Genomic DNA, 56699 nt, shown 5'->3' on the forward strand with positions numbered 1-56699 from the left:
GCCCCGCGGCCGGCGGCGGTGCCGGCGGGCGGTTGATCACGGTGTTGATGACCGTCGTGTTGTGGATGTTCTGATAGATGATGTTGTTCGGCGGCGGCGCGACATAGACCGGCGGCCTGACGAATACCGGGATCGGCACGAACACCGGCTGCGGCAGCACGAACAGGCCGACCACGGGCAGTGGCGGCGGCAGCACGACGAAATCCGGCGGCGGCGGTGGCAGGTAATAGACCGGCGGCGGCGGTGGCGGCGCGAAGCCGAAATCGGGATCGCTGAAATACAGCACGGGACGGTCGACATAGACCACCTCCTCCGGCGGCGGTGGCGGCACGTCGTAGTCGATCATCGCGAAGCTCGGCGGCGGCTCGGGCGGCGCGGTGAGGATCGCAAGGCGGCGCCGTGCGTCCGCCGCATGCGGCCCGCGCGGATAGCGGCGCAGATACGACCAATAGGCCTCCGGCGTGTCGGTCCGGTAGGTCCGCCGCCAGGTGATGGCTTCGCGGCGCGCGGCAACGATCGCCATCACGCGCTTGGCGAGCGGGTCGTTCGGATAGGCCGCGAGAAACTCCTCATAGGCCGGCAGCGTATCGCGCTCGAGCGCGGCGGCATAGGCATCCTGCACGCCGAGATCGCGGATCGGCTTGCTCCGGATCGCGGCGACCTGGTCGGGCGCAGCCGCCGGCGGCGGCGCATCGGGCGCGCGCTCGAAGAACGAGAATGGCGCCGAGATCTTCTGCTCGTTCCAGGGCACCTGCGCGCCCTTGGAGGCCTCGTTGACGCGCAGGCGGACGCGGTCGAACACCTCGGGCAGCGGCAGGCCGCCGGTGCGGATCATCTCGGCGAGCGACTGCGCATAGATGCCGTAGGGCCCCGGCTCCTCCGGCGCCACCGTGCCGGGCGCGGCGTTGAAGGCGATCAGCATGTTCGGCTCCGGCTCGACCAGCGCCAGACCGCTCGCGATCGGCTGTCCGCCCTCGATGAAGGGCTGCGCCCGGGCCGCGTCGAGCACCACGATATTGGCCTTGAGCGGAATCGAGGCGAGCTGGCGCGCATAGTCACTGATGCGCAGGGCCTCGGTCGGTATGTCGGTGTCGCGGCTGATGTTGGAATCGACCGGGATGAAATAGTTCTCGCCGGCCAGCTGCACGCCGTAGCCGGCCAGATAGAGCATCGCGACAGTGCCCGGCCCCGACGCCTGGGCCTTCTGAATGAAATCGCGCAAGCTCTTGCGCAGCGTGTCGCCGTCGAGATCGCGCGCGCCGACCACGTCGAAGCCCGCCGCCTGGAGCGTCTGCGCGATCAGGCCGGCATCGTTCGCGGTGGTCGCCAGCGGCGATTTGGCATAGGCGCCGTTGCCGACCACGAGCGCGATGCGCTTCTCCTGCTGCTGGGCACGCGCCTGATGCGGCGCGCCCGCGGCAAGGACCGCCATCGGCAGGAGAAGGCAGAGGAAGACTTTGAGCGTCCCGCGCATGGCTGTGCCCGCTTTTGTTGTTGAGGTGGCCACCGCGTATCAGGCGCGCGGCCAGCTGAATGGCACTTGAACGAGATGCCCGGATTGGGGCGGTGGCATGGCGCCGCCACCCAAGTCAACTCCACGTCGAACCTCCACGTCGGGCGCAAGCCTCGCGACCGCACTGCGGCGCGAGGCTCCTCGGCCCGTTCAGCCCTGGGCGATCGGATCGACCGTGCCCGTCGTGAGCCGGTAGATGCCGCCGACGACCTTCAGCTTGCCCTGCTCCACGGCCGCATTGAGGATTGGCGCAGCCGTCTTCAGCTTGGCGATGTTGTCGACCACGTTCTGCCGGATGGCGTTGTTGAGCACGTCCCCGCCCCGCTGCATCGCCGCCTTTGCGGCGGGCGCGATCGCATCGACCAGCGAGGGAATGTGGCCCGGCGGCGACGTATTGTCCTTGATCGCCTTCAGCGTCGCATCCACCGCGCCGCAGGCATCGTGGCCTAGCACGAGGATCAGCGGCGTGTTGAGCACGGCCACCGCATATTCCATGCTTGCGATGGTTTCGGTGCCGGCAAAGTTTCCGGCGACGCGACAAACGAACAGGTCGCCGCGACCCGTGTCGAAAGCGTATTCCGGCGCGATGCGCGAGTCGGCGCAGCTCAGCACGGCCGCGAACGGGTTCTGCCCGCCGGCCAGCGCCTCGCGCTCGTGCTTGAAATCGTGGCGCCGCGACACGCCGGCGACGTAGCGCCCATTGCCCTCCGTCAGCCGCTTCAGCGACGCGTCGGGCGACAGCACATTCTGCGGCTTCGGCGGCTGCTTGGCGTCCTTGGCCAAGGCGCCACTGGCGAAAGCTCCACCGGCGAAAGCCATGCCGAACGCGGCGGCGCCAAACAGCATCGCCGATCGCCGCGACGGCGCGATGACTTGAGGCAGAGGTTCGTGATGCAAAGCGTCAGAGCACTTGTCGCACATGTGACACCTCCTCGGGTCAATGGACGAATGAAGCGTCGCGAAGACAGGCCTCAAGAGTCGCCGCGCGTCCACAAGCCCTGTGCCCGGCGCGATCAGAGGCACCTCATCGTACCACGCGCCCTACTCGACGGCTTCCAGCTCCGCGAGTTTCGTGCGCGCGGTTGCCTCATCCAGAGCAACGAGCTCGCCCGGCCCGAGATTCGCCTCGCCCGCCGTCGCGACGGACACGACCGCAAGTCCGGCCAAACCGCCGAGCACGGCGCCGCCCATGGCGGCATCGTGCCTGGCGCTGCTCTTGATCAGGTAGAAATGCGTCCGGCCTGCCTCCATGACGATCTCGCGCTTGGTCTCGCCCGGAAACATCAGCTCAGTCACCAGCACGTCGTGACGTCCGGCAGGTCGATCGGCATAGGCATATTTCCCGGCCACGATTTTTCCGAGCGGCGCACCGTCGAGTTTCACCTCGCAGCCGCAAATAGCCATGCTCAGGCTGTTCCTTTTGTCCTGCAGGAACACCACGCGCCCGTGCCCCGCGCGCGGAGGCCCGACCTTTTTCGACACCGACGCAAAGTCCGTTCCAACCTGATTGCTGACGCACCCCGTCAGCATGGCACAAACGGCCACCAACAACGCACCCTGTCGCAGCATCATACGCCCCATTCCATTCCCCGGGGCACATGCTAGTCGGAATCAGCGCTGGGTTGCAACCGATGCAGTACGACTACTTTGTAAAAACCGGAACGCGCGGCGGAGAAGCTAAAGCTGTTGCACGTCCACCACGCCCGCGACCGCCTTGATCGCGCCGGCGATCTGCGGCGAGACCTTGAAGCGCCCGGGCAGCTTCATCTCCACCTCGGTCTCGAGGTCGAGCATCATCACCAGCGAGACCTCGCCGTCGCCGCTTCCGCGCGGTGCGATGCCAGGACTGCCGACCTTCGGCGCGCCGCCGTTGGTAGCCGCCATATCGGGCCCGGCGAGACGCCTGGCGATCGAGTCCAGCGGCTTGGTGTCGCGCAGGAAGATGCGCAGGCCCTTCTGCGTCTTGGCCGCGGCGTCATCGAGCGGCTCGGCATGCAGCACGCGGGCGCGGACGTCCTCGCCCTGGAGCTCGGCGCCTAACTGCAGCAGCACGGCCGCGCCGGGCTCCAGCACGTCGCGATATTGCGCGAGGCCTTCCGAGAACAGCACCGCCTCGAAATGGCCGGTGGGATCGGACAGTCCCATGATGCCCATCTTGTTGCCGGTCTTGGTGCGCCGCTCCATGCGCGAGACAACGGTCGCGGCGACCTTGCCGGCGGTGGCGCCGGTCTTCACCGCACGCGAGAACTCGGCCCAGCTCTGCACCCGCAGCCGCTTCAGCACGGTCGCGTAATCGTCGAGCGGATGTCCCGACAGGAAGAAGCCGATCGCGTCGTATTCGCGGCGCAGCCGCTCGGCCGGCAGCCACGGCTCGACCTGAGGCAGCATGATGGTCGGCGCATCCGCCGACATGCCGAACATGTCGTTCTGGCCGATGGTCGCAGCTTCATGCGCCCGCTGGCAGGCGGCGAGGATCGCGTCCGCACCGGCAAAGACGCGCGCCCGGTTCGGCTCCAGCGTGTCGAAGGCGCCGGCAGCGGCGAGGCTTTCGATGATGCGCTTGTTGATCGCGCGCGGTGAGACGCGCGCGGCGAAATCGGCGAGCGAGGTGAACAGGCCGCCTCGGGTGCGCTCCGCGATGATCTGCTCGATCGCCTGGATGCCGACGCCCTTGAGCGCGGCGAGCGCGTAGTAGATCGTGTTCTCGCCGACCTCGAAAGTGGCGCCCGAGCGGTTGATGTTCGGCGGCTCGACCTTGATGCCGAGGCGCTGCGCCTCGGAGCGGAATTCGGAGAGCTTGTCGGTGTTGTTCAGATCGAGCGTCATGGACGCTGCGATGAACTCCACCGGATAATGCGCCTTCATGTAGGCGGTGTGGTAGGACACCAGCGCATAGGCCGCCGCGTGGCTCTTGTTGAAGCCGTAGTCGGCGAATTTTGCGAGCAGCTCGAAGATGGTCTCGGCCTGCCCCTTCGGCACGCCGTTCTTCACCGCGCCCGCGACGAAGATGTCGCGCTGCTTGTCCATCTCGGCGCGGATCTTCTTGCCCATGGCGCGGCGCAGCAGGTCGGCGTCGCCGAGCGAATAGCCCGACATCACCTGCGCGATCTGCATCACCTGCTCCTGGTAGATGATGACGCCGAAGGTCTCCTTCAGGATCGGCTCCAGCACGGGATGCAGATATTCCGGCTCCTCGTCGCCGTGCTTGCGGGCGCAATAGGTCGGGATGTTGGCCATCGGGCCCGGCCGATACAGCGCGACCAGCGCGATGATGTCCTCGAAACGGTCCGGCCGCATGTCGATCAGCGCCCGCCGCATGCCCTGACTTTCAACCTGGAACACGCCGACCACGTCGCCGCGCGCCAGCATCTGGTAACTCTCGGCATCGTCGATCGGCAGCGTGGCGAGATCGACATCGATGCCGCGCGGCTTGAGCAGCTTGCAGGCGACGTCGAGCACGGTGAGCGTCTTCAGGCCGAGGAAGTCGAACTTCACGAGGCCCGCGGGCTCGACCCACTTCATGTTGAACTGGGTCACCGGCATGTCGGATTTGGGATCGCGGTAGAGCGGCACGAGCTCGCTCAGGGGACGATCGCCGATCACGATGCCGGCCGCGTGGGTCGAGGCGTGGCGGGTCAGGCCTTCGAGACGCTGGGCGATGTCGAAGGCGCGCGCCACCACCGGGTCTTCGTCGCGGAACGCCTGCAGCTTCGGCTCGCTTTCGATCGCGGCGGCCAGCGTCACCGGCGCCGCCGGATTCTGCGGCACCAGCTTGGTCAGCTTGTCGACCTGGCCATAGGGCATCTGCAGCACGCGGCCGACGTCGCGCAGCACGCCGCGCGCCTGCAGCGTACCGAAGGTGATGATCTGCGCGACCTGATCGCGGCCGTAGCGCTGCTGCACGTAACTGATCACCTCGCCGCGGCGGTCCTGGCAGAAGTCGATGTCGAAGTCCGGCATCGAGACGCGTTCGGGATTGAGGAAGCGCTCGAACAGCAGGCCGAACCTGATCGGATCCAGGTCGGTGATGGTGAGCGCCCACGCCACCAGCGAGCCCGCGCCGGAGCCGCGGCCCGGCCCGACGGGAATGCCCTGGCTCTTCGCCCATTTGATGAAGTCGGACACGATCAGGAAGTAGCCCGCGTATTTCATGCGGGTGATGACGTCGAGCTCGAAGGCGAGCCGCTTGGCGTAGGTCTCCTCCGTGGTGCCCTGCGACAGGCCGTGGACGCTGAGGCGCTTGGCCAGCCCCTCCTCCGCCTGGCGCTTCAATTCGGCGGCCTCGACTGCGGCGGCATCCGAGCTCTGCGCCGCACCCACGGTGAAGAACGGCAGGATTGGCTTGCGCGTCATCGGCCGGAACGAGCAGCGCTCGGCGATCTCCACCGTCGAGGCCAGCGCCTCCGGAATGTCGGCGAACAGCACCGCCATTTCGGCGCGCGTCTTGAAGCGATGATCCGGCGTCAGCTGCACGCGGTCGGTCTCGGCGATCAGCCGGCCGCCGGCGATGCAGAGCAGCGCATCATGCGCTTCGTAATCGTCCGTGGTCGCGAAATACGGCTCGTTGGTCGCAACAAGCGGCAGCCCCTTGGCGTAGGCGATGTCGATCAAGCCGCCTTCGACGCGCCGCTCCTTCTCGGCGTTGTGGCGCTGCAATTCGATATAGAGGCGGTCACCGAACAGAGCAGCGAGACGCTCGCACCGCACGCCGGCGAGCTCGGCCATGCCACCGGCCAGTGCCAGCGAGATCGGCCCGTCCGGCCCGCCCGTCAGCGCGATCAGGCCCTCCGTCTCGCCCTCGAGCCAGTCGAGCTTGATGAACGGAGCATGGCTGTCCGGCGATTCCAGGAACGCGCGCGAGTTCAGCCGCATCAGGCTGCGATAGCCGCCCTCCTGCGCGGCCAGCAGCACCACGCGCGACGGTCCCATCGCGTTGCGCGCGTTGGGATCCTGATCGCCGAAGTCGATGGCCAGTTCGCAGCCGACGATCGGCTGGATGCCCGAGCCCGCCATCTTGTCGGAGAACTCCAGCGCGCCGAACAGATTGTCGGTGTCGGTCAGCGCCAGCGCCGGCTGGTGGTCCTTCTTGGCAAGCTCGGCGAGCTTGGCGATCTTGATCGAGCCCTTGAGCAGCGAATAGGCCGAGTGAACGTGAAGGTGGACAAATCCGGCGCTCGGCATGGTCGCGTGACGGCCTCTTGCAGATGAGATGGAGCGGTCGCCGGCTCCTCAAGGCATCATGCACTCGCGCGGCCGACTCGGCATCGCAATGGTGGGGTCTCGCGCCGCCAGAGTCCACGCCGGAGCGGCCGCTTCGCCGCGTCGTCCCGCTTTTCCCCAACCGGGCCTGCCCCGGAGCCGCGGGGACAAAGCTGCGGGATGCTCAAAGCTGCGGGATAACCTGCGCCCAGATCGCGATCATCCCGACGAACAGCGTGATGGACGCCAGCGCAGCCGCCTCTTCCACGAAAATCCTGAACATGGTCTCGCTCCCTCGCTAGAACGTATGAAGAACATTGTTCTCATTTCGTTCTCAGGAGTCAAGCCTGACCCGAGATCTCGCAGCGCGATGGTTAACTCGCTGAATTCACGCAATAAAAAAGCCCCGGCCGAGGCCGGGGCTTTCGTCGGCCGCTCGCGTGGAGCGGGTCGGGCTTAGTAGCGACCCAACATCGGGCCGCCGAACTTGTAGTTCAGGCGGACGAGGCCCATGTCGACGTCCTGACGGATGCGCTCCGTACCGGCAAAGCCGGCGAAGGTGACGTCCTTGTCGGCCAGGAAGATGTGGTTGTACTCGACACCAACCGACCAGTTCGGCGCAAAGCCGTACTCGAGGCCGGCACCGACAGTGCCGCCCCAACGGGTGTCGCTGGTCGACGCCAGCAGCGGACCACCGAGGCCATAGATCTCGTACTTGTCGCTGACCACAGCCGCACCACCCTTCACGTAGAGCAGCACGTTGTTCCAGGCATAGCCGACCTGGCCAGTGATCAGACCGAACGCGTCGATCTTGGTGCGGTTGCGGGTGGCGAACAGCGCGCTGACGTTGTCGCCCGAGAAGTCAGCCCAGTTGCCCTGGCCTTCCAAGCCGAACACGAACTGCCCAGACTGCCAGCGATAGCCGACCTGGCCACCGACCGTGGCGCCGGTCGCGTCGTGCGAACCTTCACGACCGAGACCCACGAAGTCCCAGGTCGCGTGCGACGAACCGCCGCCTCCGTTGATGCCGATGTAGAAGCCGCTCCAGTCGTAAACAGCAGCGATCGCCGCCGGCGGCGCCTTGGTGTAGGGCCGTGCCGCGAGATCGGCAGCCAGCGCCGGCGCAGCCGCGCTGAGCGCGACAAGGCTGACAGCGGCGAGCAACAACTTCTTCTTCATTTGATTCCCGTTCCAGTTTCTTCAGAGGCCCCCGGGCCGTGGCGTGGTCATAACAGCGATCGACGGAATTGCTGTAACCGCGACGCCACAGTGCAATCCAAAGGACGCCGCTCATTAACGAATGTTAATCGCAGGTGCGCGAAACCCTTTGAAACAAGGGGTTTTCAGCAGTTCCAACGTCGAGAGACGAGATCAACTGCATGCGCGCGTAACATCGTCGCGCGCACATTCGCGTGATGGGAGAGTCGAAAAGCGCGGTCGAGTTGCTCATCCCATTGTCGCCATATTTTCGCTCGCATTCATCACATTCCTGCTCGCACAATCGCAAGCTTACTCGCGCACGTTCGGCAAGGATCATTCCTTCTGTCTCACGGCGATGAATGGCCGAGACTAAACAATTGCAGGTTCGACATCCTGCGCGCTGAGCTCGCCGCGCCGCACTCCTGCTCGCCCTCTCCGCATTCTCGCGACAAGCGGAGCTGCGCGCGCGCAAACTTCTAATCCGCGCAATCCGATCTGCACGCACGTCGCCGCCCGGGCCGCGCTGCGGCTAGCGGCCGATGATCGAGTTCGCCGCAGCGACGTGCGAACCGCGAGCGCCGGAACGTCTCGCAACACATTTGCCGGACGTCTGTCCGAAATAAATGCGCACGGCGCAGGCGGCGCAAGTTGTGACCGCGCCAGTCATCGTATAGCGTCCGTCCAAGCTGTCCTTCGCGCAGTCGATCCTGCCATGCTCGCCCGTATCCTGCTCCTCCTGGCCTCGCTCTTGCTCCCGGGCGCTTTGCATGCCGAAGCAGCGCCGACCGAGAAAGCCGGATTTGCCTCCAGGCTGACGATCTACCTCGCCAAGGGGCCACCCGATGCTTGCGGCCCGGGCTGCGACCGCTGGATCGCCGTCGAAGGTGAGATCGATCGGGAGGCTGCGCTGCGCATTCGCCGCTTCCTCGCCGCCGTCAAGGACCTGCAGCGTCCGATCTACCTGCATTCGCCCGGCGGCAACGTCGAGCAGTCCTATGCGATCGGGCGGTTGCTGCGCAGCCGCAAGGCGATTGCCAGGGTCGGCCGGACGATCGCGACCGCCTGCGCTGCGGGCACGCAGGTGGACGCCGCGTGCCTGAAGCTCAAGAACGCAAACGGCGAGGTCGAGGCCGAGCTCACCACTTACCGTGCCATGTGCAACTCGGCCTGCGGATACGTGTTTCTCGGAGCGACGTCGCGCGAAGTCGCCCCCGATGCCGCAATGGCGGTCCACAATTCCAGGCTGGTGCTCGCCTTTGACGGACGGCCCGATCCGGCGGCCGTCGCGGAATACAGGCGCCGCCGGCTCTTGGCGGCCGATCGCGATCGCGCCGCGTTCATCGCGGCGATGGGCATTAGTCGCGAGCTCGACTCCCTCATCCGGACGGTGAAGTTCGAAAGCCTGCACGTGCTGACGCGATCCGAGCTCTACGGTTTCGGCATCGACACGCGACCTCTTGCCGAAACGATGTGGCGGCTGGAGAAAGGAGCACGGCCCTTCATCAGCAAGATGGCCGCGGTGAAGAGGGAAAGCGACGCGTCGTTCCGAACCATGGAATGGCGCCTCTATTGCGAAAACAAGAAGCGCGTGCCGCTGCTGTTCGTGGGTGAGATCGAGGCAGCCGGCACCGGCCAGAGAACGATGCTGATGGCGGCCAGCGCCGACCTGAGCAAGCAAGCGGGAGGGCCTCCGGTCCGGTTCGGAAAGTACGAGGTGTGGAACGGCGCCGTCGATGCCGACATGGTCAAGGCGGTGCTGGCCTCACGGTCCCTGCAGATCCGGGAAACCAGTCCAGAACCCGAGGGCAAGGCGGACGTCGCTCGCTTCGACATCGACCTGACCGGCTTGCAGTCGATGTGGACGCAGCTCGGGACATCGTGCACATCGGCGACGACAGCCCCCGCAAAAGCCTGGCCAGCGAATCCTTTGCAGCCGACGCCCCGGACCGACAGTCCCTGGACAGCAGGTCCCGTGCCGAACGCCAGCGCAGCGCCCTCTGCCGCAGCCGCGCCGTGAGCGCGCTACGAGCGACGAGGCTTGCAAGTCGCTCTCCGGAAGCTAAAGCCTGCGTCCATCAGTCCCCGCCCTCAACCGGCGTATAGATCACGAGCTTCAACGCGGGATCGTCGTTGGCCTGGAAGCTGGTGTGCTCGAAGTGCAGCACACCCTTGGTCGGATGGTTCATGGTCTTGCGGCCCGAGATGGTGCTGCGGATGTCGTGTGCCTCCCACCATTCGACGAATTCCGGACTGCCCTCGCGCAGTCGCGTCAGCAGCTCCGTGAAGGCGGGATCGCCGGCCCAGACGTCGTGATTGGCGCGAAACATCGCCACCATGGCCTTGGCGACGTTCTCCCAACCGGCGCCGTAGGATTTTCGCGCCTGCTTGTTGGTCATCATCAGGAGCAGCGTGTTGCGATCCTGCTCCGGTAATCGCCCGAAGCCGAAGATCTCTTCGGCCGCATCGTTCCAGGCCAGCACGTCCCAGCGCCGGCCGGTGATGTAGGCCGGCTGGTGCAGGCTCTCGATCATCCGCCGAATGGGCGGTGGCACGATTTCGCGCGTGAACGGGCTTCTTGCGCGCTCGCGCGCCAGCGCCTTGAGGTGCGCGTGCTCGGCCTTGCTGAGACGGAGGGCCCGGGCCAGCGCATCCACGGTGGTGACGGACGGGCTCACCGTGCGGCCCTGTTCGAGCCGGATGTACCAGTCGACGCCGATGCCGGCGAGCTGCGCGACCTCCTCGCGGCGCAGCCCCGCGGTGCGACGCCGGCTCCCCGCGGGCAGTCCGACCGTTTTCGGCGACAGCTTTTCGCGACGGGACCTCAGGAAGTCGCCGAATTCGACGCGGCGGGGGTCGGCCATGGACGTGCTCCGTGGGGAGGGACAAGGCAATGCTAGGATAATACCAGGCCTTCCTGCCGCGCGACAGTCCTCGCATATTCCGTGCACCTCACAATGAGGTGCGAACGAAGGTCGACATCATGAAGGCTGCTGTACTCAAATCTTTCGGATCCCCGCTGGTGATCGAGGACGTCCCCGAACCCGTGCTCGGCACCGGCGAAGTCATCGTGGATGTCGTCGCCACCCGCGTGCTGTCCTATTCCAAGGAAGTGTTCAGCGGTGAACGCAAATACGCGTTGGACTTGCCCGTCATTCCCGGAGGCGGCGCGGTCGGCCGTGTGCGCGCGATCGGCCCGGACGCAACAAAATTGTCCGTGGGCGACTGGGTGCTCTGCGATCCGACAGTGCGCTCGCGCGACGACGCGATCGCTCCGGACATTCACCTGCAGGGTGTGAGCGCGCGCGGCGAAGGCGGCATGCAGCTACAGAAATATTTTCACCACGGCTCCTTCGCCGAGCGAATGAGGGTGCCGACGGAGAACGTGACGCGGCTCGGCGAACTCAGCGAAGCGGAGGCCGCGAGATGGAGCGTGCTCGGCACCATGCTCGTGCCCTATGGCGGCTTCCTTGCCGCAGAGCTGCAGCCCGGCGAGACCGTGCTCGTGAGCGGCGCGACCGGCAATTTCGGCAGCGCCGCCGTGGCCGTGGCGCTCGCAATGGGAGCGGCCTGGGTCGTGGCGCCGGGCCGCAACGAGAAGATGCTCGCCGAACTCGTGCGTCGCTATGGCGCGCGCGTCAGGCCGGTGAAGCTGACCGGCAACGAGAATGACGACCGCGAGCTGATGAAGCGCGCAGTGCCTGCCCCGATCGATTGCGCGTTCGATATCATGCCGCCCTCCGTCGCCACGACGGTGGTGCGCGCCGCGATCATGACGGTGCGGCCCAATGGCCGCGTCGTGCTGATGGGCGGCGTCAACATGCAGGGCGGTCCAGGCCTGGAGCTGCCCTACAACTGGATCATGCGCGAATGCATTACGATCCATGGCGTCTGGATGTATCCGCGCGATGCCGCGGCTCGCCTGATCGCGCTGGTGCGCGCGGGACTGCTCAAGCTGGAGGAGTACGAGACCACGGCCTTCGATCTCGACCACGCCAATGAAGCCGTGGCGCACGCCGCGGCCAATGGCGGGCCGTTCAAATTGACGGTGATCAGGCCCTGAGCCCTGAGGCGGCGGGGGAGCGCCGTCGTCTATTGTTTTTGGAAGCCCCACCAAGCACTTGGCTACTGTGCATGGGGTTGTTTTCGCGGTTCTTAGTCGAGTTCGACCACCTGGCCGTGCGACAGCGACACTCGCCGGTCCATGCGGCCGGCGAGTTCCATGTTGTGGGTCGCGATCAGCATCGACACGTGCGTCGCCTTGACCAGCTGCATCAGGGCCTGGAACACGTGCTCGGCGGTGCCGGGGTCGAGATTGCCGGTCGGCTCGTCCGCAAACAGCACGCGCGGCGCATTGGCCACTGCACGGGCGATCGCAACACGCTGCTGCTCGCCGCCGGACAACTCGGCGGGGCGGTGGGTGATGCGGTCGCCGAGCCCGAGATAGCCGAGGATCTCCTTGGCGCGCTTGACGCTCTCGGACTTCTTCAGGCCGCGGATCATCTGCGGCATCATCACGTTCTCGAGGGCCGAGAACTCCGGCAGCAGCCGGTGCGACTGATAGACGAAGCCGATATCGGTGCGGCGCAGCTGGGTGCGCTCGATGTCGGGCAGTTGCGAGGTCGGCGCGCCCGAGACATAGACCTCGCCGGAATCGGGCGCTTCCAACAGCCCCGCGATGTGCAGCAGCGTCGACTTGCCCGAGCCCGACGGCGCCACCAGCGCGACCGATTGGCCAGCCCACAGTGCCAGCTTGGCGCCGTCGAGGATCGTCAGCGGCACCTCGCCCTGCAAGTACTGCCGCTTTATCTCGTGGAGATAAATGACCGGTACATCTTCCGCCCCCTGCTGCTGCTCCATCAGCCCCTCACTCGTACCGGAGCGCTTCGACGGGATCGAGGCGCGCGGCGCGCCACGACGGATAGAGCGTCGCCAGGAACGACAGCGTCAGCGCCATGATGACGACGGCCGTGGTCTCGCCGACGTCGATCTCGGCGGGCAGTTTCGACAGGAAGTAGAGCTCCGGCGAGAACAGCTCGGTCGAGGTCAGCCAGGACAGGAATTGCCGGATCGATTCGATGTTGAGGCAGATCACGAGGCCGACGCAGAAGCCGACCAGCGTGCCGACCACGCCGATCGAAGCGCCCGTGATCAGGAAGATCCGCATGATCGATCCCTGCGAGGCGCCCATGGTGCGCAGGATCGCGATGTCGCTGCCCTTGTCCTTCACCAGCATGATCAGGCCGGAGACGATGTTGAGCGCCGCGACCAGCACGATCATGGTCAGGATCAGGAACATCACGTTGCGCTCGACCTGGAGCGCATTGAAGAAGGTCGAGTTGCGCTGCCGCCAATCGACCAGGAAGATCGGCCGGCCCGCCGCCTCCGTCACCGCCTTGCGGAAGGCGTCAATTCTGTCGGGGTTGGTGGTGAACACCTCGATCGAGGTGACGTCGTTGCTGCGGTTGAAATAGGCCTGCGCTTCGGCGAGCGGCATGAACACGAAGCCGAGATCGTATTCGGACATGCCGATCTCGAACACCGCGACGATCTTGTACGGCTTGATCCGCGGCGTCGTGCCCATCGGCGTGACCGCGCCCTTCGGCGCCACCAGCGTGATGCTGTCACCGGCATGCAGCGAAAGCTGGTCGGCGAGGCGGCGGCCGATCGCGACCCCCTGCCCTTCGTCAAACCCTTCGAGCGAGCCCTGCTTGATGTTCTTGGCGATCGAGGTGAGGTTGTTGAGATCGTCGGAGCGGATGCCGCGCACGAGGACGCCCGAGGCGTTCCACGGCGATGACGCCAGCGCCTGACCGTCCACCACGGGCGCGGCAAGACGAATGCCCCCGACCTGGCTGACGCGCTCGGCGACGTCCTTCCAGTCGGTCAGCGGCGATTCCAGGGGCTGGACCAGGATGTGGCCGTTGAGGCCCAGGATCTTGTCGAGCAGCTCTTTGCGGAAGCCGTTCATCACGGCCATGACGATGATCAGCGTCGCGACGCCGAGCATGATGCCGAGAAAGGAGAACCCGGCAATGACCGAGATGAATCCTTCCTTGCGGCGCGCCCGCAAATAGCGCGCCGACAGCATCCACTCGAATGGCGCGAAAGGCGCGGTTTGCACGGTTTCGGTCATGGTCTCATCCATCGCTCGATAATCCCATGATTCGGGGTCAATTGTGGCCGGATTGGCGGCCGCGATATCGCGCGATGAACAATATTCGGCCGACCAGCCTTATCAGCCCACAAGTCTTGCGACCGCGTCGGCAGGCGACATGGTCTCGCGCGCGCCGTCGCTGCGCCGCTTGATCTCGACCTTGCCGTCGGCGAGCCCCTTCGGCCCGATCATGATCTGCCAGGGGATGCCAATCAGGTCGGCAGCGGCGAATTTGGCGCCGGCACGCTGGTCGGTGTCGTCGTAGAGCACGTCGACGCCCTTGGCGGTGAGCTCGGCATAGAGCTTCTCGCAGGCCGCATCGACCGCGGCATCGCCCTGCTTCAGGTTGAGGATCGACACGCGGAACGGCGCCACCGCCTCCGGCCATTTGATGCCGGCATCGTCATGGCAGGCTTCGATGATGGCACCAAGCAGGCGCGAGACGCCGACGCCGTACGAGCCGCCATGGATCGGCACGTCGACACCGTCCGGGCCCGCCACCAGCGCCTTCATCGGCTCGGAATATTTGGTGCCGAAATAGAAGATCTGGCCGACCTCGATGCCGCGGGTGTTCACCCGCCTGTCCACGGGCACCTCCTGCTCGAAGCGCGCGGCGTCGTGGACGTCCTCGGTCGCTGCGTAGAGCGAGGTCCACTGCTTGATGATCGGCGTCAAATCGCTCTCATAATCGACGTCCTCGCCCGGCACCGGCAGGTCCAGCACGTCGCGATTGATGAACACGCCGGATTCGCCGGTCTCGGCAAGCACGATGAACTCGTGGCTGAGATCGCCGCCGATCGGGCCGGTCTCGGCGCGCATCGGGATCGCCTTCAGTCCCATCCGCGCGAAGGTGCGCAAATAAGCGACGAACATCTTGTTGTAGGCGACGCGTGCCGCGGCCTCGTTGAGATCGAACGAATAGGCGTCCTTCATCAGGAACTCACGGCCGCGCATCACGCCGAAACGCGGACGCTGCTCGTCGCGGAATTTCCATTGGATATGATAGAGATTCAGCGGCAGGTTCTTGTAGGACTTCACATAGGCGCGGAAGATCTCGGTGATCATTTCCTCGTTGGTCGGCCCGTACAGCAGCTCACGCTTGTGGCGGTCAGCGATGCGCAGCATCTCCGGACCATAGGCATCGTAGCGGCCGCTCTCGCGCCAGAGGTCGGCGAGCTGGAGCGTCGGCATCAAGACCTCGATCGCGCCGGAGCGGTTCTGCTCCTCGCGTACGATCTGCTCGATTTTCTTCAGCACGCGGAAGCCGAGCGGCAGCCAGGCATAGATGCCGGCCGCCTCCTGCCGGATCATGCCGGCGCGCAGCATGAGCCGATGCGAGACGATCTCCGCCTCTTTCGGATTTTCCTTCAGGATGGGCAGAAAGAACCGCGACAACCGCATGGTAATACTCTGGGAATCAGTGATCGCCTGCAGTGAAACCGGATTGGAAGCGAAAACACAAGGCCGGGAATGAGGAAAAGCCGCTAACGCGGCGAAATTCCTGTCATTTTTCCGTTGCCTTCAGGTTTGACTCGAACAGCAGCATGTTCTGCAAAGCCGGCGAGCCTAGGGCGGCGGCACATCGAGTTCATCCGCGAGGGTGATCTTCTCGAAATCGCTCACGAGCGCCTCGATCCGGACGCGCCAGCGGCCGGCGAAGGGCAACTCGACCTTGCGCACATGCCAGTAGCCATCCGGGCCGAGCGAGGCGCCCCGGTCCATCGGCTCGATACCGCGCTCGGGCAGGCTGAGCGTCAACGTCACCTCTTTGGCTGCCAGGGGCGTCCCCTCACCGGTCATGAGCTGGAGCACGAAATCGTCCTTGCCGACCTTTCCAGGAGACACCAGCACCTGGAACATCGCCTTGTCGCTGTGGATGTGGATTGCCAAAGGCGTCTCCGGAACAATCGTTCGCGGCGGCGGCGTGAAGCGCCAGCCGGCGACGACGGCGAAGATGGCGAGGGCGACAGCACATTCGAGAAGGATCGAGCGCTTGAGGATGGCCCGGGCTCCGCGATCACGCGCGAGTGCCGGGGTGAAGCGGAAGCGGTTGAGCGCCGCAAGCGCGAGCAGCATGAGGACCAGCGCGAGCTTGATCGAGAGGATGAGTCCGTAGCGGGTCTCGACCACCGCCGACGCCTTTTCGAGCTGAACAATGGCAAGGGCAAGCCCCGTCAGTGCCAGCACGCCGACGGCCGGCATGGCGATGGCCGAAAAGCGGTTCACGACGGCAAGTGTGGCTGGCGTCGGCTTCGACAGCAAAGCCGCCAGCGGAGCAAGAGCGCCGATCCACAGCGCAACGCACAGGCCGTGAAGAAACATCGCCGGGCGCATCATGATCTGAGGCGGCGCCGTTGCGGCGTGCCCGCTCATGGCGAGCGACAAGCCCACACCAACCACCGCAATCATCGCAAGAGCCCGCGAACGCCAAGCGCTGCGCAGCGCCAGCAGAGCGAACAGCATCGCGGCGGCGGCAACAAGAAGCGCGCGGCCGGCACTGGTCGCGAACGCGACCTTCCAAGGCGCGGCCGTCGCAAGCGCCGCCAGCGGCAGGCCGAGGAGATCGAGACCAAGCGCACCGAGGGATACCACGGCGCTCGGAAGGCCGACCGCGAGCGCCACGCGCGGCACGGTCGTGCCAGTCAACGACCGTGATATCCAGCGCGCGAACCACACACCGCCGACACCAACGAACAGTCCGAGGTAGAGGCCAACGCGCGCCAGCCAGATCAGCGCGCCCAACCCGTTGCCCGCACTCGCCGGCGGCTTCGTGTCCGACGGCGTGCCGACCGAAAACATCACCGATCCGACCACCGGATGGCCATCCTGCGAGATCACGCGATAGCTGATGACCGCGGTTCCCTCAGGCAGATCCGCCGGCATCGCCACGGAAATCGTCTCGCCCGACGCACTGACACGCGGATCGTCCCGCGCCCTGCCCGCCCCGTCGATCAGCCGGATCGCGCCCGGCGTCACCGGCTCGTTGAACCGCAGCTCCACCACCTCCGGCGCGGTCGCGAGCATGCTGCCGCTCGCCGGCTCCACCGAGATCAGCGCCGCATGCGCGAGCGCACCGCTCGCAAAGCCCGCAGCGAAGAGCAGCGTCGCGAGCGCGGCGAGGAGGCGCATCAGGGTTTGGGCAGGAGCTTCACGCCAGGCGCCGGCGACTTGCCCTCATGAGAATGCCCTGCCCCCTCGGTTGGGATTTCGATCCAGCGGCTGACGCCGGTCTCGCATTCCTGAACCACGGGGAAATACAAGGTCGTGTTGGCCTTGAGCTTGTCGGTGAGCACCGTGTGCATGATGAACTCGTCATAGTTCTTGTCCAGCAGCGTGCCGCCGGACCACGCCACCTCCTTGACGCCGGACGAGAGCTTATTGCCGTGATAGTCGTATTCCCCGGCATATTTTCCCTCGACGACGTCGATGGTCCAGCCGGCTTTCGGCATCGGCTTCACCGCGATAACGCCTTCGGGAATCTGCACGCGCAGCTTGACAGTCGGCGACCCGGAGCAGCCGTGCGGCACGGCGAAGACGGCCTTGTAAGACGCACCGACAGTGGCCTGCTTGGTCTCCAGCGAGACATGCGCGCTTGCGGGCACGGCTGCCAACAGGCATGCAGCCGTCGTGGTGGCGTAAATCGAACCTATTCGCATTGGAGCCTCACTTGTTCAAAGATGCATTGCGGCACCGGCCGCCTTGGCTGCAGACTCTGCTTCGCGAATGAGGTCCTGCCGCCGCTTCAAGACATCGCCCACCAGCGCAGGACCGGCACGCTCGGGTGATCCGGAATCGAACGGCGGCTTTGGATCGTACTCGATCACGAGCTGAATTCGCCGTGCAACCTCTTCGCCTGCCAACCGCGCGGCGATCGCGAGCGCAAAATCGATGCCGGCCGTCACGCCGCCACCCGTGACTCGGTTGCGATCCTCGACTACGCGATCGGTCCGCACCACCGCACCCATCTGCGCGAGCAGATCGCGAACGTACCAGTGCGACGTGGCCTGATAGCCCTTCAGCAGCCCGGCGGCGCCAAGCAAGAGCGAACCGGTACAAGCGCTAGTGACGAGGCGCGCCGATCCACCCTGCTGCTTGAGGAATTCGATATTTTCACGGTCCTGCATCGCAGCGACCGTTCCCTTCAGTCCTCCAGGCACGAACAACACATCGAACATCTGCGGAGCGCCCTGAAAAGTCGCCGTCGGCGCAACCGGCAAGTGGACGTCGGTTATGACCGGCTGCTCTGTTTTGGCTATCAGGTGGACATCAGCCTGCATAATGCTGAACACGGTGAGCGGACCGACCAAATCAAGCAGGATCATGTCCGAATGGATCAACAGGCCCACGCGCGGACGTGTCGGCGACGCCAGCTGCGCAAATGCAGGCGGCGCGACGAAGTTGAGCAAGGATACGGCGGCAAGCGTCGCGTTGAACTCTCTTCGATTCATGCTGTTGCTCCACCAGTTATTAGCAGATCATGCTCATCACTTCTTCATTCCCGAATGATCCGGCATTTTCTTCATGTCCATGTGACCCGAGTGTCCGCCATCGCCCGGCGCCTGCCCGCCGACGCCCTGGACGTCGAGGGCGACAGTGACCTTTCCGGCCTTCTCGAACTGAAGCGTCACCGGCACCTTGTCGCCCTGCTTGAACGGCCCCTTCAGCTCCTGAAGCATCAAATGATTGCCGCCGGGCGCGAGCTTCACGGACTTGCCTGGATCGATCGCGAGTCCCTTGTCGAGCGCGCGCATCTTCATCACGCCGTTGTCCATCGCCATCTCGTGAATCTCGGCCTTGCCTGCGATGTCGGCGGACACGCTGACCAGCCTGTCGGCCGCGTTGCCCTTGTTTTCGATCGTCAGATAGCCGCCGGCGACCTTGGCGCCGCCCGGCGTTGCCCGGCTCCAGGCCTGCGAGATGACGAGATCGCCGGCCTTGACGTCCTCGGCTGCGAACGCCGTGCTGGTGCCGAGCAGCATGGCGACGGCGAGAATTGAAAGCTTGATCCTGTTCATTTGGTTCCCTCGGTTTTGATCTGATCGAGCACGGTCGGTCGTGGTGGTCTCGGCAGCCTCAGTGCGCTTACCATCGATACCTTATTCCGGTGTAGACCGCCCGGCCGGCGCCTGGCTCGAACAACGCCGACGTCGCGGTGGCGCGATCGATGATACTGGCGCTTGCAATGTAGGTCTTGTTGGTGAGGTTTCGACCCTCGATGTAGGCGGAGAACGGCCCGCCATTGTCGAAGCCCGCTTTCAATCCGAGCAGGGCGTACGGCTCCGTCGTCAAGGTGTTCATACTGTCGACAAAATAGGCTTGCGGCACCCATTCGACGTTCGGACCGGCATAGAACCCGGTCGGATGCTTGTAGAGCAATTCGGCGCGCAAATAGTGACGCGGCGCACCGGGCAGCTGGTTGTTGCCGAACGTCGGGTCGCTATCGAAGCGAAAATCGTTATAAGTATAGGCAAGGTTGAGCCACACCTTGTCGGGCGCTCCTCCTTTCACGAAGATGTCGCGGAAGATTGCTGCCCCTGCCCCAGCCTCGACGCCCTGATGGACGGTTCGGTCGGCATTGGTCACGTTGCAATTGCCGAAGGCGCTGTAGAGGCACAACAGCTCATCGCGGATCTTGGCGCGGTAGGCGGTCAACTCCCACGTGTAGTCGGGCCGCCTCATGCGCGTCCCGATCTCGTAGGTGGTCGCGATCTGGGGACGGATGCTGGTGAACGGAATCGTCGGAATGCCAGGACCGCGGGCGCTCTCGCCGAAGCTCGGCACTTCGGCGCTCCGCGAAACGTTGGCGAAGGCCTGCCACGTCGGGTCGATCTGCCACAGGAGGCCCGTCTTCGGCGACCAAAGATCAAAACGGGTTGCTCCCGACTGGTCGCCGTCGCTAAGAAACCGGTCCCGCCGACTGCGCGTCGCATGCAGAAATTGAGTGCCGGCAATCGCGGCGACGTTCGGCAGAAAGTAGAAGCTGTCCTCAACGTAAACCGAGGTGTTCTCCGAGCGATCGACCGACGACGACAGCAATGCCCCCTTCTGTCCGGCAATGTTGGCGAATTGCTGGTTGTCGATGCTGCCATTCAACAGGTTGACGCCCGCGACCAGCCTGTTGCGGTAACCGCCGATAATGCGGTCGTCCGTAACCTTCGCGAAGGCGCCGTAATCCTTGTAGCGATAATCGAGCCACTGGAAGATCGGATGCATGAGGTGCCGGTCGACGCCGAAGGCACCGAACTCGAACCTGGTGTCGTCGAATCGGATCGTCGTTTTGTTTGCCAGCCTGACCGTGTCGATGTTGCGCTGCTGGTCCATGGCAACGTTCGCCGGAGCCGCGGCCTCCGGATTGGTCAAGGCAGACACCTTGGTGACGGTTCCTGGAATGCGTTGCCGCACCTCGTTGGCGTTGAGATAGAATCGCGTCTCGAAATCCGGCGCGAACTGGTAGCCAACATTGCCGCTCACGCGGTTGCCCGAGCCGAAGCTGTGATCGCGGAAGCCGTCCGTGGCCTGCGTCGATGCCGTGACGAATCCATCCCACGGGCCGTTGGCACCCCCTGCGTTGGCCTGTAGTCGCCTGAAGCCGAAGCCTCCGACGTCGAGCGAGACGCCATTCGGAAACCGATCGCGTCCCGATGGCGTCACGAAGTTGACGGCGCCTCCCAGCGAATTGGCCCCGAACTGCAGCGCATTCCCGCCCTTGTACACCTCGACGTATTTGTAGGCGGTCGGGTCGATCTCCTGGAAATCGCCGTAGCCGTCCGCCGTGTTGATCGGGATGCCGTCCATGTAGAGCTGCACGCCACGCAGATGGAAATTGCGCGACAGGCCGGATCCGCGAATCGAAAGCCGGGTATCGTCGCCCCATTTCGGCTGCGCAAACACGCCGGGCACGTAGTCCAGGACATCCTTGATCGTGCTGGCAGGAGTCGAATTCCGGTAGGCCTCCGCTGTGACCAGCGCTACGCCGCCCGGCGTCTGGTTGATCTCGCTCAGCGCCTGCTGGGCGGTGAGAACCGTCAGGGCACCGGGGCCGGGGCCTCCTTCGGAAGCTGCCGTCGGTTGCGCCGGCGCAGTTGCAGGCGCGCGGGCCCGCGTTGATCGCGCGGCAGCTCGCTGTACGCGGGCTGGTGAGGCCCGTTTCTCCCGCGGCGCGTCGACCGTGACGGGAGGAAGCTCGCCTCGGTTTTCCTCCGCAATCGCATTGGACGGCACAACGAGGGCAGAAGCTGAGGCAAGCAGAATTCCGGGTGCGGAAAGCAGTCGAAAGAAGCCTGAACGAGGCATGAGGTCATTCCTGATGCCGGCAGAGAGCCGGTGCATTGCGATCCCGGCACGGCCGAAGCCGGCTCGGAGCTGAAGGTTTCGCGGATCAGGAAATGCGAGGGGGAGCGCGTGCCCGGGCGCTCGAACCGTCGACGGCGGCGAGGACGGGCGCGTTCGCCACATGCCATACGATGCGGGCGATGGGGCGGACGGGACTTGAGAACGCCGCATCGGGCGGCGCGTCAAGCGAGGCGCCAGCGTGCGCGAGGCAGCAAAGCGCACATGCGCCGGCTTTTGCGGCCGGCGTCCCGGTCTCGTCGACCGGGCCGCCCAGCTCGCTTGCGCTATGGCAGATGATGGCGGCAGAGAGCGGATCGGCCGCGACCTGGCCCGCCGCGAGACAGGCGGCGATCGGCGCCAGCACCTGCATCACCAGGGCGAGCAGGACCAGAGGCAGGAATTTTTGCAGGCGTGCGCGCATCCGGCGAACCATTCGTTCGTGCGCTAACTAAACACCGCGCCGGCCCCCGAGTCGAGGTCGGTTCCGCCGGCTACTTGGCACACCGCAAATTCGCTAAAGACTGGGGCCGGAGCCCCCTCCTGCGGCTGGCGTCCGGCAATTGAGGCAGCCGCCCCGCGCCCGCCCATCCACAGATTTCTTATATTTGTCATGTGCTTAGATGGCTAAAAGCCCGATCATTTCGTCAGCTGCTGTTATTTTGAACATTCGTTGCTGAAAATGATGACAAGTGAGAAAAGTTGATCTAGCATCCTCTTGCTCAGGCGCTGGACCGAGAGGTCGAGGCCTGGTGGTCCAAGTCTCGGGAGGAGCCCCTGGCGCGCAAAACGCAGCGTCGCCCCGTCAATCAAGATCAAATCTTAAGATCGGGGATAATAGGGTCGACACAATTTTTGAGCGGGGCCAGGGCCCCGCTCTTTTTTTGCCCGCGCGGCTGAACTGTCGATGAACGCGGCCTCTCATCCCATCGAAGACAGCTTCGAACGCGCCGCCTCCCGCTGCGCCGATCTCACGCCCCTGGTCTACCAGCGTCTGTTCGATCAGCATCCGGAAACCCAGGCGATGTTCCGCTCCGACGGCGGTGACCTCGTAAAGGGGTCGATGCTGGCGCTGACGATCGAGGCGGTTCTCGATTTCGCCGGCGAGCGCCGCGGACATTTCCGGCTGATCGCCTGCGAGCTCGCCTCGCACGATGCCTATGGCACGCCGCGCGAGCTGTTCGTCGCGTTCTTCGCCGTCATCAGGGATGCGCTCCGCGATCTGCTCGGCGATCAATGGACGCCGGAGATCGCGCAGGCCTGGGATACATTGCTCGCCGAGATCGATGCATTCGCCGCCGCGCCGACTTGACGCTTTGCGCTGCACCAACGTGCGGGCCGCGACGACGCTGCGGCTGATTGCGGATTGAGTGCGAACAACTCTTGTGAGAGACTTTCGGACATCGGTAGCGCTACCAATGACGCGCCGACGACAAATATATATGGGAGCGAGCGATGTCCGGGACGAAAGATTTCTCGACGACGAGGCGCGATCTTCTTCAGGCGGCAGCGACCGCCGGCGCCGGAGCTGCCCTCCTCGGCAGCATGGGCATAAACCCCGCGCTGGCCGCCGAGGTCGGACGCAGCGAAAAGCCGCTGAAGGCGGCCTTCTCCAATGCCGGTCTTCAGGCGACCTGGTGCGCGCAAGGCAAGCAGGCCGCGGAGTTCTGGGGCAAGCTGTTCAATGTCGAGGTCACCTGGTTCGACGGCCAGCTCGATGCGGTGAAGCAGCGCGCGGCGATCGACAACATGGCCTCGCAGAAATGGGACTTCGTCGCGATCCAGGCCTTCGGCATCGGCACCCTCACCCAGCCGGTGCAGAAGATGATCGACGCCGGCACGCCCGTGATCGACATGGACACGCTGATCGCGCCACTCGATCAGATCAACGTCCACTCCTTCCTCGCCCCCGACAACGAGTTCATGGGCGCTTCGGTGACGCAGGCGCTGTGCAACGCCATGGGCGGCAAGGGCAAGATCATCATGACCCAGGGCGCGCTCGGCCATACCGGCGCGCAAGGACGGGCGAAGGGCTTCAACTCGGTCGTCAAGCAATTCCCGGGGATCGAGGTGCTCGACACCCAACCGGCCGATTGGGACGTGTCGAAGACCGCACGTCTCTGGGAGACCTATCTGACAAAATACCCGCAGATCGACGCGGCGTTCTTCCACAATGACGACATGGCGCTGGCCGCCGCCAACATCATGAAGGCACGCAATCGCACCAACATCCTGATCGGCGGGGTCGACGCCATGCCGCCGGCGATCCAGGCGGTCAGCGAAGGCCGCATGTTCGCCACCGTCCGCAATCCCTCCTGCCGCATCCATGGCGGCGCCATCATCGCGGGCGTCTCGGCCGTGGTCGGCGGCGAGAAGAGCGGACAGGGCATTCCGAAGAACGTCGTCACCGATGGCCCGGTCGTGACCAAGGCCAACGCCGCCGGGATGCAGTGGATGCAGGACCACTTCCTGATCTGAGCCTCCAGATCCTTCATGATCGTGGGACAACAGCCCATCCTGGAACTGCAGGGCATCACGAAGAGCTTCGGCGGCGTCGAAGCGCTTCGTGGTGTCGACTTCGCGCTCTATCCCGGCGAGATCCATGGTCTGGTCGGAGAGAACGGCGCCGGCAAAAGCACGCTGATGAAGATCATCGCCGGCGTGCACACCGAGTTCTCCGGCCGCTTCCTGGTCGACGGCCGGGACATGCATTTTCGCTCGGCGCGCGATGCGCACGCCGCCGGCATCGCCATGGTGCACCAGGAGCTCAGCGTTGCGCCCGACCTGACGGTGGCCGAGAACGTCTTCCTCGGCAATCAGCCGACCAACGCACTTGGTCTCGTGCAATGGCGGCGGATGGCGCGCGAGGCGGGCGAGCAGCTCGCCCGCTTCGGCATCGACGTCGACCCGATGGCGCGGCTCGGCGATCTCCCGATCGGGCTGCAGCAGCTGATCGAGATCGCGCGCGTGCTGTTCTCCGGCGCGCGCATCGTCATTCTGGACGAGCCGACCTCAGCCCTCTCCCCGCCCGAGGTCGAGCGGCTGTTCACGACGCTGCGGCGGCTGCGCGAGGAAGGCACGGCCATCGTCTTCATCTCGCATTTCATCGAGGACATCCTGCTGGTGTCCGACACGGTGACCGTGTTCCGCAACGGCCGGAAGGTCGCGGAGACGGCGAGCGCGGCGACCAGCAAGGGCGCGCTGATCGAGGCGATGATCGGCCGCGGCGGCGAGGCGCTCGAGCATAGCTACACCGACGACCTGATGCTGCCGCAGCCGAGCGACCGCAAGGTCGTTCTCAAGGCCGACCAGCTGTCGCTGTCCCGCAGCCTTCAAGACGTATCGTTCGAGGCCCGCGCCGGCGAGGTGCTCGGCATCTACGGCTTCATGGGCTGCGGCCAGCAGGAGCTGTCGCGCATCCTGTTCGGCAAGCTGAAGCCGGACAACGGCACGCTTGTAGTCGAAGGCGTGCCGAAAACTTTCGCCAGCACGGCTGCGGCGCGCCGCGCCGGCGTGGCGCTGGTGCCGGAGAGCCGGCGCGACATGCTGTTTCATCAGGAGCCAGTCTACAAGAACATCTCGATCAGCATCCTCGACCGCATCTCCTCGCTGCTGCTCAAGCCGGCGCAGGAGCGCGACATCGCGAGGCGCCAGGTCGAGCAGCTGCAGATCAGGCCGCCGGTGGTCGGCCTCGACCTCGGCATGCTTTCGGGCGGTAACCAGCAGAAGGTCGCGCTGGCGAAATGGCTGACCTATCCGCCCAAGCTGCTGGTGCTGTGCGAGCCGACCCGCGGCATGGATGTCGGCGCCAAGAACGACGTCATCAACATCGTCCGCGACCTCCGCGCCAAGGGACTTGCCATCATCGTGCTGTCGACCGAGCCGGAAACGGTGCTGTCGCTGGCCGACCGCATCCTCGTGCTCAAGCGCGGCGCATTGGTGCGGGAATTTTCGAACGAGCCGGTCAGCAAGGACCGCCTGCTGGAAGCGGCGTGACGGAGAAGCACATGAGCAGCGAGACGGCTTTGGCGACGAGACAGCGGGCGCGGGGCCTTGCGCCCTTCCTGCGCTCGCAGATGCGCAACATCGCCCCGTTCCTGACGCTGATCTTCCTCACCGCCTTCTTCGCCTTCGCCAGCCCTTCCTTCGCGACGCTCGACAATCTCGGCAACATCCTGACCCAGGTGTCGGTGACGGGCATCATCGCCGTCGGGCTCACGTTCGTGATCCTCTGCGCCGAGATCGACCTGTCGATCGCCAGCATCGCCAACGTCACGGGCATTGCGGTCGCCTACTTCACGCTGCAGGAATCCTACGTCAACATCGCCAACATTCCCCTGCCCGGCGCCGTCGCGATCATCCTGTCGCTCCTGCTCTGCGCCCTGCTCGGCCTCGTCAACGCGCTCGGGCTGACCGTGATCGGCATCCCCTCCTTCATCATGACGCTTGCGATGATGCAGATCGCCGCCGGCATCTCGGCACTCCTGGTGCGCGGCCAGATCGCCTACAAGGTGCCGAGCCTGATCACGACACTCGGCTCCGGCTCGATCGGCGGCATCCCCTGGATCGTCATCGTCGCCGCCATCATGCTGCTCGGCGGCCATCTGGTGCTGACCTACACGCGCTTCGGCCGCTACGTCTACATGGTCGGGGGCAATCGCGAGGCGGCCGAATATTCGGGTCTCAACGTCAAGCTGATCCTCGGCGCGGTCATGGTGATCTCGGCGGTGTGCTCAGGCATCGGCGGCATGCTGGGCGTCGCCCATTTCGGCAGCGCGCAGCAGAACGAGTTCGACACCTACCTGCTCGACTCCATCGCCGCCGTCGTGGTCGGCGGCACCAGCCTGTTCGGCGGCCGCGGCGGCATCGGCAACACCATCGTCGGGCTTTTCGTCCTCGGTGTTCTCAACAACGGCCTCGACCACGTCAACATCGACAGCTTCCTGAAGATCCTGATCCGCGGCCTGATCCTGTTGGCGGCGCTGGTCATCAACGTCTATGCGCAGCGCTTGAGGGAGAAAGCGGCGGAGTAGTCGGCCGCCCAAACAAAAAGTGCGAAAACAACCCCATGCACAGTAGCCGGGGCCAGCGGAATCAATGACTTGCCGGCGGGTGTCGTGAGCTTGCGGATTTTGCGAAGCCGATTTGCTCCGTCGGGCAAAACAGGGGTATGATGTCATCATCGGCAGCCCCCTTTGAAGGGCCGGCACATCCCCCGTCATTGCGAGCGCAGCGAAGCAATCCAGACTGTTCCCGCGGAGAGATTCTGGATTGCTTCGCTGCGCTCGCAATGACGAGGTGGCGGCAGAACGACGATCCGGGATCACCTATATCGCGGGTCAGCGGGTGCGGTCTAATCGCGAGAAGCGGAAATTGCAGTGGCTGGCGCCGCCCGCCAGCGTCTGGGTCCGTTTCAGGCGGATGCCTCGCGTGGCGTAGGCGTCGAAGTCGAGGCCGCAGATGTTCGGCAGGATCTCCCTGTCGCCGTGGCGCGCCGCGAGCTTGCAGAAGCCGCAGGCCTTGTAGTCGATGCCGAATTCGAAGCTGTCTTGCGGACCCGGCTCGACGAAATCGTAGACGAAATCTTCCGGAAATTCCGTTTGGTGAGCTCTGGTAACGCTTCTTGCGGCCTGTTCGCGCATCAAGGCCTGGTTCTCCGGTGACATGAATTGATGCCCCGCGGCGAGACGCTCGGCTTCGGGAATCGTCAGCAGCTGCGCCTTGTAGGTTTCGCGCTCGATCTCGCCGATCACGGGAACCGGCACGCCGTGGCGCCGCAGCACCCGACTGATGGCCATGAAGCCGGTCAGGCGCATGAAGAAATCGCTCATGCGGCTTGCCGCGCCACCGACATAGGGCATCTGGGTGAGGACGATCGCGAATTCGTCCATCACGTCCTGCCTGATTCCATCGATATCGGAGAGATGCGTGCGCTCTTCGGCAAGGTCTAGTCGCTCGCGCATGGCGGCCTCCATCGCGTGGCGGTGCGTCTGGTAGAACGGATGGATCTCAGCCATTGGACACCTGATATGATTGGCTCATTGCAACATCGACGCCGCCGCCTCAGTCCGCGGCGATCGCCTCGATCTCCAGCAGCCATTTGCTGTCGACGGTCTCGACGACCACGACGGTCAGTGCCGGCTGGTGCTCCCCGAGCATCGCGCGGCGAATCGCGCGGTTTGTGACGACCTGACTGCGGTCGGTCAGGAACGTGGTGACCTTGACCAGGTGCTCGACGCCAAGACCTGCCGCGGCGAGCACCTCCCTGACATTGCGCCAGGCCTGCTCGCATTGCGCCTCGAAGCCGTCGGGCACGGTGCCGTCGGACCTTTCAGGCACCTGGCCGCTGATGAACAGCAGGCGGCGATGCTGCTTCAGCTCCAGGCCCATGCAGTAGCCGCCGACGGGCGGGTGAACCGTTGCGGGATTGTGGCTGACGATGTGAGCTGAGGGCATGGCGTTTCTCCGGATTTGCGCGTCAAGCGTATCCGGCGGCATCACGCTAGCGCAAAGCATCATTGCTGCGGTTCAGCGCAAGAAAATCTATTGCAAGGCCGCGGCCCATCGGTGTCAAAGTGCGGTTGCGATGACCTACGCCCTGCCCCCACTCAACGCGCTCCGCGCCTTCGAGGCCGCCGCGCGCCATCTCAGCTTCAAGCTGGCCGCGCACGAACTGCACGTCACGCCCGCGGCCGTAGGGCAGCAGGTGAAAGCGCTGGAGGCGCGCCTCGGCGTGCAGCTGTTCGAGCGGCTGCACAAGCAGCTCATCCTCACCGAGGCCGGCCAAGCCTATCTGCCCGGGATATCCGAAGGCTTTCGCCACATCGCCGAGGCGACCTCGCAGTTGAAGCCGTCAGGGGCGGTGCTCCTGCAGTTGGGCGTCCACGGCAGTTACGACCTGCGCCGCCTCGAACTTGCGGCGTTTCGCAGCGCGCATGCGCAGATCGGTTTGCGCGTGCTGCAGCCCGCCGGCCTGCACGAGCTCGTCGAGGGCAAGGTCGACCTTCTGATCGCGCGCGGCGTGAGCCACCATCCGGGCTATCGCTGCGAGCGGATGGATGAGGGATCGGGCCCGGGTGATTGGCTGGTTGCGCCAGAAGGCACGGCGGATTGTCCGGAGATCGTGAGTTTTCGCGCGTGGCTACGTGCGCTGCCCGCGGCGAAACCGCTCGCAAATCGCCGCCCGCGTCTGGTCGGCGGCGTCGGGAGTTGACGGGGCAAAGGTTGAGTGCCGAGGCGGAGGGCTTCCGTTCAACTCAATGCCCCTACTCGTACAGAGAAAAATCGCGATGACCGTCTGGAGCGCGTACCAAAAACAATGCGCCGCAGTTTGAGTGCGGATGCGGTACGCTGTGCTCCTGATAGCCGCACAAAAGCCGGCTACACCAGACGTCAGAGTTAAGCCAATCCGGAAGCCGCGGCTTGGGTGACAAAATCCATTCGTCTCCGGAATGGCGTCCTAGGGAATCTGATAAAGATGCACGCCATAGCCTTCAAATTGGTCTTCGAAAGAACCTTGCGCGATGGATACGCTCCGAGCCTCGCCAATGACGCGAGCGCTGGTCTGGTGAACGTCACTGACCGTGATCCGAGCTGTCGAAGGAGAGTTCTGCATCGCTACGGCGAATACATATGTCGTATCTTTATGCACCTTCACCATGGTTGCGATCGGGACCTGCGAGCTTACGGATATTGCCCCGGATATGCTTGGACTCCTCAACGCTGGCGAGAGAGACTTGATCAACCGGTTCGTTCTCGTGACCTCCTCCACGATATCGGGGTAACGGAAGATGGCGGCTTCCCGGAAGGCTGGTTCAAACTCATGCACGAAATAAAAAATTCCCGTCGCGCCATGGATCAATGCCATCCAGACCTCCGCCCGAACTTCCGCCGCAGTCGGTCGACGAGTTGGATCTAGTGCCGTCGTCTCAAGCGCCATCCATACGCTTTGCCCGGCTGCAGCCCTATTCACGAGACTGGTGACGCCACGCGCGACATATTCCAGCTTGCCTTTAATCTGCGGAGTCTTTGAGCCCACGGGATAAATATCGTACGACAATATGTCGGCACCCTGTATCGCAGTATCGTACTAACCCTGATCACCGTTGCATTGACCGCGGCCGCGCCAGAATTCATTGGCCACACCCTGGCCAAAATTAATCATCACCGGTCGTGTTGGGTCGACGGTCTTCATCTCTCGAGTCCGGCGAGCAACATCGTTCGCTGGGACACACGTTCCATACCCTCCTTGTGGAAGTGGTTGGGCATTATCTGGTTCGTCGTCCTGCATCCATGCCTTGATGACGTGTCCATTGCGGGACTTCAGCCCGATGTCATTCTGTCCGGCAATAGCGAACATGCCCTGTCGTGCCAACGCGGCGAGTTGCGCCTCGGTGGGCCCCTTATACAATCCTACAAAGGTATTGATCCCGATTGCCTTGTAACTAGTGGCGCGAGCGGGCGATTGGAGCCAAACGCCAATCGGAAAGAACTCCGTATCGGCCGGAAATCCGTTCACCTGCAATTCGCCGGCCGATCCGAGATGTCCAACGAGCAGCGAGATTCCCGCAATTGTCTTGCAGCTCAAGAGTGAGATACGAATGAAGTCGCGCCGCTTCATTGCACTCCTCCTGGCCGGGGACACATATGCGACCTCAACTTCAGGCCTAGTGTAGCCTGCCAGGGAAGGCAGGGATAGCCCGCGTCCTGACTTCCGCTACGGTTCACAAGCGGGCAAATCGGCGGATGTCTCGACAGGTCAGCTTTGGGGTCAAAGCGATATGACGCCCCAGTTGCTTTAGCAGCCTCAGCGGCGCTGGTTCTGGAATATTGACCTAAACCACTCAACTGAAGGCCGCACCAGCCGCCATCCTCGCAACCCAAGAGCCTTCTTGCAGGCGAGAAACCACCACCGCCGCGTTCGTTGAACGCTCGGATCGATATCCACCGCAAGCTTAGAAAGGCGTGCAGAGCTTTCCATCGCTCCTTCATTGAAGGCGGCGCTTGCGCAGCCGATCGCATCAAGAGCCAACATGTGGATCAACCAGGCACGAAGATCATCAGCGTTCGTCAACCTGGCGGCCCAACTTTTCAGGAAGTGTTCTATCGCCGCCTTGCGTTGGAGCAGGTCTTGCTCCCGCGAAGGCTCGCTTGACATATTGGCCGAGTGCGATCGATACACGGCTTGATCAGCAGCAATGACCCCCACGTCGCCATGTGCGGCGAGCCGCAACCACATTTCCATATCAGAGGCGTAGGGCAAGTCAGCCAAATACCCACCCACTCTTTTCTGTAGGCTCGTGCGAACCACTACGGTCGGGGACAGCACGATGTTTCTTGCGCCGCTAAGCGCAATGAAATCAAGTCCAGACAAAACGCGGGTTCTGGATCCCACTCCTATTCTATGGCGCGAACGCTTCCCTCGTTGATCCACGACAACCGCGCCTCCGAAGGTGAAAGCGACAGAAGGATGATCGTCCATCAGATCGGCCGACCTGTTGAGGGCACCGGGCAGCAGGTAATCGTCCGCGGACAACAGAAGCATGTAGTCGGCTTTCACCCAGGCGATACCTTCGTTGGCGGTAGCGATGAGACCTTGATTCGAGGAGTGCCTGCGATAATTGACGCGGAGATCGGAGCCAACCAACTCTTTCGCAACTTCCGCAGTATTGTCGGGCGAGGCATCATCGATGATGAGCACGCGCAATTCGGGACCGGATTGCGTCAAAAGGCTCTCGACGCACTCTCGCAGGAAGTGCCCGTACCGGAAGCAGGGAACAACGACGTCTACGGAGCTCACATCTTTTGTCGGAATCCACCGACACACAAAAAGCGTCGAGATCTATCTGTCAAACAAAATACGATTGGATGGGTTCCTGCCGGCGCCATGGTAGTTCATCTGCCCCTTTCAACCCTGCCGATCAAATCCCGCTCCCTTAAGGGTACCTCCCTAGTCCGCTTCGGTCATAAGCGGCGGTCAAAATGAGCACGGAGGCTCCCCGGACAGCGGCCAATAGGGCATGCTAAATTTCTTCGGCTCTTATCCTATTGGATTAGACGCGCCTTCAGCGCATTATCCCTCCGTCGAGACTGACGCCGTCTGCCCCGCAATCTCCTCGCTCCGCCAGCATCGCACCGCATGCCCATCCGCTCGCGTCTCCAGCGACGGCCCCGGCTCGCTCCGGCACACCGCCTCCGCGTAGCGGCAGCGCGGGCTGAAGGCGCAGCCGTTCGGCGGGTTGAGCGGATTTGGCAGGTCGCCGCCCGTCGTTGCCAGCGGGGCATGGCGCAGCGGATCGGGGATGGCCGCGATCAGGGCCTGCGTATAGGGATGCGCCGGGCACTCGAAGATCTCACGCCAATGGCCGTTCTCGACGATGCGGCCGAGATACATCACGGCCACGCGGTCGCTCATGTGCTCGACCACGCCGAGGTCGTGGCTGATCATGATGTAGGACAGGCCGAGCGTGTCCTTCAGCTCCAGCAGCAGGTTGATGATCTGGGCGCGGATCGAGACGTCGAGCGCCGACACCGGCTCGTCGCAGATGACGATCCTGGGGTTGAGGATCAGGGCACGGGCGATGCCGATGCGCTGGCGCTGGCCGCCGGAGAATTCATGCGGATAGCGGTCGGCCTGCTCGGGGCGCAGGCCGACATGCTTCAGCATCGTCGCCACCCGGTCCTCGATTTCGCTTTTCGCAGTCACCCCGTGCACGCGCAGGGGATCTTCGAGCGTGCGGCGAACGGTCTGGCGCGGATTGAGCGAGGCGTAAGGGTCCTGGAACACGATCTGCACGATGCGCGCGAGTGCCTTCCGGTCGCCGGATTGCCGGTTCGTGACCACCTGCCCGTCCAGCACGATGCGGCCCCGCGTCGGCGCCAGCAGGCCCAGGATCGACAATGCGACCGTCGACTTGCCCGAGCCGGATTCGCCGACGAGGCCGAGGCATTCGCCGCGCTTCAATTTGAGGTCGACGCCCTCGACGGCGCGGAGCAGCCGACGGCCGCGGCCCAGCAGGCCGCCCCCGAGCGGAAAATGAACGGCAAGATCCTCCACGCTGAGGATCACATCGTCATCCACTCCCCCCCGCGGTTCATGCATGGTGGTGACACCGGACGAAACCGCCCGCCTCCAACCCATCCGTCTGCGGCGCCGTGGTTCGGCAAATTTCCGTCGCCTGCGCACAACGCGGATTGAACCGGCAGCCATCCGGGAAGCGCGTAATCGCCGGCACGACGCCCGCGATCTCCTTCAGGCGGCTGCGGCCAAGCGCAGCGCGGCTGCCAAGCCGCGGCAGCGAGTCCACAAGGCCCTGCGTATAGGGATGGGAGGGCGCGCGGAAGATGTCGGCCGAGCCGCGCTCCTCGACGATGCGGCCGGCATACATGACGGCAACGCGGCGGCAGACATTGGCAACGAGGCCGAGATCGTGGCTGATCATGAGGATCGCCGTTCCGCGCTCGGCGCACAGATTGCGCATCAGCTCGATGATTTCCGCCTGCACGGTGACGTCGAGGGCCGTGGTCGGCTCGTCGGCGATCAGCAGGTCCGGACCGCAGGCGAGCGCAATCGCGATCATCACGCGCTGGCGCATGCCGCCGGACAGCTGGTGCGGATAGTCCTTGACGCGCCGCTCCGGCGCGGGGACGCGGACGCTCGCGAGCGCCTCGACCGCCAGCTGGTTGGCCTCCCGCCAGCTCTTGCCCCTGTGCAGCACGAACATCTCGGCGATCTGCCTCCCCACCGGCGATACCGGGTTCAGCGCCGTCATCGGCTCCTGGAAGATCATGGCGATACGATTGCCGCGCAGCTGCCGTTGCCTGGCGGCGGACAGGTGCTGGATCTCCTGTCCCTCGAACCGGATGACGCCGCCGCCGATCGACAAGGGCGACCGCAGCAGGCCGATCAAGGCGAGCGCCGTGATGCTCTTGCCGCAACCGGACTCGCCGACCAGGCCGAACGTCTCGCCGCGATCGATGCGGAATGAAATGCCTTCGGCCGCCGCAACGCGCCTCGATCCGTCATCGAGATCGATGCGCAGATTCTCGACCTCGAGCAGCGGGCTGCCTGTCATGTGCGCCGGCTCCGCGATTGCGGATCGAGGATGTCGCGCAAGCCATCGCCGAGCAGATTGAGGCCGAGCACGGTCAGGAAGATGGCAAGGCCCGGGAAAATCGAAAGCCACGGCGCCGTCGTGATCTGCTCGCGGGCTTCCGATAGCATGCTGCCCCAGCTCGGAAACGGCGGGCGGACGCCAAGGCCCAGGAACGACAATGCGGCTTCGGACAGGACCGCGCTGCCCATGCCCAGCGTGCCGATGACGACGATGGGCCCCAGCATGTTCGGCAACAGCTGCGTGATCATGATGCGCACGTCACCATAGCCGAGCACGGTGGCCGCCTGCACATAGCCCTGGCTCCGCAGCGACAGCGCCGAAGCCCGCGCGAGGCGGCAGGTGAACGACCAGTTGGTCAGCCCGAGCGCGATCAGGAGGCTGGTCAGGCCGGGACCGAGCACCGCCATGATGGCGAGCGCGAAAATCAGCGAGGGGATCGCGAGCATGAGATTGGTCAGGCCGTTGACGACATCGTCCCACCAGCCGCCGAAATAGCCGGCGCTGAGGCCGAGCGCCACCCCGATGACGCTGTTGATGAGCTGGGAGACGATGCCGACCGTCAGCGAGACGCGCGCGCCGTAGAGGACGCGGGAATAGATGTCGCGGCCCTGCGCGTCGGTGCCGAACCACCAGGTCCAACTGGGTGGCTCCTCCGCATTCATGAGGTTGGCATCCATGACCGGATCGGTGTGTGCCAGCCACGGCGCGAGCAGGCCGACGACGATCGCCAGCGCGAACAACGCTCCCCCGATGACGAGATTGGCGCGGAGCTTCATGCGTATCTGATCCTGGGATCGATCACGCCGTAGAGCACGTCGATCAAGAGATTGATCGCCAGAAAGAACAGCACCACGACGAGGATGGAGCCCTGGACGGCGGGAATGTCGCGCTGGAGCACGCTGTCGACCAGCAGCGAGCCGATGCCCGGCCAGGAGAACAGTTTCTCGACCACGACCGCCTGCCCCATCAGCGCGCCGAATTGCAGGCCCATGGTCGTGAGGATGAGGACGAGCGCGTTGCGCATCACGTGCCACTTCACGACCCTGGTCTCGCTCATGCCCTTCGAGCGCGCGGTGCGGACGAAGTCGGCGGTCATGATCTCGAGCACCGCCGCGCGCGTCGTCCGCGCCAGCAGCGCCATCGGCGAGACGCCAAGGGCCAGTGCCGGCAGGACCAGATATTTCAATCCGCCATCGCCATAGCCGAAGCTCGGCAGCCAGCCGAGCTTCAACGCGAACAGATACATCAGCATCAGTCCGAGCCAGAACTTGGCGATCGAAAGGCCCGACACCGCGACGAACATTGCAAGCGTGTCGACGAGGCTGCCCGGCCGCAGAGCCGCGACGAAGCCGAGCGGAACGCCGACCACGACCGCAAACGCCATGGATGCGAAGATCAGCTGCAGCGTCGGCCATGCCCGCTTGGCGATCATGGTCGTGACAGGCTCGCGCGTCCGGAACGAGGTTCCGAAATCGCCGGTCGCGAGCTGGGCGATGTAAGTGCCGAAACGCATATAGACGGGCTGGTCGAGGCCAAGCTGCTTCTTCAGGCGCAGCTCGACTTGCGGATCGCTGTCGTCGCTCATGGTCGAGACGATGCTGCCGGGAACGACGCTGAACAGCACGAACACCAGCAGCACGACGGCGAGCACGGTCGGAATGGTCTGCAGGACGCGGCGGATCAGGAACGAGAGCATCTCAACTTTTCTCCGCCCCCTCCCTCGCCCGTCGCGCTGGAGGGAGCGCGCGTGTCACTTCGCGGGCGAGGTCTCGTCGACCCAGAGGTCCTCGACGTTCTGGTGGGTCAGCTCGGTCGCGTTCAACTGAATGCCCTTCAGCCACGGTTGCACCGCCATGACCGCCTTGTTGTAGTTGAAGAACCAGACCGGCGCCTCCTCGTAGAGCAGCGCATTGGCCTTCTGCAGCAGTTGACCGCGCTTGGCGGGGTCGTCGGCCTGCCCGGCTTCGTCGACCAGCTTGTCGAAATCGGCGTTCTTGAAGGTCATGTAGTTGCAGGCCGATTGCGGCGTCGATGAGTGGAAGCATTTCAGCGCCGCCTGGGGATCCGGGCCGCTCTGCTGGGAGTAGACGAAAGCCTGGTAGTCGCCGGTGCGAACTACCTCCGCCAGCACCGCGGTCTCGACCTGCTTGACCTTGGCCTTGATGCCGACCTTGTCCAGCATCGGGATGACGGCCGTGACGATCGGCAGGCCCCAGCTTTCATTCTGGCTGGTGGTCCATTCGAACTCGAAGCCGTTGGGATAGCCCGCGTCTGCGAGGAGCTGCTTGGCCTTCGCGGGATCGAAGGGATACGGCTTCATGGTCTTGTCGTAGAGCGGCGAGGTCAGCGGCAGCCAGCTGGTGGCGCGATAGGCCTTGTTCTTGACCAGCTTGTTGATGATCAGGTCGGTGTCGATCGCGTAGTTGATCGCCTGCCGGACGCGCTTGTCGGCGAACGGCTTGAACGCGGGATTCATGCCCATGTAGCGCGTGAAGACCTCGGCGACCTCGACGATGGTGCCCTTGAGGCCGGCGTCGGACTGGTAGGCGACGTATTGCGCAGGTCCCAGCACCGAGGTGTCGATCTCCTTGTTGCGGAAGGCAACATCGCGGGCCGCGGCCTCACCCATCACCGACACGATGAGCTTGTCGGCGTAGGGCTTGCCGGGCTTGTAGAACCGGTCCCACCGCTCCAGCACGATGCGCGATCCCGGCACGTGCTCGACGAACTTAAAGGGCCCGAGACCGATCGGTTTCTGGATAAAGCTCTCCTTGGCGGCCTCGTCGGCGGGATAGATCGAGGTCAGCGCGGTGAAGAAGTAGAAGCCCGGATCGACCTTCTCGGTCAGCTTCATCTCGATGGTGAAGTCGTCGATCTTCTTCAGGCCGGAGATTTCCTTGGCCTGGCCCTTCTCCACTGCGGCGGCCCCCTCGATCACGCGGACATAGCGCGCGCCGGGATAGGCCTTGGTGCCGTCCATGATGCGGTTGTAGGACCAGATGACGTCGTCGGCGGTCATCTTGCGGCCATTGTGGAAATAGGCGTCGTCGCGAAGCTTGAAGGTGTAAACGAGGCCACCACCCGAGACGACGGCCTCTTTGGCAAGCTCCGGAACCGGCTTGCCTTCCGCGGAATCCCAGATGTAGAGCGAGCGGTGCAGCCCCTTGGCGTAGATCTCGTCTTGGGCGCGCTGGGTGGTGTGAATGTCGAGGCTGGTGAAGCTCGAGCCGTAGGGCGCCGTCATGCGGATAGTTCCGCCCTTGCGCGGCGTCTGCGCCTCCGCAGCGGCGCTGAGCGCCAGTCCCAAACCGGCAACGATCGCGATGGTCTTGAACATCATGTGGTCCCCCGGCAACGCACGAATTCCGACACCGGATTTGATCACTCGTCGGCTGCCGAAAGCAAGCTTCGTTTTGACGGCAAAAGATGCCGGTTCCTGAGGCAGTCCTTTGGCGGAGGCGCATTTGACGCGGTGCGTCATCGGGCGAGCATGCCGACGGGCTCCTTTCCCTTGCGGCATTGTTGGTGGCCGGCGGCGCTCTTTCCCCGTCATTGCGAGCGGTAGCGAAGCAATCCAGACTGCCGCCGCGGAACGATCCTGGATTGCTTCGTCGCAAGAGCTCCTCGCAATGACGGGGCGTAGAGCAAGCTCCTTGCCAGCTCTGTCAGCCGGGTAACTCCGGCTGCCAATCGCGCAGGTTTCGCGCGGCGCGGACGACGTCGGCGATCGCGGGAAATGCCCCCGTCTCCACCATCATCGCCCTCGCCAGCCGCACGGCACGGGCTTCGCTGACCGCCCGCCGCTTGGGGGGCTCGATCAGCTCGAAGTCGATGTTGTGGGCGAGACCGAAGATGCGGCGGATGATCTTTGCGGCGGCGAACCCGACCACATCAGTGAACAGGCGCTGCATGTAGGCCTGCCGCTCGGCCTCCAGCCGCGCGGCCCCCTTCTCACCGGGGAACAGCGAGAGTGGAAAGGCATCACCGGCCGCGCCGGTGCGCCAGAGGTCGAGGAATTTTCGGGCAAACTGGACCCAGACCTGCTCGACCGTCTCCAGCACCCAGGCCTCGAATGCCGCCCGTTGGCCCGGAGCGCGCTCGTGGCCGGCGGAGGCGAAATAGGCCATGAGGAGATTGGCCAGCACGGCGCCGACGTCGAAGCCCACCGGACCGTAGAATGCGAATTCCGGGTCGATCACCCGGGTCTGGCTGTCCGTGACCATGATCGAGCCGGTGTGGAGGTCGCCATGGATCAGCGCTTCCGGGCTCGCCATGAACTTCAGCTTCAGCCGGGAGACGGCGACGTGCAGGTCCATGTCGTCGCGCAAGCTCGCGGCGAGGCCGTCGAGATAGGGCGCGGTCCAGCGGTTCTGCTCGGCGATGCGGTAGGGATCGGTGAAGATCAGGTCCTCGGTGATCTTGCAAAGCGCGTGGTTGCCGGCAAACGCCGCGATGGCCTCCTTCTTCTCGGCCGCTGATAGCGCGAGGTCGGAGGTGAAGAACAGCGTCCGCGCCATGAAGGTCGTGATGTCGTCCACGAAGCGCGGATAGCGCGTTGCCGCGACCAGCCCCTTGCGCATGATGATGTGGGGCTCGAGCAGCTCCATCGCGGTCAGCGCCAGGCCGTCGTTGTGATGCAGCACGGCCGGGACGAGGCCGGGCGCGAGCTGGGCCTGGCGGGACAGCGCGAGATATTCGTAATGGGCCCGCGACAACGGCAAGGGCCAGCTCTCGCCGACGAGGCGGACGTAAGGCAGCGCCTGCTTCACGGCGATGCCACCGCGCGCGCCCTTGACGATGAAGACGAGGTTGAGGTTGCCGTCACCGACTTCCGTGATCGCCCACCCGGCCGGCTCGCCGCCGAGCAGTCCCTTCAGGTCCGGCAGGCCCGCGAGATAGGCCCGCAAATCGGCCTCATGCAGAATCCGGTAGTCCCCCTGCCCCTGCGCCATGACGATCCCATCCCATGCTTGGCATCCCCCGGACCGTTACTCCCGCTCCAGGAAGCTCGAGCCGATCTCGGCCTTTCTTTTGATGGGATCGTAATCACAATAGACGCTGTCCGCCACCAGCGTGTAGCTGGCGCTGACGGTGTATTTGTCCAGCTTGACCGAGTTCAGGCCGATCACGGAGGTGCTCTTGCCCCCGTTCCATTTGAACGGCGTCGAGCTCTTGGCCTGCTCGCAGGCCATCACCGCCTCGTTGAAGACGTAGCCCTCGACGAAGGCCTTCAGCGTGCGGGCCTGAACGGCGATCTTCCACTCGACATAGCCGATGGCACCGAGACCGGCGACGATCAGCACCAGAAGCGCAATGACGATACGCTGAAAAGTCATTCGTTCCCCCAACTTTGTTTCAATATGCAAACTATCTCCGGTGTCATTGCGAGCGCAGCGAAGCAATCCAGAGCCTTTCCGCGGAGGGATACTGGATTGCTTCGCTGCGCTCGCAATGACGAACTCAGCGGATAGCCGTAGTCTATCGCCTTTCCGAGCGATCGGCAGAAGCCCTTAAAATGGCATTCCCATCAATTTCGACAGGCGCTCGATGGAGAGATAGCCGGCGTGATAGGCGGCGATGCCGGCGCCGTAGATCACCGCCGAGATGATCGTGGTCCAGATCAGCTTGCGGCCCATCCGCGTCAGGATCGGCGCGCCGGGGTCGGTGCCGGGGGCGCCGACGCCGTCCTCGTGCTGGCTGCGCACGCCGAACGGCAGCGTCAGGAACAGCGCGACCCACCAGATGACGAAGTAGATCGCGATCGCGGTCGAGATCTGGATGGCCATGGGACGGCCTTATGCCTGCTCGATCTCGACGAGGGCGCCGGAAAAATCCTTGGGGTGCAGGAACAGCACCGGCTTGCCGTGGGCGCCGATCTTGGGCACGCCGTCGCCGAGCACCCTTGCGCCCTCCTTCACCAGCGTGTCGCGCGAGGCGATGATGTCGACGACCTCGTAGCAGACGTGATGGATGCCGCCGTCCGGGTTACGTTCGACGAATTTTGCGATCGGCGAGGCCTCGCCGAGCGGCTCGATGAACTCGATCTTGGTGTTGGGCAGGGTCGCGAACACGGTGATGACGCCGTGCTCGGGCAGCGGCACGGCCTCCGAGATCTGGGCGCCGAACGCGGTGCCGTAGATCTTCGCGGCCTTGACGGCGTCCTTGGTCGCGATCGCAACATGGTTGAGCCGGCCCAACATGTTTCCTCTCCCTCAGAGCGTGATCCAGAGACCACGCCTACTCTACACTGTCAGGACATGTACCAGACAGGGGGGCTTTTTGCCCCAATGTTCGTTGATCACAGCCCGGACAGCGCGTCGCACCGACTCGGCCAGAGCGTCCGGATCGCGGCGCCGCGCCCGCGGCAGGCCTTCGATGGTCGACATCACGGCATCAAAGACGATGTCGTCGAAGGTCTCGCCGGCCCTGTTCTTCTCGGGGATGCCGACCAGATCGACCTCGGGTTCGTCGACCAGCTCCCCCTGGGCGCTCATGGCGATGGCGACGAAAGCGCAGCCGGAGAACGCCATGCGCCGCCGCTCGATCACGGCGCGCGACTTGGAATCCTCCAGGATCGTGCCGTCCTTGTAGAGACGCCCCGATGGCACCTCGCCGACGATGCCGGGATCGCCGGGGCCGAGCTTGACGAGGTCGCCGTTGCGGCAGACCAGCACGCGCGGCACGCCGGCGGCGCGGGCGAGCTTGGCGTGCTCGTGCAGGTGCAGGGCCTCGCCGTGGACCGGGATCAGGAGCTGCGGCTTCACCCAGGAGATCAAATCGCGCAGCTCGTCGCGGCGGGGATGGCCGGAGACGTGGACCAGCGCATCGCGGTCGGTGATGATTTCGACGCCCTGCAGCACCAGATTGTTGATGATCGAGCCGACCGCCTTCTCGTTGCCGGGAATGGTGCGCGAGGAGAAGATGACGCTGTCGCCGCGGTTCAGCGTGATTTCAGGATGGTCGTCATTGGCGATGCGGGCCAGCGCGGCGCGCGGCTCGCCCTGGCTTCCCGTGCACAGCGCCAGCACCTTGTCCTGCGGCAGATGGCCGTAGACCTCGGGCGAGCGGAAGTTCTGCACGCCGTCGAGATAGCCCGTCTCGCGCGCGACCTGCACCACGCGCTCCATCGCCCGGCCGACCACGACGACCTCGCGGTCGGCAGCTTTCGCCGCGTCGGCCACCGCTTTGACGCGGGCGACGTTGGAGGCGAACGTCGTCACCGCGACGCGGCCCTTGGCGGATTTCACGAGGTCGATGATGGTTTTGGCGACCTCGGCCTCCGAGGGCGAACGGCCGTCGCGCACCGCATTGGTGGAATCGCCGATCAGGGCGAGCACGCCCTGCTCGCCCAATTCGCGCAGCCGCTTCTCGTCGGTCGGAGCTCCCAGCGTCGGGGTCGGGTCGATCTTCCAGTCGCCGGTGTGCAGCACGATGCCAGCGTCAGTGTGGATCGCGAGCGCATGCGCTTCCGGAATCGAATGCGCGACGGGAATGAACTCGACGTTGAACGGCCCGATATCGACACGGCCGCCCGATGGCACCACGGTCACTGGAATCTCGGGCGCGTTGCGCTCGGCGGCGCATTTGGCCTCGAACAGAGCGGCGCTGAACCTGGTGGCGTAGATCGGGCATTTCAGCTTCGGCCAGAGGTCGATGATGGCGCCGAAATGGTCCTCATGGGCGTGCGTCAGAACCAGGCCCATCAGGTTCTTGCGTTCCTTCTCCAGGAAGGAGATGTCAGGCATGATCAGGTCGATGCCCGGCAGATGCTCCTCGTCGCCGAAGGAGACGCCGAGATCGACCGCGAGCCAGGCGCGCTGGTGGCGGTTGCCGAGGCCGTAGATCGACAGGTTCATGCCGATTTCGCCGACGCCGCCGAGCGGCGCAAACACCAATTCGTCGGGCCTTGCCATCACGCAGCTCCCACCGAGGCGACGGGGCCGAAGAACACCTCGCCCGCCGCCACCGGCACAAGGCGGCCCTCCGCGGTGCGGACGATCAGGCAGCCGGTGTCGTCGATGGTGTCAAAAACACCTTCCAGCGTCGTGGTTCCCGTGTGGATCGCAACCTTCTCGCCGAGGCCGGCGGCGCGCTCCAGCCAGAGCTTGCGGATCTCGGCAAAGCCGCGACCATTGTCCCAGATGCCGCGAAACTCGACCCAGGCGTCGGAGAGGGCCGCGAACAGCTCCTCGGCGCTGATCTGGACGCCGAGGCCCGCCAGCGACACCGCGGGCGTCGGGGTGCCCTCGGGCGCTGCCACCACGTTGGTGCCGATGCCGACGACGACGGCGAGGCCGCTACCGACGGCCTCGGCCTCGAGGCCAATGCCGACCAGCTTCTTGCCGCCTGCGAGCACGTCATTCGGCCATTTCAGCGCGTAGCGGGGCCGGCTTTCGCCGAGACGGAGCGCGGCCTCGAGGCTCACCTTCTCCAGCGCCGCCTCCTCGGCCAGCCCTGCGGCAAAGCCGAGCGTGGCCGCGACGGCCGGAGCGACGTCCATGACTTCGAGGATGCTCGCCGCGAGATTGCCGCGCGGCGCGATCCAGGCGCGCTGGCGCCGGCCGCGGCCGGCAGTCTGCTCGGAGGTCACGAACCACATCGGGCCGCGTTCGCCGGCGCGGGCGTGCTCGATCGCCTCGGTGTTGGTCGAGCCGGTCCGTTCGAACGCCGCGAGCTTGTAGCCCGCGGCCGATGCGCGAGGACCGAGCGCGAAGGCCATCCTAGAACAGCGACTTTGCCGCGGCGGAGGCGACGCTCACCACGGGCCCCGCGAACAGCGCAAACAGCAGGTTGAACAGGCCCGCGACCGCCAGCACCGTCCGCACCTCGACGCGCACCGGATCGACCTGGCCGGCCGGCTCGTCGAAATACATCGTCTTGACGATGGCGAGATAATAGTAGGCGCCGACGACGCTCGACAGCACGCCGATCACGGCGAGCGTGAACAGGTTCGCCTTGATCGCGGCGACGAAGACGTACCATTTGGCGAAGAAGCCGGCGAGCGGCGGGATGCCGGCGAGCGAGAACAGCAGCATCGCGAACATGAAGGCGAGCAGCGGATTGGTACGCGACAGGCCGGCGAAATCGCTGATCTGCTCGACGGCCTGGCCGTTGCGCTTCATGGCGAGGATGATGGAGAACGAGCCGAGCGTCATCGCGACATAGATCACGATGTACATCAGCACGCCCTGCGCGCCCTCGACCGTGCCGGAGGCGAGGCCGACCAGGGCGAAGCCCATGTGGCCGATCGAGGAATAGGCCATCAGGCGCTTGATGTTGCTCTGGCCGATCGCGGCGAAGGAGCCGAGCGCCATCGAGGCGATCGACACGAACACCAGGATCTGCTGCCACTGCGAGACGATGCCGGGAAATGCGGTCAGGGTGACGCGGGTGAAGACGGCGAGCGCGGCGACCTTCGGCGCCGAGGCGAAGAAGGCGGTGACCGGGGTCGGCGCGCCTTCGTAGACGTCAGGCGTCCACATGTGGAACGGCACGGCCGAAACCTTGAAGCAGAGGCCGACGAGCAGGAAGACGAGGCCGAACACGAGGCCGACATTCGAGACCGTCGCGGCCGCGGCGATGCCGGTGAAGCTCACGGTGCCGGTAAAGCCATAGACCAGCGATGCCCCGTACAGCAGCATGCCCGAGGACAGCGCGCCGAGCACGAAGTACTTCAGGCCGGCCTCGGTCGATTTGGCGTTGTCGCGGTTCGAAGCCGCCACGACGTAGAGCGCCAGCGACATCAGTTCGAGACCGAGATAGAGCGAGATCAGGTCGCCGGCCGAAATCAGCACCATCATGCCGAGGGTCGAGAGCAGCACCAGGATGGCGTATTCGAAGATGCGGCGCGACGGGTCGGACAGGAACTCGGTCGACAGGACCAGCGTCACCGCCGAGCCGATCAGGGCCAGGATCTTCATGAAGCGGGCGAAGTCGTCGACGATGAAGCTGCCGCCGAACGTCACCTGCTTGCCCGCGGGCTGCATGTAGACGAGCGCACCGACCACGACCAGGAGCACCACCGCCAGCGACGTGACGGTCCTGGTCGTCTCCTTCCCGCGATAGGCCCCTAGCATCAGAAGCGCCATGGCGCCGACCGCGAGCACGAGCTCGGGCAGCACCGGCGCCAGTTGATAACCTGCAGTCGAAAAGCTCATGGCGATATCCTGACCTGCCCGATCACTGGAGCAGTGCGGCGGCCTTCACGGCCGTCACGGCGGTATTGTAATTGTTGACGAGTTGCTGGACCGAGGCGGCCGACATGTCGAGCACCGGCTTCGGCCAGACGCCGAACAGGATCGTCAGCGCGACCATGGGAAACAGCGTCAGGCATTCCCGGAAGGTGAGATCCTTCATGCTCGCCAGCGACGGCTTGACCAGCGCCCCGAACACGACCTTGCGATAGAGCCACAGCGCGTAGCCTGCCGAGAGGATCACGCCGAAGGTGGCGAAGAACGCCGTCGGGATCGAGACCTTGAAGGTGCCGAGCAGCGTCATGAACTCGCCGACGAAGCCGCTCGTGCCGGGCAGACCGACATTGGCCATGGTGAAGACCATGAAGGTCATCGCGTAGAGCGGCATCCGGTTGACGAGGCCGCCATAGGCCGCGATCTCGCGGGTGTGCAGGCGGTCGTAGACGACGCCGACGCAGAGGAACAGCGCGCCGGAGACGATGCCGTGCGAGATCATCTGGAACATGCCGCCGGCAACGCCCTGCATGGTGCCGGCGAAGATGCCCATGGTGACGAAGCCCATATGCGCGACCGAGGAGTACGCGATCAGCTTCTTCATGTCCTCCTGCATCAACGCCACCAGCGAGGTGTAGATGATGGCGATGGCCGAGAGCGTGAAGATCAGCGGCGCGAAGTCGTGCGAGGCCAGCGGGAACATCGGCAGCGAGAAGCGGAGGAAGCCGTAGCCGCCCATCTTCAGCAGGATCGCGGCGAGGACCACCGAGCCCGCGGTCGGCGCCTCGACGTGGGCGTCGGGAAGCCAGGTGTGCACCGGCCACATCGGCATCTTCACCGCGAACGAGGCGAAGAAGGCCAGCCACGCCCAGGTCTGCAAGGATCGCGGCACGGCGGTGTGCATCAGGGTCGGGATGTCGGTGGTGCCGCCGTTCCAGTACAGCGCCATGATGGCGAGCAGCATCAGGACCGAGCCGAGCAGCGTGTAGAGGAAGAACTTGAACGAGGCATAGACCCGGCGCGGACCGCCCCAGACGCCGATGATCAGGAACATCGGGATCAGGCCGCCCTCGAAGAACAGGTAGAACAGCACGAGATCGAGCGCCGAGAAGGTGCCGATCATCAGCGTTTCCAGGATCAGGAACGCCATCATGTATTCGCGGACGCGGCTCGTGATCGCCTTCCAGCTCGCGATGATGCAGAACGGCATCACGGCGGTGGTCAGGATCACCAGCGGCAGCGAGATGCCGTCGACGCCCATGTGGTAGGTGATGCCGGTGGCGAGCCAGTTCGCCTTCTCGACGAACTGGAAGTCGGGATTGGCGGGGTCGAAGCGCATGACCAGGATCACCGACACCGCGAAGGTGATCAGCGTGGTCCAGAGCGCGATCCAGCGCGAATTGCGCCGCGCCGCCTCGTCATCACCGCGGCTCAAATAGACGATCAGCGCGCCGACCAGCGGCAGGAACGTCGTGACCGAAAGAATGGGCCAGGTTGTCATTTACTGGCCTCCAAAGCCGAACATGAACCAGGTGATCAGGCCGGCGGCACCGATCAGCATGGCGAATGCGTAGTGATAGAGATAGCCGGTCTGGATTTTCACGACGTTGCGGGTGACGTCCAGCACGCGGGCGGAGACGCCGTCGGGACCGAAGCCGTCGATGATGAAGCCGTCGCCCTTCTTCCAGAGCTGGTAGCCGATCCACTTCGCCGGGCGGACGAAGATGAGGTCATAGAGCTCGTCGAAGTACCATTTGTTGAGCAGGAACTGGTACAGCATCGGCTGCTCTTGAGCGAGCCGAACCGGGATGTAGGGCCGCCGGATGTAGAACAGGTACGAGACGAGGAAGCCCAGCACCATCATCACCGTCGGCAGGAAGGCGATGGTTTGCGGGATGTGGTGCATCTCCTCGATGATGTGCGGGTTCATCTTCACGGACTCGCGGAAGAATTCCTCGACGCCGTGGCCGGCGAACAGCTCCTTGAACGGCAGGCCCGCGACGAACGAGCCGACCGCGAGCACGCCGATCGGGACCAGGATCCAGAGCGGAGCCTCATGCGCGGCCTCGTAATGATGCTCGTCATGCGGCTCGCCGTGGAAGGTCTTGAAGATCAGGCGCCAGGAGTAGAACGAGGTCAGGCCGGCGGCGATCACCGTCATCAGGAAGCCGTACACCCCGAACGGATTGTGCGAGGCGTAGGCGGACTCGATGATCGCGTCCTTGGAGAAATAGCCGGCGGTGAGCGGGAAGCCGGTCAGGGCCAGCGTGCCGACCACCATCACCGCATAGGTGTAGGGGATCTTCTTCCAGAGGCCGCCCATGTTGCGGATGTCCTGCTCGTGGTGCATCGCGTAGATCACCGAGCCGGAGCCCAGGAACAGCAGCGCCTTGAAGAAGGCGTGGGTGAACAGGTGGAACATGCCGACCGAATAGGCCCCCGCCCCCATCGCCACGAACATGTAGCCGAGCTGCGAACAGGTCGAGTAGGCGACGATGCGCTTGATGTCGTTCTGGACGAGACCGATCGTGGCGGCGAAGAAGGCCGTGGTCGCGCCGAAGAACATCACGACGGCCTGGGCGGTCGGCGCGAGTTCGAACAGCGGCGACAGGCGCGCCACCATGAAGACGCCGGCGGTGACCATGGTCGCGGCGTGGATCAGCGCCGACACCGGGGTCGGGCCTTCCATCGCGTCCGGCAACCAGGTGTGCAGCAGGAACTGCGCCGACTTGCCCATCGCGCCCATGAACAGCAGCAGGCAGGTCAGGGTCAGGGCGTCGGCGTGCCAGCCGAGGAAGTCGATGGTCTTGCCGGTGAGGCCGGGCGCGGCGTGGAAGATGGTCTCGAAATCGGTCGAGCCGACCAGCATGAAGATCGCGAAGATGCCGAGGGCAAAACCGAAGTCGCCGACGCGGTTGACCACGAAGGCCTTGATGGCGGCGGCGTTCGCCGAGGGCTTCTGGTACCAGAAGCCGATCAGCAGGTAGCTGGCCAGACCCACGCCCTCCCAGCCGAAGAACAGCTGCACCAGATTGTCCGCGGTCACCAGCATCAGCATGGCGAAGGTGAACAGCGAGAGATAGCCGAAGAAGCGCGGCCGGTAGGGATCCTCGTCCATGTAGCCGATGGAATAGAGGTGCACGAGCGAGGACACGGTCGTCACCACCACCAGCATCACCGCCGTAAGCGTGTCGACGCGCAGCGTCCACCAGACCTGGAGGTCGCCGGAGAAGATGAAAGGCAGCAGCTGGATCCTGTAGTCGTGATGCATGAAGCCGACGTCGACCAACGTCATCCAGGACAGCGCGGCCGAGACGAACAGCAGCCCTGTCGTGATCAGCTCGGCAGCGCGCGAGCCCGCCGCAGGCGGCTCGGTCGGACCGTGGCCGTGATCGTCGTGCCCGTCGCCGGGCTCGTGATGGGTCTCGTGGATGACGGAGGCGTCCTCGTTGATCGTGGCGGACGCATGGGCGTGCGCGTGACCATGGTCGCCGTGATGCTCGACCTCGTCGCCCGAGGGGTTGCGGGCATGCGCGCCCACAAGCGCGATCAGGCCGGCCAAAATGGCGCCCAGCAGAGGCAGGAAAACGATCGCCTGAACCATTTGAGAGCTCAGCCCTTCATCAGATTGACGTCCTCAACCGCGATCGAGCCACGGTTGCGGAAATAGACCACCAGGATGGCGAGACCGATCGCAGCTTCCGCAGCCGCGACCGTCAGCACCAGCAGCGCGAAGACCTGCCCGACGATGTCGCCGAGGAAGGTCGAGAACGCCACGAGGTTGATGTTGACCGAGAGCAGGATCAGCTCGATCGACATCAGGATGACGATGATGTTCTTGCGGTTCAGGAAGATGCCGAGGATGCCGAGCGTGAACAGGATCGCGCCGACCGCCAGATAATGTCCGAGCCCGATCGTCATTTCACCCACTCCGCAGCATCCGCGTCCGAGAGCCCCTGCCCCGGCGCCACCTTGCGCATCGCCATTGCCATGTCGGGCGTGCGTGCGTTCTGAACGTTGATGTCCTGCCGCTTGACCTTCGCCTTATGGCGCAGCGTCAGCACGATCGCGCCGATCATCGCAACCAGCAGCACCATGCCGGCGAGCTGGAAGTAGTGGATGTACTTCGTATAGAGCACGAGCCCGAGCGCCTCGGTGTTGCTCACATTGGCCGGGATCGCCGCCGTGATCGTCTTGGAGACGCCGGGATTGATGACCCAGAAGCCGACGGTGAGCAGCAGCTCGAACAGGAAGATGCCGCCGATCACGAGGCCGACCGGCAGGTACTCGATGAAGCCCTCGCGCAGCTCGAGGAAGTCGACGTCGAGCATCATGATCACGAACAGGAACAGCACCGCGACCGCGCCGACATAGACGACGATCAGCATCATGCCGAGGAACTCGGCGCCCATCAGCACGAACAGGCCGGAAGCGTTGACGAAGGCCAGGATCAGGTACAGCACGGAGTGCACGGGATTGCGCGAGACAATCACCATCACCGCCGAGGCGACGCAGATGCCGGCGAACAGATAGAAGAACAGCGCGGGAAGGATCATGCCCTCACCTCACCGGTACGGCGCGTCGAGCTCGATCGCCTTCGCGATCTCGCGTTCCCAGCGGTCGCCGTTGGCGAGCAGCTTGGCCTTGTCATAATAAAGTTCCTCGCGGGTCTCGGTCGCGAACTCGAAGTTCGGGCCTTCGACGATGGCATCGACCGGACAGGCCTCCTGGCACAGGCCACAATAGATGCACTTCACCATGTCGATGTCGTAGCGCACGGTGCGGCGGGTGCCGTCGTTGCGGCGCGGGCCGGCCTCGATGGTGATGGCCTGCGCCGGGCAGATCGCTTCGCACAGCTTGCAGGCGATGCAGCGTTCTTCGCCGTTCGGATAGCGGCGCAATGCGTGCTCGCCGCGGAAGCGGGGCGAGATCGGGCCCTTCTCGAACGGATAGTTCAGGGTCGGCTTCGGCTGGAAGAAATAGCGCATGGCGAGAAAGAACGCCGAGACGAATTCCGACAGCAGAAGCGAGCGTGCAGTGGCGTTGACGTTGATACCCATGACGGCCCTCACTTCGGCGCGATGCCGGCGAAATGCAGCACGCCGGCCACCACGATCACCATCGCCAGCGACAGCGGCAGGAACACCTTCCAGCCGAGACGCATCAATTGATCGTAGCGGTAGCGCGGCACGATCGCCTTCGCCATCGCGAACAGGAAGAACATGAAGAACAGTTTCAGCGAGAACCAGATGATCCCCGGCACCCAGTTGAAGGGCGGCAGGTCCACCGGAGGCAGCCAGCCTCCGAGGAACAGGATCGTGGCCAGCGCGCACATCGTGACGATCGCGACGTACTCGCCGAGCATGAACAAGAGATACGGCGTCGAGCCGTACTCGACCATGAAGCCGGCGACGAGCTCGGACTCCGCTTCGACGAGGTCGAAGGGCGGACGGTTGGTTTCCGCCAGCGCCGAGACGTAGAACACCACGAACATCGGGAACAGCGGCCAGACGTACCAGTTCAGGATGGTCAGCTGCGGCAGCCCGATCAGGCTGGCAAGGCCGCGCGCGTGCTGGGCCTCGACTACCGCCGAGAGATTCAGCGTGCCGGCGCAGAGCAGCACGGTGATGATGACGAAGCCGATCGAGACTTCGTAGGAGACCATCTGGGCCGCCGAGCGCAGCGCGGCCAGGAACGGGTACTTCGAGTTCGACGACCAGCCGGCCATGATGATGCCGTAGATCGACAGCGACGAGATCGCGAAGATGAAGAGGACGCCGACATTGATGTCGGAGATCACCCAGCCGAGATTGGTCGGGATCACCGCCCAGGCCGCGAGCGCGAGCACGCACGACACCAGCGGCGCCAGCAGGAACACGCCCTTGTTGGCGCCGGCCGGAATGATCGGCTCCTTCAGCACGAACTTGAGCAGGTCGGCGAAGGATTGCAGCAGGCCCCACGGGCCGACCACGTTCGGGCCACGGCGGATCTGCACCGCCGCCCAGATCTTGCGGTCGGCGAGCAGGATGTAGGCGATTGCCACCAAGAGGACGACGAGCACCAGGACGCTCTGGGCGACCATGATGATCAGCGGCCAGAGGAACCCGGTCCAGAATGCGCTTTCGAAGAATGCCATCAGATCACGCTCACTCTGCTGCGGTCAGCATGTGCCCGGAGGCGAGGCGCGAGCATTCCGCCATCACGGCGGACGCACGCGCGATTGGGTTGGTCAAATAGAAGTCCTCGACCAGGGGCTTGAACGGCGCCTTCTCGGGCGAGCCGCCCTTCCCCGCCAGCTTCTTGATCTGGTCGGCGGAGCCGGCCTCGATCTGGTCGAGACGGATCAGATGCGGCACGGCCTTGAACACCGCCTGGCGCAGCGCCGAGAGCGAGTCATAGCCGAGCTTCTTGCCGAGCGCTTCCGACAGCGCGCGGATGATCGCCCAGTCCTCGCGGGCTTCGCCCGGCGGGAACGCGGCGCGGCCGGTCATCTGCACGCGGCCTTCGGTGTTGACGTAGATCGCGGACTTCTCGGTGTAGGCGGCCGCCGGCAGGATGACGTCGGCGCGGTGCGCGCCGCGATCGCCATGGGTGCCGATATAGACGACGAAGGTGCCATCCGGCGCCTTGATCTCGTCGGCGCCGAGCAGGAACAGCAGGTCCAGCGTGCCGAACGTCGTCATCTGCGCAGCGTTCAGCCCGCCCGCCGTGGCGGCGAAGCCGATGTCGAGCGCGCCGACGCGCGAGGCGGTCTCGTGCAGCAGGCCGAAGCCGTTCCAGCCGTCCTTCACCGCGCCGACGTCGAGCGCGAGCTTGGCGGCGGCTGCGAGAATGGCGGCGCCGTCGTGACGGGCGGCCGCGCCCGCACCGACCAGAATGATTGGGTGCTTGGCGTTCTTCAGCACGTCCATGAAGGAGTGCTTGCCGGCCGCGAGCTCACCCAGCGTCTCGGTGCCGGCACCGAGGTGGTCGTAATCATAGGTCAGGTCGGGCTTGGCACCGATCACGCCGACCTTGAAGCCACCGGCGCGCCAACGTTTGCGGATGCGGGCGTTGAACACGGCCGCCTCTTTCCGCGGGTTTGCGCCGATGATGAGCAGTGCGTCGGCCTGCTCGACGCCGGCGAGCGTCGGGTTGAAGATGTAGGAGCCGCGGCCGAGCGCCGGATCGAAGGCGTCGCCGCCCTGCACCGCCAGATTGCTCGAGCCGTACTTGGCGAGCAGGTCCTTCAGCGCGAACATCTCCTCGACGCCGGCGAGATCGCCGGCGATCGCGCCGATGCGCTTGCCGTCGGTGCGCGCCGCCTTGGCGGCGATCGCGGCGAAGGCCTCGGTCCAGCTTGCCGCGCGCAGCTTGCCCGCCTCGCGGATATAGGGCCGGTCGAGACGTTGGGTGCGCAGGCCGTCGACCACGTGGCGGGTCTTGTCCGAGATCCACTCCTCGTTCACGGCCTCGTTGATGCGCGGCAGGATCCGCATCACCTCACGGCCGCGAGTGTCGACGCGGATCGCAGAACCAAGACCGTCCATGACGTCGATCGACTGGGTCTTGCCGAGCTCCCACGGGCGCGCCGCGAAAGCATAGGGCTTCGAGGTCAGCGCGCCGACCGGGCAGATGTCGACGAGGTTGCCCTGCAGTTCCGACGTCAGGGCGTGCTCGAGATAGGTCGTGATCTCCATGTCCTCACCGCGGCCGGTGGCGCCCATCTCGGGCGCGCCGGCGACTTCCGCCGAGAAGCGGACGCAGCGCGTGCACTGGATGCAGCGGTTCATCGAGGTCTTGACCAGCGCGCCGAGATATTTGTCCTCGACCGCGCGCTTGTTCTCGGCGAAGCGGCTGGTGTCGACACCATAGCCCATCGCCTGGTCCTGCAGGTCGCACTCGCCGCCCTGGTCGCAGATCGGGCAATCCAAGGGATGGTTGATCAGAAGGAACTCCATCACGCCTTCGCGCGCCTTCTTCACCATCGGCGAACGCGTCGAAATCTCCGGCGGCTCGCCCTTGGGGCCCGGACGGCAGTCGCGCACGCCCCAGGCGCAGCTCGCGACCGGCTTCGGGCCGCCCTTCACCTCGACGAGGCACATCCGGCAATTGCCGGCGATCGACAGCCGCTCGTGATAGCAGAAGCGCGGAATCTCGGCGCCGGCCGCCTCGCACGCCTGAAGCAGCGTGTACTCGGCGGGGACATCGATCTCTTTGCCGTCGATGATGAGCTTGGTCATGTCTCTTACTCCGCCGCGACCATGTTCACGGGATCGCGGACGCCGATATCGTCGACATCGGACTTGTGCGAATATTGGTCGATGCGCGCTTCGATCTCGTGACGGAAGTGCGTGATCAGGCCCTGGATCGGCCAGGCCGCCGCGTCGCCGAGCGCGCAGATGGTGTGGCCTTCGACCTGCTTGGTCACCTCGAGCAGCATGTCGATCTCGCGCTTGTGGGCGCGGCCTTCGGCCATGCGGGTGAGGACGCGCCACATCCACCCCGTACCCTCGCGGCACGGCGTGCACTGGCCGCAGCTCTCATGCTTGTAGAAATAGGAGATGCGGGCAATCGCACGGATCAGGTCGGTCGACTTGTCCATCACAATCACGGCGGCGGTGCCGAGGCCCGAGCGCAGCTTGCTTAAGGAGTCGAAATCCATCGGCGTGTCGATGATCTGCTCGGCCGGCACCATGCGCACCGACGAGCCGCCGGGGATCACGGCCTTGAGGTTGTCCCAGCCGCCGCGAATGCCGCCGCAATGCTTGTCGATCAGCTCACGGAACGGGATGCCCATGGCCTCTTCGACGTTGCAGGGCCGCTCGACATGGCCGGAGATGCAGAACAGCTTGGTGCCGACATTGTTCGGGCGGCCGATGCCGGCGAACCACGCCGCGCCACGGCGCAGGATGTCGGGCGCAACGGCGATGGACTCGACGTTGTTGACGGTGGTCGGGCAACCGAACAGGCCGACGTTGGCCGGGAACGGCGGCTTCAGCCGCGGCTGGCCCTTCTTGCCCTCGAGGCTCTCGAGCAGCGCGGTCTCCTCGCCGCAGATATAGGCGCCGGCGCCGTGGGCGACGTAGATGTCGAACGGCCAGCCGTTGACGTTGTCCTTGCCGACCAGCTTGGCCTCATAGGCCTGGTCGATCGCGGCCTGCAGATGCTCGCGCTCGCGGATGAACTCGCCGCGGACATAGATGTAGCAGGCATGCGCGTTCATCGCGCAGCTCGCGATCAGGCAGCCTTCGATCAAGAGATGCGGATCGTGCCGCATGATCTCGCGGTCCTTGCAGGTGCCGGGCTCGGACTCATCGGCGTTGACGACGAGATAGCTCGGCCGGCCGTCGGTCGATTCCTTCGGCATGAAGGACCATTTCAGACCGGTCGGGAAGCCGGCGCCGCCGCGGCCGCGCAGGCCCGACGCCTTCATCTCGTTGATGATCCAGTCGCGGCCCTTGTCGATGATATTCTTGGTGCCATCCCAGGCGCCGCGGCGCCGCGCACCCTCGAGCCCCCAATCGTGGAGGCCGTAGAGGTTCTTGAAGATGCGGTCCTTGTCCTCGAGCATATCAGTGCTTTCCGATCAACGATTGGACTGCTTGTAGGCAAGTCCGGCGGCGCAGATGCCAAACGTCAGCGCCCAGAGCGAAGCCGATTCCAGCGATGCGTTCAGGCCGAAGCGCTGCAGCAGGAAGATGAAGGCGGCCGCCACCACGGCGTGCATCGCGATGAAGCCCCACTTCTTCATGCCAACGCTCCCCTGCGCTATCGACGAAGCGAGATCCCGCATCAGGTGGTCTCCTTCAGCGTGGTCGGTCCGGTGATCGGCGCCGAGAACTGGCGGCCGTTCTGCGGACCCGGCTTCGGCGGATTGCCCGAAGCGAAGCCGTCGAGCACCTTGCCGAAGCTTTCCTTGGTCAGGTCCTCATAGGTGTCCTTGCCGATCAGCACCATCGGCGCGTTCACGCAGGCGCCCAGGCACTCCACCTCTTCCCAGCTGAAATTGCCGTCCTTGGAGAGATGGAAGGGCTCGTGATGGATGCGGTGCTCGCAGACGTGGATCAGATCCTCGGCGCCGCGCAGGCGGCACGGCGTGGTGCCGCAGACCTGGACGTGAGCCTTCTTGCCGACCGGGGCGAGCTGGAACATGGTGTAGAAGGTCGCGACCTCGAGCACGCGGATATAGGGCATGTCGAGCAGGTCGGCGACGGCGCGGATCGCGGCTTCCGAGACCCAGCCCTCGTGCTGTTCCTGGACGCGCCAGAGGATGGCGATGACCGCGGAGGCCTGCCGGCCGGCCGGATATTTCGCGATCTGCTGCCGGGCGAATGCGAGGTTCTCCTCCGTGAACGCAAAGCTCGCGGGCTGGACTTCCTTCGGTGCTAATCGGCGAACGGACATAGCTCAATCTCTCACTGCATGCGGCGCGCGGATTTCGCATTCAGGTTCTTGGCGTTGAGGGCTTCGATCCTGTCCTGCCAGAATGCGCTTGCGGTGCCGAAAACGTTGTAGCCGACGTGGGTCGAGACCTTGATGCGGTCGAGGATCGACAGCTCGGTCACGGTCTCCATGCGGTTGCTGCGCGGATCGAACACGATCAGCTTCAGCGGGGTCTGTTCGAGGATGAAGCGCGACACGGCGTGGGAGCGGTCGCTGCCGTGCTCCTCGCACATGATGACGCTGTCGGCCTGCAGCAGGCGGAAGCCGCCCTTGATCGCCTCGATCTCGACGCCCTCGACGTCGAGCTTGATCAGGTACTTGCCGCTCGCGGCGATCTTGCCGTCGTCGATCAGGTTGTCGAGCGCGATCACCGGCACCTCCTCCCCGCCCGCCGACTGATCGCCGGCGATGCTGAAGGCCTCGTGCTTGGTGCCCGACAGGCGCGCGGTCCCGCGCGCCGCTCCGATCGCGCACTTCATCGTCTCGAAGCGGCCAGCGTTGACGCGCGCATTGTTGGCGAGCTTCGGGTAGTTCTGGCCCGACGGCTCGATCGCGATCGCCTTGTGAGCGCCGAACGGCTTGCTCGAGACCAGCACCGACCAATAGCCGTAATTGGCGCCGCAATCGAGCAGCGTGTAGTCGACGTCGATGGAATCGGCGAACAGCAGCTCGAGCTCGTCTTCATAGTTGTACGAGCGGTTGAGCAGCTTGCTCCAATAGCCGTCGCCGTAGGGGAATTCGAACACCGCGTCGGAATTGAGCCTGATCGCGATGTTGCGCTCGGGCAGCGTCTTGCGCAGCAAATTCGCGCAGGCGATGTAGCCCATATGCGAGAAGTGCGAGGAGATCTTCGATCCCGTCACCAGCGCCAAGGCAGCCGTCCGCTCCCACAGGTTGGCCCCTTCAAGGGCCCCCGAGGCGCGGTCAAACTGGATTGGCGCCTGCGCCATCACCGATCGACCTCTCCGAACACGATGTCGAGCGAGCCCAGGATCGCCGAGACGTCGGCGAGCAGATGGCCGCGGCAGATGTGGTCCATGGCCTGGAGATGGGCAAAGCCCGGCGCGCGGATCTTGCACTTGTAGGGCTTGTTGGTGCCGTCGGCGACGAGATAGACGCCGAACTCGCCCTTGGGCGCCTCGACCGCGGCATAGATCTCGCCGGCCGGCACGTGGACGCCTTCGGTGTAGAGCTTGAAGTGGTGGATCAGCGCTTCCATCGAGCGCTTCATCTCGCCGCGACGCGGCGGCGCGACCTTGTTGTCGGCGACGACGACCGGGCCCTTGCCGTCGGGCGCGTTCAGCTTCTGGATGCACTGCTTCATGATGCGCACGGACTGGCGCATCTCTTCCATGCGGATCAGATAGCGGTCGTAGCAGTCGCCGTTCTTGCCGATCGGGATGTCGAAATCCATCTCGGCGTAGCATTCATAGGGCTGCGACTTGCGCAGGTCCCAGGCCGCGCCCGAGCCGCGCACCATCACGCCCGAGAAGCCCCACTCCCAGGCTTCCTTCAGAGGCACCACGCCGATGTCGACGTTGCGCTGCTTGAAGATGCGGTTGGCGGTGAGCAGGCGATCGAGATCGTCCACCACCTTGAGGAACGGATCGCACCAGGCCTCGATGTCGTCGACCAGCTTCTGCGGCAGATCCTGGTGCACGCCGCCGATCCGGAAGTAAGCCGCGTGCATGCGGCTGCCCGAGGCGCGCTCGTAGAACACCATCAGCTTCTCGCGCTCTTCGAAGCCCCACAGCGGCGGGGTCAGCGCGCCGACGTCCATCGCCTGCGTGGTGACGTTGAGCAGATGCGACAGGATGCGGCCGATCTCGCAATAGAGCACGCGGATCAGCTGGCCGCGGCGCGGCACCTCGATGCCGAGCAGCTTTTCGGCGGCCATGCAGAAGGCGTGCTCCTGGTTCATCGGCGCGACGTAGTCGAGCCGGTCGAAATAAGGGATCGCCTGCAGATAGGTCTTCTGCTCGATCAGCTTCTCGGTGCCGCGGTGCAAGAGACCGATATGCGGGTCGACGCGCTCGACGACCTCGCCGTCCAGCTCCAGCACGAGGCGCAGCACGCCGTGCGCCGCCGGATGCTGCGGTCCAAAGTTGATCGTAAAGTTGCGAAGCTGTTCAGATTGCTCGTTCATGATCAGACCTTCGGCCCCGCTTTTTCATCGCCCGGAAGCACCGGATAGTCGGCTCCTTCCCAAGGAGACAAAAAGTCGAACTTGCGGAATTCCTGGTTGAGCCGGACCGGCTCGTACACCACCCGCTTCTCCTGGTCGTCGTAGCGGACCTCGACGAAGCCGGTGAGCGGGAAATCCTTGCGCAGCGGATGGCCCTCGAAGCCGTAATCCGTGAGGATGCGGCGCATGTCGGGATGGCCGACGAAGAACACGCCGTAGAGGTCGTAGGCTTCGCGCTCGAACCAGTCGGCGCCGGGGAAGATTTCGATCAGCGACGGCACCTGCGTGGTCTCGTCGGCCTGCGCCTTGAGCCGGATGCGCGCGTTCAGGGTCGGCGACAGGAAATGATAGATCACGTCGAAGCGCTTCTCGCGATCCGGGTAGTCCACCG

Annotated in this window: 52 protein-coding genes (1 of these 52 running past the window's edge); 7 read left to right on the top strand and 45 right to left on the bottom strand. The window is 64.7% G+C overall.

Annotated elements, in window-relative coordinates; all coding sequences use genetic code 11:
- From XI05_RS03345 to XI05_RS03365, 5 genes are all read right to left on the bottom strand, one after another.
- Positions 1-1474, bottom strand: a 1474-nt coding sequence (locus tag XI05_RS03345) for a caspase family protein (RefSeq protein WP_271498607.1), incomplete at its 3' end; no start/stop codon positions are given.
- Between the two features lie 189 nt (positions 1475-1663).
- A complete protein-coding gene (locus XI05_RS03350; protein ID WP_271498609.1) occupies positions 1664-2434 on the bottom strand; it encodes a carbonic anhydrase in 771 nt (256 codons plus the stop codon).
- A gap of 120 nt (positions 2435-2554) precedes the next feature.
- The gene (locus tag XI05_RS03355; RefSeq protein ID WP_271498611.1) at positions 2555-3085 is read right to left on the bottom strand and encodes a DUF2846 domain-containing protein; all 531 of its coding nucleotides are present in this window, start codon (positions 3083-3085) and stop codon (positions 2555-2557) included.
- 105 nt (positions 3086-3190) lie between these two features.
- A complete protein-coding gene (dnaE, locus tag XI05_RS03360) occupies positions 3191-6694 on the bottom strand; it encodes a DNA polymerase III subunit alpha (RefSeq protein WP_271498612.1) in 3504 nt (1167 codons plus the stop codon).
- Positions 6695-7168: 474 nt separating this feature from the next.
- Positions 7169-7891 carry an outer membrane protein gene (locus tag XI05_RS03365; RefSeq protein WP_172783568.1) on the bottom strand — a complete coding sequence of 241 codons (723 nt, stop codon included), beginning with the start codon at positions 7889-7891 and terminating at the stop codon, positions 7169-7171.
- Between the two features lie 583 nt (positions 7892-8474).
- Between XI05_RS03365 and XI05_RS03370 the strand changes: the two genes are divergently transcribed.
- The gene (locus XI05_RS03370; protein WP_333939813.1) at positions 8475-9929 is read left to right on the top strand and encodes a hypothetical protein; all 1455 of its coding nucleotides are present in this window, start codon (positions 8475-8477) and stop codon (positions 9927-9929) included.
- A 58-nt stretch (positions 9930-9987) separates the two neighbouring features.
- Here XI05_RS03370 and XI05_RS03375 read toward each other — a convergent pair whose 3' ends face one another.
- Positions 9988-10773 carry a helix-turn-helix transcriptional regulator gene (locus XI05_RS03375; protein WP_271498614.1) on the bottom strand — a complete coding sequence of 262 codons (786 nt, stop codon included), beginning with the start codon at positions 10771-10773 and terminating at the stop codon, positions 9988-9990.
- Between the two features lie 119 nt (positions 10774-10892).
- Here XI05_RS03375 and XI05_RS03380 point away from each other — a divergent pair, with 119 nt between their 5' ends.
- Positions 10893-11972 (top strand): quinone oxidoreductase family protein, encoded by a 1080-nt coding sequence (locus tag XI05_RS03380; protein WP_271498616.1) that lies wholly within the window; start codon positions 10893-10895, stop codon positions 11970-11972.
- A 92-nt stretch (positions 11973-12064) separates the two neighbouring features.
- Here the strand turns inward: XI05_RS03380 and XI05_RS03385 are convergent, their stop codons facing one another.
- From XI05_RS03385 to XI05_RS03425, 9 genes are all read right to left on the bottom strand, one after another.
- Positions 12065-12769 (bottom strand): ABC transporter ATP-binding protein, encoded by a 705-nt coding sequence (locus XI05_RS03385; RefSeq protein ID WP_172783565.1) that lies wholly within the window; start codon positions 12767-12769, stop codon positions 12065-12067.
- 7 nt (positions 12770-12776) lie between these two features.
- A complete protein-coding gene (locus XI05_RS03390) occupies positions 12777-14057 on the bottom strand; it encodes a lipoprotein-releasing ABC transporter permease subunit (RefSeq protein WP_172783564.1) in 1281 nt (426 codons plus the stop codon).
- Between the two features lie 90 nt (positions 14058-14147).
- Positions 14148-15467: a proline--tRNA ligase gene (proS, locus tag XI05_RS03395; RefSeq protein ID WP_271498618.1), complete on the bottom strand. Its 1320-nt coding sequence runs from the start codon at positions 15465-15467 to the stop codon at positions 14148-14150.
- A 165-nt stretch (positions 15468-15632) separates the two neighbouring features.
- Positions 15633-17195 carry a copper resistance CopC/CopD family protein gene (locus XI05_RS03400; RefSeq protein WP_271498619.1) on the bottom strand — a complete coding sequence of 521 codons (1563 nt, stop codon included), beginning with the start codon at positions 17193-17195 and terminating at the stop codon, positions 15633-15635.
- Positions 17195-17722, bottom strand: a complete 528-nt coding sequence (locus XI05_RS03405; protein WP_271498620.1) for a YcnI family copper-binding membrane protein — start codon at positions 17720-17722, stop codon at positions 17195-17197. Before XI05_RS03405 ends, XI05_RS03400 begins: the two co-directional genes overlap by 1 nt.
- A 15-nt stretch (positions 17723-17737) precedes the next feature.
- Positions 17738-18514 (bottom strand): DJ-1/PfpI family protein, encoded by a 777-nt coding sequence (locus tag XI05_RS03410; protein WP_271498621.1) that lies wholly within the window; start codon positions 18512-18514, stop codon positions 17738-17740.
- A 36-nt stretch (positions 18515-18550) separates the two neighbouring features.
- Complete coding sequence (locus XI05_RS03415) at positions 18551-19081, bottom strand: copper chaperone PCu(A)C (RefSeq protein ID WP_442869228.1); 531 nt, start codon at positions 19079-19081, stop codon at positions 18551-18553.
- A 67-nt stretch (positions 19082-19148) separates the two neighbouring features.
- Positions 19149-21359 (bottom strand): TonB-dependent receptor family protein, encoded by a 2211-nt coding sequence (locus tag XI05_RS03420; RefSeq protein ID WP_271499216.1) that lies wholly within the window; start codon positions 21357-21359, stop codon positions 19149-19151.
- A gap of 85 nt (positions 21360-21444) precedes the next feature.
- Entirely contained in the window at positions 21445-21819 is a 375-nt protein-coding gene (locus XI05_RS03425) for a DUF2946 domain-containing protein (protein ID WP_271498622.1), read from the bottom strand.
- Between the two features lie 483 nt (positions 21820-22302).
- Between XI05_RS03425 and XI05_RS03430 the strand changes: the two genes are divergently transcribed.
- From XI05_RS03430 to XI05_RS03445, 4 genes are all read left to right on the top strand, one after another.
- Positions 22303-22707, top strand: coding sequence for a globin (locus XI05_RS03430; protein ID WP_271498624.1), 405 nt, complete (start codon positions 22303-22305; stop codon positions 22705-22707).
- Between the two features lie 143 nt (positions 22708-22850).
- Positions 22851-23873 (top strand): sugar ABC transporter substrate-binding protein, encoded by a 1023-nt coding sequence (locus XI05_RS03435; RefSeq protein WP_271498626.1) that lies wholly within the window; start codon positions 22851-22853, stop codon positions 23871-23873.
- Positions 23874-23888: 15 nt separating this feature from the next.
- Positions 23889-25391: a sugar ABC transporter ATP-binding protein gene (locus tag XI05_RS03440; RefSeq protein ID WP_271498628.1), complete on the top strand. Its 1503-nt coding sequence runs from the start codon at positions 23889-23891 to the stop codon at positions 25389-25391.
- Between the two features lie 11 nt (positions 25392-25402).
- The gene (locus tag XI05_RS03445) at positions 25403-26428 is read left to right on the top strand and encodes an ABC transporter permease (protein WP_271498629.1); all 1026 of its coding nucleotides are present in this window, start codon (positions 25403-25405) and stop codon (positions 26426-26428) included.
- A gap of 306 nt (positions 26429-26734) precedes the next feature.
- Here the strand turns inward: XI05_RS03445 and XI05_RS03450 are convergent, their stop codons facing one another.
- Together XI05_RS03450 and XI05_RS03455 are read right to left on the bottom strand one after the other, a co-directional pair.
- Positions 26735-27412, bottom strand: a complete 678-nt coding sequence (locus XI05_RS03450) for an L-2-amino-thiazoline-4-carboxylic acid hydrolase (RefSeq protein WP_271498631.1) — start codon at positions 27410-27412, stop codon at positions 26735-26737.
- A gap of 46 nt (positions 27413-27458) precedes the next feature.
- Entirely contained in the window at positions 27459-27851 is a 393-nt protein-coding gene (locus XI05_RS03455; RefSeq protein WP_271498633.1) for a RidA family protein, read from the bottom strand.
- 130 nt (positions 27852-27981) lie between these two features.
- Here XI05_RS03455 and XI05_RS03460 point away from each other — a divergent pair, with 130 nt between their 5' ends.
- Entirely contained in the window at positions 27982-28608 is a 627-nt protein-coding gene (locus XI05_RS03460; protein ID WP_271498634.1) for a LysR family transcriptional regulator, read from the top strand.
- A 246-nt stretch (positions 28609-28854) separates the two neighbouring features.
- On the opposite strand, the gene XI05_RS03465 is transcribed toward XI05_RS03460, so the two are convergent.
- The 28 genes from XI05_RS03465 to XI05_RS03600 form a co-directional block, all read right to left on the bottom strand.
- The gene (locus XI05_RS03465; RefSeq protein ID WP_271498636.1) at positions 28855-29433 is read right to left on the bottom strand and encodes a hypothetical protein; all 579 of its coding nucleotides are present in this window, start codon (positions 29431-29433) and stop codon (positions 28855-28857) included.
- A gap of 51 nt (positions 29434-29484) precedes the next feature.
- Complete coding sequence (locus XI05_RS03470; protein ID WP_271498638.1) at positions 29485-30015, bottom strand: hypothetical protein; 531 nt, start codon at positions 30013-30015, stop codon at positions 29485-29487.
- Between the two features lie 186 nt (positions 30016-30201).
- Entirely contained in the window at positions 30202-31221 is a 1020-nt protein-coding gene (locus XI05_RS03475) for a glycosyltransferase (protein WP_333939814.1), read from the bottom strand.
- A 246-nt stretch (positions 31222-31467) separates the two neighbouring features.
- Entirely contained in the window at positions 31468-32496 is a 1029-nt protein-coding gene (locus tag XI05_RS03480; RefSeq protein WP_271498642.1) for an ABC transporter ATP-binding protein, read from the bottom strand.
- Positions 32489-33469, bottom strand: a complete 981-nt coding sequence (locus tag XI05_RS03485) for an ABC transporter ATP-binding protein (RefSeq protein WP_271498644.1) — start codon at positions 33467-33469, stop codon at positions 32489-32491. Before XI05_RS03485 ends, XI05_RS03480 begins: the two co-directional genes overlap by 8 nt.
- A complete protein-coding gene (locus XI05_RS03490; RefSeq protein WP_271498646.1) occupies positions 33466-34287 on the bottom strand; it encodes an ABC transporter permease in 822 nt (273 codons plus the stop codon). Before XI05_RS03490 ends, XI05_RS03485 begins: the two co-directional genes overlap by 4 nt.
- Entirely contained in the window at positions 34284-35207 is a 924-nt protein-coding gene (locus XI05_RS03495; protein ID WP_271498648.1) for an ABC transporter permease, read from the bottom strand. Before XI05_RS03495 ends, XI05_RS03490 begins: the two co-directional genes overlap by 4 nt.
- Positions 35208-35261: 54 nt before the next feature.
- Positions 35262-36851 (bottom strand): ABC transporter substrate-binding protein, encoded by a 1590-nt coding sequence (locus tag XI05_RS03500; RefSeq protein WP_271498650.1) that lies wholly within the window; start codon positions 36849-36851, stop codon positions 35262-35264.
- A gap of 325 nt (positions 36852-37176) precedes the next feature.
- Positions 37177-38463, bottom strand: a complete 1287-nt coding sequence (mtnK, locus tag XI05_RS03505) for an S-methyl-5-thioribose kinase (protein WP_271498652.1) — start codon at positions 38461-38463, stop codon at positions 37177-37179.
- Positions 38464-38499: 36 nt separating this feature from the next.
- Complete coding sequence (locus XI05_RS03510) at positions 38500-38847, bottom strand: hypothetical protein (protein WP_271498654.1); 348 nt, start codon at positions 38845-38847, stop codon at positions 38500-38502.
- A gap of 174 nt (positions 38848-39021) precedes the next feature.
- Complete coding sequence (locus XI05_RS03515) at positions 39022-39297, bottom strand: DUF1467 family protein (RefSeq protein WP_271498656.1); 276 nt, start codon at positions 39295-39297, stop codon at positions 39022-39024.
- A 9-nt stretch (positions 39298-39306) separates the two neighbouring features.
- Positions 39307-39711: a methylmalonyl-CoA epimerase gene (gene mce / locus XI05_RS03520; protein WP_097662509.1), complete on the bottom strand. Its 405-nt coding sequence runs from the start codon at positions 39709-39711 to the stop codon at positions 39307-39309.
- Between the two features lie 42 nt (positions 39712-39753).
- Positions 39754-41424, bottom strand: a complete 1671-nt coding sequence (locus tag XI05_RS03525) for a ribonuclease J (protein ID WP_271498657.1) — start codon at positions 41422-41424, stop codon at positions 39754-39756.
- Positions 41424-42230, bottom strand: a complete 807-nt coding sequence (locus tag XI05_RS03530; RefSeq protein ID WP_271498660.1) for a biotin--[acetyl-CoA-carboxylase] ligase — start codon at positions 42228-42230, stop codon at positions 41424-41426. Before XI05_RS03530 ends, XI05_RS03525 begins: the two co-directional genes overlap by 1 nt.
- Before the next feature lies 1 nt (position 42231).
- A complete protein-coding gene (gene nuoN / locus XI05_RS03535) occupies positions 42232-43668 on the bottom strand; it encodes an NADH-quinone oxidoreductase subunit NuoN (RefSeq protein ID WP_271498662.1) in 1437 nt (478 codons plus the stop codon).
- Positions 43669-43690: 22 nt separating this feature from the next.
- Positions 43691-45199: an NADH-quinone oxidoreductase subunit M gene (locus tag XI05_RS03540; RefSeq protein WP_271498665.1), complete on the bottom strand. Its 1509-nt coding sequence runs from the start codon at positions 45197-45199 to the stop codon at positions 43691-43693.
- Positions 45200-47302 carry an NADH-quinone oxidoreductase subunit L gene (gene nuoL / locus XI05_RS03545; RefSeq protein ID WP_271498668.1) on the bottom strand — a complete coding sequence of 701 codons (2103 nt, stop codon included), beginning with the start codon at positions 47300-47302 and terminating at the stop codon, positions 45200-45202.
- Between the two features lie 8 nt (positions 47303-47310).
- Positions 47311-47619, bottom strand: coding sequence for an NADH-quinone oxidoreductase subunit NuoK (gene nuoK, locus XI05_RS03550; RefSeq protein ID WP_008547737.1), 309 nt, complete (start codon positions 47617-47619; stop codon positions 47311-47313).
- The gene (locus XI05_RS03555; protein WP_212257264.1) at positions 47616-48254 is read right to left on the bottom strand and encodes an NADH-quinone oxidoreductase subunit J; all 639 of its coding nucleotides are present in this window, start codon (positions 48252-48254) and stop codon (positions 47616-47618) included. Before XI05_RS03555 ends, nuoK begins: the two co-directional genes overlap by 4 nt.
- Before the next feature lie 9 nt (positions 48255-48263).
- A complete protein-coding gene (gene nuoI / locus XI05_RS03560) occupies positions 48264-48758 on the bottom strand; it encodes an NADH-quinone oxidoreductase subunit NuoI (RefSeq protein ID WP_210268102.1) in 495 nt (164 codons plus the stop codon).
- Between the two features lie 8 nt (positions 48759-48766).
- On the bottom strand, positions 48767-49834 hold the full coding sequence (gene nuoH / locus XI05_RS03565; RefSeq protein WP_271498671.1) for an NADH-quinone oxidoreductase subunit NuoH: 1068 nt from the start codon (positions 49832-49834) through the stop codon (positions 48767-48769).
- A gap of 10 nt (positions 49835-49844) precedes the next feature.
- The gene (gene nuoG, locus XI05_RS03570; RefSeq protein WP_271498675.1) at positions 49845-51920 is read right to left on the bottom strand and encodes an NADH-quinone oxidoreductase subunit NuoG; all 2076 of its coding nucleotides are present in this window, start codon (positions 51918-51920) and stop codon (positions 49845-49847) included.
- 5 nt (positions 51921-51925) lie between these two features.
- Positions 51926-53251: an NADH-quinone oxidoreductase subunit NuoF gene (gene nuoF, locus XI05_RS03575; RefSeq protein WP_271498678.1), complete on the bottom strand. Its 1326-nt coding sequence runs from the start codon at positions 53249-53251 to the stop codon at positions 51926-51928.
- A gap of 15 nt (positions 53252-53266) precedes the next feature.
- Entirely contained in the window at positions 53267-53473 is a 207-nt protein-coding gene (locus tag XI05_RS03580; RefSeq protein WP_172783529.1) for a hypothetical protein, read from the bottom strand.
- A complete protein-coding gene (gene nuoE, locus XI05_RS03585; protein WP_271498681.1) occupies positions 53473-54084 on the bottom strand; it encodes an NADH-quinone oxidoreductase subunit NuoE in 612 nt (203 codons plus the stop codon). Before nuoE ends, XI05_RS03580 begins: the two co-directional genes overlap by 1 nt.
- A gap of 11 nt (positions 54085-54095) precedes the next feature.
- Positions 54096-55073: an FkbM family methyltransferase gene (locus tag XI05_RS03590; protein ID WP_271498684.1), complete on the bottom strand. Its 978-nt coding sequence runs from the start codon at positions 55071-55073 to the stop codon at positions 54096-54098.
- A complete protein-coding gene (locus XI05_RS03595; protein WP_172783526.1) occupies positions 55073-56269 on the bottom strand; it encodes an NADH-quinone oxidoreductase subunit D in 1197 nt (398 codons plus the stop codon). Before XI05_RS03595 ends, XI05_RS03590 begins: the two co-directional genes overlap by 1 nt.
- Positions 56270-56271: 2 nt before the next feature.
- A protein-coding gene (locus XI05_RS03600; RefSeq protein WP_271498686.1) for an NADH-quinone oxidoreductase subunit C crosses the window boundary here: on the bottom strand, positions 56272-56699 show its 3' portion. Its footprint extends 187 nt past the window's final position; 428 of the gene's 615 nt are visible here — the last part of the coding sequence; its start codon lies beyond the right edge, outside the window — the gene reads right to left on this strand; the stop codon is at positions 56272-56274.

The organism is Bradyrhizobium sp. CCBAU 11357 (genome assembly GCF_028128865.1).
GTDB lineage: Bacteria > Pseudomonadota > Alphaproteobacteria > Rhizobiales > Xanthobacteraceae > Bradyrhizobium.

What these genes read in the sequence shown, in the direction of transcription:
- nuoI (WP_210268102.1), bottom strand. Translation starts at nt 48,758, where the DNA reads ATGGGTATCAACGTCAACGCCACTGCACGCTCGCTTCTGCTGTCGGAA.
- XI05_RS03510 (WP_271498654.1), bottom strand. Translation starts at nt 38,847, where the DNA reads ATGACTTTTCAGCGTATCGTCATTGCGCTTCTGGTGCTGATCGTCGCC.
- XI05_RS03425 (WP_271498622.1), bottom strand. Translation starts at nt 21,819, where the DNA reads ATGCGCGCACGCCTGCAAAAATTCCTGCCTCTGGTCCTGCTCGCCCTG.
- nuoH (WP_271498671.1), bottom strand. Translation starts at nt 49,834, where the DNA reads ATGGCATTCTTCGAAAGCGCATTCTGGACCGGGTTCCTCTGGCCGCTG.
- proS (WP_271498618.1), bottom strand. Translation starts at nt 15,467, where the DNA reads ATGCGGTTGTCGCGGTTCTTTCTGCCCATCCTGAAGGAAAATCCGAAA.
- XI05_RS03440 (WP_271498628.1), top strand. Translation starts at nt 23,889, where the DNA reads ATGATCGTGGGACAACAGCCCATCCTGGAACTGCAGGGCATCACGAAG.
- nuoL (WP_271498668.1), bottom strand. Translation starts at nt 47,302, where the DNA reads ATGGTTCAGGCGATCGTTTTCCTGCCTCTGCTGGGCGCCATTTTGGCC.
- XI05_RS03495 (WP_271498648.1), bottom strand. Translation starts at nt 35,207, where the DNA reads ATGCTCTCGTTCCTGATCCGCCGCGTCCTGCAGACCATTCCGACCGTG.
- XI05_RS03480 (WP_271498642.1), bottom strand. Translation starts at nt 32,496, where the DNA reads ATGCATGAACCGCGGGGGGGAGTGGATGACGATGTGATCCTCAGCGTG.
- XI05_RS03375 (WP_271498614.1), bottom strand. Translation starts at nt 10,773, where the DNA reads ATGGCCGACCCCCGCCGCGTCGAATTCGGCGACTTCCTGAGGTCCCGT.
- nuoF (WP_271498678.1), bottom strand. Translation starts at nt 53,251, where the DNA reads ATGCTCGAGGACAAGGACCGCATCTTCAAGAACCTCTACGGCCTCCAC.
- XI05_RS03380 (WP_271498616.1), top strand. Translation starts at nt 10,893, where the DNA reads ATGAAGGCTGCTGTACTCAAATCTTTCGGATCCCCGCTGGTGATCGAG.
- XI05_RS03415 (WP_442869228.1), bottom strand. Translation starts at nt 19,081, where the DNA reads ATGAACAGGATCAAGCTTTCAATTCTCGCCGTCGCCATGCTGCTCGGC.
- XI05_RS03515 (WP_271498656.1), bottom strand. Translation starts at nt 39,297, where the DNA reads ATGGCCATCCAGATCTCGACCGCGATCGCGATCTACTTCGTCATCTGG.
- XI05_RS03435 (WP_271498626.1), top strand. Translation starts at nt 22,851, where the DNA reads ATGTCCGGGACGAAAGATTTCTCGACGACGAGGCGCGATCTTCTTCAG.
- XI05_RS03595 (WP_172783526.1), bottom strand. Translation starts at nt 56,269, where the DNA reads ATGAACGAGCAATCTGAACAGCTTCGCAACTTTACGATCAACTTTGGA.
- XI05_RS03390 (WP_172783564.1), bottom strand. Translation starts at nt 14,057, where the DNA reads ATGGATGAGACCATGACCGAAACCGTGCAAACCGCGCCTTTCGCGCCA.
- XI05_RS03400 (WP_271498619.1), bottom strand. Translation starts at nt 17,195, where the DNA reads ATGCGCCTCCTCGCCGCGCTCGCGACGCTGCTCTTCGCTGCGGGCTTT.
- nuoN (WP_271498662.1), bottom strand. Translation starts at nt 43,668, where the DNA reads ATGAGCTTTTCGACTGCAGGTTATCAACTGGCGCCGGTGCTGCCCGAG.
- XI05_RS03590 (WP_271498684.1), bottom strand. Translation starts at nt 55,073, where the DNA reads ATGGCGCAGGCGCCAATCCAGTTTGACCGCGCCTCGGGGGCCCTTGAA.
- nuoE (WP_271498681.1), bottom strand. Translation starts at nt 54,084, where the DNA reads ATGTCCGTTCGCCGATTAGCACCGAAGGAAGTCCAGCCCGCGAGCTTT.
- dnaE (WP_271498612.1), bottom strand. Translation starts at nt 6,694, where the DNA reads ATGCCGAGCGCCGGATTTGTCCACCTTCACGTTCACTCGGCCTATTCG.
- XI05_RS03445 (WP_271498629.1), top strand. Translation starts at nt 25,403, where the DNA reads ATGAGCAGCGAGACGGCTTTGGCGACGAGACAGCGGGCGCGGGGCCTT.
- mtnK (WP_271498652.1), bottom strand. Translation starts at nt 38,463, where the DNA reads ATGGCGCAGGGGCAGGGGGACTACCGGATTCTGCATGAGGCCGATTTG.
- XI05_RS03460 (WP_271498634.1), top strand. Translation starts at nt 27,982, where the DNA reads ATGACCTACGCCCTGCCCCCACTCAACGCGCTCCGCGCCTTCGAGGCC.
- XI05_RS03490 (WP_271498646.1), bottom strand. Translation starts at nt 34,287, where the DNA reads ATGAAGCTCCGCGCCAATCTCGTCATCGGGGGAGCGTTGTTCGCGCTG.
- nuoG (WP_271498675.1), bottom strand. Translation starts at nt 51,920, where the DNA reads ATGACCAAGCTCATCATCGACGGCAAAGAGATCGATGTCCCCGCCGAG.
- XI05_RS03540 (WP_271498665.1), bottom strand. Translation starts at nt 45,199, where the DNA reads ATGACAACCTGGCCCATTCTTTCGGTCACGACGTTCCTGCCGCTGGTC.
- XI05_RS03365 (WP_172783568.1), bottom strand. Translation starts at nt 7,891, where the DNA reads ATGAAGAAGAAGTTGTTGCTCGCCGCTGTCAGCCTTGTCGCGCTCAGC.
- nuoK (WP_008547737.1), bottom strand. Translation starts at nt 47,619, where the DNA reads ATGACGATCGGGCTCGGACATTATCTGGCGGTCGGCGCGATCCTGTTC.
- XI05_RS03355 (WP_271498611.1), bottom strand. Translation starts at nt 3,085, where the DNA reads ATGATGCTGCGACAGGGTGCGTTGTTGGTGGCCGTTTGTGCCATGCTG.
- XI05_RS03410 (WP_271498621.1), bottom strand. Translation starts at nt 18,514, where the DNA reads ATGAATCGAAGAGAGTTCAACGCGACGCTTGCCGCCGTATCCTTGCTC.
- XI05_RS03580 (WP_172783529.1), bottom strand. Translation starts at nt 53,473, where the DNA reads ATGCGGGATCTCGCTTCGTCGATAGCGCAGGGGAGCGTTGGCATGAAG.
- XI05_RS03430 (WP_271498624.1), top strand. Translation starts at nt 22,303, where the DNA reads ATGAACGCGGCCTCTCATCCCATCGAAGACAGCTTCGAACGCGCCGCC.
- XI05_RS03405 (WP_271498620.1), bottom strand. Translation starts at nt 17,722, where the DNA reads ATGCGAATAGGTTCGATTTACGCCACCACGACGGCTGCATGCCTGTTG.
- XI05_RS03485 (WP_271498644.1), bottom strand. Translation starts at nt 33,469, where the DNA reads ATGACAGGCAGCCCGCTGCTCGAGGTCGAGAATCTGCGCATCGATCTC.
- XI05_RS03350 (WP_271498609.1), bottom strand. Translation starts at nt 2,434, where the DNA reads ATGTGCGACAAGTGCTCTGACGCTTTGCATCACGAACCTCTGCCTCAA.
- XI05_RS03420 (WP_271499216.1), bottom strand. Translation starts at nt 21,359, where the DNA reads ATGCCTCGTTCAGGCTTCTTTCGACTGCTTTCCGCACCCGGAATTCTG.
- XI05_RS03470 (WP_271498638.1), bottom strand. Translation starts at nt 30,015, where the DNA reads ATGAAGCGGCGCGACTTCATTCGTATCTCACTCTTGAGCTGCAAGACA.
- XI05_RS03385 (WP_172783565.1), bottom strand. Translation starts at nt 12,769, where the DNA reads ATGGAGCAGCAGCAGGGGGCGGAAGATGTACCGGTCATTTATCTCCAC.
- XI05_RS03500 (WP_271498650.1), bottom strand. Translation starts at nt 36,851, where the DNA reads ATGATGTTCAAGACCATCGCGATCGTTGCCGGTTTGGGACTGGCGCTC.
- XI05_RS03530 (WP_271498660.1), bottom strand. Translation starts at nt 42,230, where the DNA reads ATGGCCTTCGCGCTCGGTCCTCGCGCATCGGCCGCGGGCTACAAGCTC.
- XI05_RS03455 (WP_271498633.1), bottom strand. Translation starts at nt 27,851, where the DNA reads ATGCCCTCAGCTCACATCGTCAGCCACAATCCCGCAACGGTTCACCCG.
- mce (WP_097662509.1), bottom strand. Translation starts at nt 39,711, where the DNA reads ATGTTGGGCCGGCTCAACCATGTTGCGATCGCGACCAAGGACGCCGTC.
- XI05_RS03555 (WP_212257264.1), bottom strand. Translation starts at nt 48,254, where the DNA reads ATGATCCTTCCCGCGCTGTTCTTCTATCTGTTCGCCGGCATCTGCGTC.
- XI05_RS03525 (WP_271498657.1), bottom strand. Translation starts at nt 41,424, where the DNA reads ATGGCAAGGCCCGACGAATTGGTGTTTGCGCCGCTCGGCGGCGTCGGC.
- XI05_RS03450 (WP_271498631.1), bottom strand. Translation starts at nt 27,412, where the DNA reads ATGGCTGAGATCCATCCGTTCTACCAGACGCACCGCCACGCGATGGAG.